Raw genomic sequence first — 56,497 nt, 5'->3', positions numbered from 1 at the left:
TGGAAACCCCGATGATGCAAGTCATCCCGGGTGGTGCCTCCGCGCGTCCGTTCGTCACTCACCACAATGCGCTGGACATCGACATGTACCTGCGTATCGCACCGGAGCTCTACCTGAAGCGTCTGGTCGTGGGTGGCTTCGAGCGTGTCTACGAGATCAACCGCAACTTCCGTAACGAAGGTATCTCGGTTCGTCACAACCCCGAGTTCACCATGATCGAGTTCTACATGGCCTATGCCGACTACATCGATCTGATGGACCTGACCGAAGAGCTGCTGCGCACCCTGGCGCAGGACATTCTGGGCGACACCAAGATCCGTTACGCCAAAGAGGGCGAAGAGGGCCTGACCATCGATTTCGGTCAGCCGTTCCAGCGCCTCACCATGGTCGAGTCCATCCTGAAGTTCAACCCGGATGTGACCCTGGACGATCTGGCTACCCTCGAGAGCGCCAAGGCCGTTGCCAAGCGTCTGCACATCGAGCTGATGAAGGGCTGGGATCTGGGCCACGTGATCACCGCGATCTTCGAAGAGACCGTGGAGCACATGCTGCTGCAACCGACCTTCATCACCGAGTACCCGGCCGCCGTGTCTCCGCTGGCTCGCCGCAACGACGTGAACCCGGACGTGACCGACCGCTTCGAATTCTTCATCGGTGGCCGCGAGCTGGCCAACGGCTTCTCCGAGCTGAACGATGCAGAAGACCAGGCCAAGCGCTTCCAGGATCAGGTTGATCAGAAAGCCGCAGGCGACGACGAAGCCATGTTCTACGACGCCGACTTCGTCACCGCGCTGGAACACGGCCTGCCGCCGACTGCCGGTCAGGGTATCGGTATCGACCGTCTGGTGATGCTGTTCACCAACAGCCACACCATCCGTGACGTTATCCTGTTCCCGGCTCTGCGTCCGCAGAAGTAAGGCCCACAGAAGTAAGCGGCATCCCTTGGGTCACTCCCGAGCGCGATAGCCAATAAAAACGCCCCGCCACTGCGGGGCGTTTTTCTATCTCCTTTACCGCAAAATCACTTTAAAAATTCAATAATGGAATAAAGAAGATATTTTTATTCTTTGTTGTTAGCCAACACACCCTTTAATCTGGCCAAAAATCAGACCATGGAAGACGCGTGTGATGCAATTGAAGGATTCCCCATTCAACCTCTCCCCCCTCTCTGACGAGCAGCAACGTCAGCTGGGTCAGGTACTCTCGACCCTCAATACCCAGCAACTGGCCTGGGTGAGCGGTTATCTCTACGGCCTCTCCCAGACCGGTCACCAGAGCATTGCCGCCAGCGCCGCCGTGGCTGCGCCCAGTGGCAGCCTGACCATTCTCTACGGCTCCCAGACCGGCAACGCCAAAGGTGTCGCCACTGCCATCAAGGCGCAGGCCGAGGCCCGTGGTCTACCCGTCACCCTCGCGTCGATGACCGACTACAAACCCAAGCAGCTCAAGAAAGAGAGCCACCTGCTGGTGGTAGTGAGCACTTACGGGGAGGGTGAACCGCCGGAAAGCGCCGTCGATCTGTTCGAGCAGCTTAAAAAAGGCAAGATTGGCAAGCTGGACGGGCTCAAGTTCGCGGTATTGGGGCTAGGTGACAGCTCCTACGAATTTTTCTGCCAGACCGCCAAAGACTTTGACAACTTCCTCGCCACCGCTGGGGCAGAGCGGATTTATGAACTCGCCAGCCTCGATGTGGATTATCAGGATGCAGCCAAGGCGTGGGGCGAGCAGGCCCTCAACGCCATTGCTGCGACGCTCTCCAGCGGTGCGGCCAGCAGCGTAGCCAGCGCGGTGCAGCAGGCGGTTGGTCACAGCCAGTACAGCAAGGAGAACCCCTTCCCTGCCCGCCTGTCGGTCAATCAGAAGATCACCGGCCGGGATTCCACCAAGGATATCCGCCATATCGAGATCAGCCTCGAGTCCTCTGGACTCGCCTATCAGCCGGGGGATGCCCTCGGTGTCTGGTTCGACAATGACGCCGAACTGGTGGGTGAAGTGCTGGCCCTGACCGGCCTCTCTGGCGATGAAGCCACGGCCCACGGCACCTTGCGCGCCGCACTGACCAGTCACTTCGAACTGACCCGGCTGCACGGCGGCTTTATCACAGGGCTCGCTGACATATCGGACAATGCGGCGCTGAAAGATCTGGCGGGTGACAAGGCCCAGGTCAATGCCTTGGTAGCCTCAACCCAGATTGTGGATGTGCTCAAACGCTTCCCGATCGCCCTCACCGCCGAGCAGCTGATCGGGCTGCTGCGCCCCCTCACCCCGCGCCTCTACTCCATCGCCTCCGCCCAGAGCGAGGTGGAAGAGGAGGTACACCTGACCGTCGGGGTGGTGCGCTACCCACAGGAAGATGGCACGGTACGCTCTGGCGCCGCGTCCTCCTATCTGGCGGATCGGCTGATTGAGGATGGCGAGGTGCGGGTATTCGTGGAGCACAACGATACCTTCCGACTGCCCGCCAATCCCGACACCCCCGTCATCATGGTGGGCCCGGGCACCGGCATCGCCCCGTTCCGTGCCTTTATGCAGGAGCGGGAAGCTCAGGGGGCCGAGGGCAAGAACTGGCTCTTCTTCGGCAACCCCCACTTTACCCAGGACTTCCTCTATCAAGTGGAGTGGCAGCGTTATGTGAAATCTGGCCTGCTGTCGAAGATCTCGCTGGCCTTCAGCCGGGATCAGGCCAACAAGATTTATGTGCAGGACCGTCTGCGTGAAGCGGGCCATGATCTCTATCAGTGGCTGGAAGCAGGTGCTCACTTCTATGTGTGTGGTGACGCCAACAAGATGGCCAAGGATGTGCAAGAGGCCCTGTTGGATGTGATTGCCGAACACGGCCACAAGAGCCGTGAGGAAGCAGAAGAGTATTTGAGCGAATTGCGTCGTGCCAAACGTTATCAAAGGGATGTCTATTGATGAGCAAACAACCTCTTTCTCACCCAAAGGCGGGTCCGGTCGAAGGACCGCTGGCCGACAACGAACGTCTCAAGCGCGAGAGCAACTTCCTGCGCGGCACCATAGAGCAGGATCTGCAGGACCCGCTCACCGGCGGCTTCAACGGTGACAACTTCCAGCTGATCCGCTTTCACGGCATGTACCAGCAAGATGACCGCGACATTCGCCCGGAGCGCGCCGCGCAGAAGCTGGAGCCGCTGCACAACGTCATGCTGCGTGCCCGCCTGCCCGGTGGGATCATCACCCCGGCCCAGTGGCAGATCATCGACAAGTTCGCCGAGGAGCACAGCCTCTACGGCAGCATCCGCCTGACCACTCGTCAAACCTTCCAGTTCCACGGGGTATTGAAGCGTGACATCAAGCTGATGCACCAGACCCTCAACAGCACCGGCATCGACAGTATTGCCACCGCCGGCGACGTGAACCGCAACGTGCTCTGCACCAGCAATCCGGTGGAGTCTGAGCTGCATCAGGAGGCCTACGAGTGGGCCAAGAAGATCTCCGAGCACCTGCTGCCCAAGACCCGCGCCTACGTGGAGATCTGGCTGGACGGTGAAAAACTGGGGCAGGACGAGGAGCCGATCCTGGGTTCCAACTACCTGCCGCGCAAATTCAAGACCACTGTGGTGATCCCGCCCCACAACGACGTAGATATCCACGCCAACGATCTCAACTTCGTGGCCATTGCCGAAGGTGGCAAGCTGGTGGGCTTCAACGTGCTGGTGGGTGGTGGGCTCGCCATGACCCACGGCGACACCAGCACCTATCCGCGCAAGGCGAGCGATTTTGGCTTTATTCCGCTCTCCCACGTGCTGGAGGTGGCGGCCGCGGTGGTCAGCACCCAGCGCGACTGGGGCAACCGGGTCAACCGCAAGAACGCCAAGACCAAGTACACCCTTGAACGGGTTGGCGTCGAGGCCTTCAAGGCCGAGGTGGAGAGCCGTGCCGGCATCCAGTTTGGCGAGGTGCGCCCCTATGAGTTCACCAGCCGTGGCGATCGCTTCGGTTGGGTCGAGGGGATCGACGGCAAGCACCACCTCACCCTGTTTATCGAGAATGGCCGCCTGCTGGACTTCCCGGGCAAGCCGCTCAAGACCGGCATGCTGGAAATTGCCAAGGTGCATCAGGGGGACTTCCGTCTCACCGCCAACCAGAACCTCATCATCGCGGGTGTCCCCGCCGGTGAGAAGGCCCGCATCGAAGCGCTCGCGCGCCAGTACGGCCTGCTGGACGACGGCGTGAGCGAGCAGCGCAAGCAGTCCATGGCCTGTGTCGCCCTGCCCACCTGCCCGCTGGCGATGGCCGAAGCGGAGCGCATGCTGCCGACCTTTGTCACCGACATCGAGGGCTTGCTCACCAAGCACGGGCTGGCGGATGACGCCATCATCTTCCGGGTCACCGGCTGCCCCAATGGCTGCGGCCGCGCCATGCTGGCGGAAGTGGGGCTGGTGGGCAAGGCACCCGGCCGCTACAACCTCCATCTGGGGGGCAACCTGGAGGGGACCCGCATTCCGCGCCTCTATCAGGAGAACATCACCGAGCCGCAGATCCTGGCCGAACTCGACGGGCTGATCGGCCGCTGGGCCACCGAGCGCAATCAGGGCGAGTGCTTCGGCGACTTCGTGATCCGGGTTGGGGTGATTGCCCCCGTTATCGACTCCGCGAGGGACTTCTATGCTGCTTAATCTGCCGCTTAATGTCACTGAAGATGGCCGCCTTGACCTGCAGGCACTGCTGATCCTCGGCCGTGAAGAGCAGGCCGAAGCACTGGCCCCCCTCAACCGGGAGCTGGATACCATGAGTGCCCCCGAGCGGGTGCGCTGGGCACTGGCCAATCTGCCGGGGGAGCATGTGCTGTCGTCGAGCTTCGGCATTCAGGCGGCGCTGATGCTCCATCTGGTCAGCCGCGAGCGGGCCGATGTGCCGGTGGTGCTGACCGATACCGGCTATCTGTTCCCCGAGACCTACCGTTTTATCGATGAGCTGACCGAGCGCCTCGCGCTCAACCTCAAAATCTACCGGGCCGAGCTCAGTCCGGCCTGGCAGGAGGCACGATTTGGCCTCTTGTGGGAGCAGGGGGTGGAGGGGATCACCCGCTACAACCAGATCAACAAGGTGGAGCCGATGGACAGAGCCCTGCGCGAGCTCGGCGCCCAGACCTGGTTCTCCGGCCTGCGCCGCGAGCAGGCGGGCAGCCGTGGCAAGCTGCCGGTGCTGGCCATCCAGCGCGGCCGCTTCAAGTTCCTGCCGGTGATCGACTGGAGCAACAAGGATGTCTTCTACTACTTCAAGGAGTTTGACCTCCCCTATCACCCGCTGTGGGAGCAGGGTTACCTGTCGGTGGGCGATGTCCACACCACCACCAAATGGGAGCCGGGCATGAGCGAGGAGCAGACCCGCTTCTTTGGCCTCAAGCGCGAGTGTGGCCTGCACGAGGAAAACGGCGAGCACGACGGCTCGGGTATCTGATCCCTCGTCAAGGTTCTGACCATAAAAAGCGCCCGGCAACTGCCGGGCGTTTTGCTTGGGCTGATATGCAACCCTTCCAAGATGACGAATGGGCCAAGAGGCTTAACCCGCCGCGTTGGCCTGCTCGGCGGCAACCCGCGCCTGAGTCAGCCACTCATTGACCAGCGCCCCGTGTCCCTTGAGCCAGGCATCGGCATGGCGCTCGATATCCGCCGGTTTGTTCTGCCCCCTGTTCATCAGCCCGTTCTGGACGTTGATGTCATTGAGCGGCAGCTTGACGATGGAAAAGAGCTTGGCCGCCGCCGGGTTGGCCTCAGCGAACTGCTTGTTGGCCACGATATGCATGGTGTTGACCGGGAAGCCGTAGTTCTTGCCGTTCGGCAACCGGGTCTTGGCCGCATCAGGGCCATCGGCAGGCACCTCCAGCCACACCACGTCACGTCCCGGCACCAGCTCGCTACTGAGCCAGTAGGGGGTCCAGGTGTAGTAGAGCACCGGCTTGCCACTCTGGAAGCGGGCCCGTGTGTCGGCGATCAGCGCCGCATAGTTGCCCTGCTTGTGGGTAACGGTGGGGGTCAGGCCGAACTCGTCCAGATGATGGTTGATCGCCTCTTCACAGCCCCAGCCCGGGTTACAGCCCACCAGATCGGCCTTGCCATCGCCATCGCCGTCAAACAGCGCGGCCAGCGCGGGATCCTTGAGCTGACCCAGATTGGTGATGCCATATCGGGTCGCGGTCTGCTTGTCGATGAGATAGCCCTGGGCGGCACCGGCCACATAGGTGCCCTGTCGGAAGAACACCTTGTCACCCCCCGCCTGTTCGTACTTGTTGTCCTGCAGCGGGATCCAGTTAAAGGCGAGGAAGGTGCCGTCCCCCTGTGCCACCGAGGCATACGCCACGTTGTAATCCACCTCCTGAGCAGGCTGGACGTCGTAGCCAAGCCGCGCCATCAGCTTGCTGACCAGCAGGCTCTGGAACGCCTCTTCCGGCAGGGAGCTCTGCAAGGGTTGAACGCGGATCCCCTCCCCCGGCAACTCGGTACTGGCCATGGCCAGCGGGCTCAGCAGCGAGGAGCCCAACAGCAGAGTGCTCAACAGCAAGGCGTGACGAGTGTGCGTTGTGGTAATCAGGCTCATGCCTTTACTCCTTTGTAACCGATAGACTTGTCGCGGCCAGTGAGGCGCAGCAGCAAGGCGACGGGGCCACGCTGATACCAGCGGCCAACCCGGTTGCGATCCGGTTGACCCATCGCCTGGGTCAAACGGTCGAGCACGATGGCCAGCAGCACGATGCCGAGGCCGCCAATGGAGGCGAGCCCCATATCGAGCCGCCCGATACCACGCAGCACCATCTGACCCAACCCGCCGACCGCGATCATCGAGGCGATCACCACCATGGAGAGCGCCAGCATCAGGGTCTGGTTGACCCCGGCCATGATGGTGGGCATGGCGAGCGGCAGTTGAACCTTGAACAGCAGCTGGGAGGGGCTGGCGCCAAAAGAGTGGGCCGCTTCCACCAGATCCGCAGGTACCTGTCTTATCCCCAGCATGGTGAGGCGGATCATCGGCGGCAGGGCGAAAATCACGGTCACCACGACACCGGGCACGTTGCCGATACCGAACAGCATGACGATGGGGATGAGGTAGACGAACGCCGGAGTGGTCTGCATCGCATCCAGCAGCGGTCGGGTCCAGGTAGACAACCGCTCGCTACGGGCCAGCAGAATGCCCACCGGCAAGCCAATCAGGATGCAGAAGAAGAGTGAGGTCAACACCAGCGACAGGGTCACCATGGCATCGGACCAGGCTCCGATCAGCCCGATCCCGACCAATGCGGCGAGGGTGCCAAGTGCCATCCGGCCGTTGACCAGTTGCCAGGCGATCAGGGTCAACAGCCCGATCATCAGAGTGGATGGCACCGTCTGCAGCAGATGGGTCATGGCGTTGAGGGTCACCTCCACCGGCGCGCGGATCAGCTGAAACACAGGGCGCAGGTTCTCCACCAACCAGCCGATGCCCCCTTCGACCCAGCTGTCCAGCGGCACCAGCGCCTGCTGGAAGGGATCCAGCCAGTCGAGGGCTGCCTCGGTATCCACGGCAGCAATCTGGTTTTGCCAGTCGGCCGCTTCGGTGGCCGTACTGCCCCAGGGATCGGCGACGGCTGTCGTGGTTACCGCCGCCCCCCAAGGATCGGCATCCGCCTCGCCAGCCCTAAGAGAGGGGCTCGCCAGCAGCAAAAATGCCAGCAAACTGATCAGTAACGCCTGAGGATGGTTCAGCTTCATACCGGGGTACTCCTGTCCAGGGTGTTGAGCAAATTGGCCTTGGAGATGAGCCCCAGATAGGTGCCATCCTCCTCGACCACGGGCACCTGACAGGGTGCGGCAGCCACCTGGCTGATCAGTTCATTGAGGGAGGTGTCGGCCAGAATGGGCTGGATATCCGCCAGCAACGCCTGCTCCAGACTCCCCTTGCCACGCACGGCCTCACTGAGCGACTCGACCGAGACAACGCCGATGAAGCGGCGGCTGCGATCCACCACGTAGCCAAACTCCCGCTCCAGCTCCTTGAGCTGACGCAGGGCGTTGCCCGGCCCGTCGGTGGTGTGTTTCTTGATAAGCGGCATCTGCTTGCGACTGACGATATCGCGGGCGCTGAAGACATTGGCGAGATCCACCCCGCGGAAGAAGGCACGCACATAGTCGTTGGCGGGCTGGCTCAGGATCTCGTCGGGGGTACCGACCTGCACCACCTGACCATCCTGCATGATGGCGATGCGATCGCCGATACGCATCGCCTCGTCCAGATCGTGGGAGATAAAGACGATGGTGCGCTGCTGGCTCGCCTGCAGCTTGAGCAGCTCGTCCTGCATCTCGGTGCGGATCAGCGGATCCAGCGCGGAGAAGGCCTCATCCATCAGCAGGATATCGGGATCGTTGGCCAGTGCCCGGGCCAGACCGACCCGCTGTTTCATGCCGCCGGAGAGGGCATCGGGGAAGGCATCGATCCACTGACCCAATCCCACCTGATGGAGCGCCTGACGGGCACTCTGCTGGCGCTCCGCCAGCGGCACACCGGCCAGCTCCAGCCCGAAGGCGGTGTTTTCCAGCACGCTCAGGTGCGGCATCAGGGCGAAGGATTGAAACACCATGCTGATCTTCTTGCGCCGCACCTGACGCAGCTCGCTCTCCGAGATGGTGGCGATATCCTCGCCATCGATCAGCACCTGGCCGCGGGTCGGCTCGATAAGGCGGTTGAAGAGCCGCACCAGCGTCGATTTTCCCGAGCCGGACAAGCCCATCACCACGAAGATTTCTCCCTCGTGAATAGCCAGATCGACCCCCTGCACACCCAGGGTCTGTCCGCTCTGTTGCAGGATGCTGGCACGGTCATGCCCTTTCGCCAGCAATTTGAATGCTTTTTCCGGCTGATCGCCGAAGATTTTATAGAGTGATTTGACTTCGAGTTTGACTGTCATACTGTCCTTTTTTCATGGTCGACATCTTGGTGATTAACCTGCCGAACGCGAACCAATTGATTTTTACACTAAGCAATTAACAACCAAAACAAAAGAACCAATGGAGTCCCACAAAACAAACCACAAAATAAGCCATTGATTTTAAACAGCTATTTTTATCAATAAAAACCGAACAAAGTCTGGTTTTATCCATAATATTTTCCATATCAAACGAAGATTTACTGGGGAAAATCATTCAAAAACAATTAAAAAAGAGCAAGGCAATGCAGGTTAATGACGGTAACTGCGGGGCGCGCCGTCCAGATAATCAACAGCGACCAAATAATTACACATCTAACTATTTATTGGTCACAATGAGGACAGATTGGGGGACAAGAAAAGGGGCTGAGGAGGGTCAAAGCAGAGGCTGAAGATGCGTTCACACGCAGCGATGAGATCGCCGCGGCCACCTCTGGACTATCGGCCTGCTGGAACGGTGCTTCTGGCAAATCACCCGTGCGAAAAAAGCCCCTTGTGCAACACAAGGGGCTTTTTAGTGGCTATCGGTTAGCACATGCTATGATTCAGCGGCGTTGCCAGGTCTCGAAGCGGTAGGGGTGCGGGTTCTTCTCATCGGCAGGGTGGCTCTCGCAATCGATGCGCTGCCACTGGCCGTCATCAAACGCGGGGAAGCGGGTATCACCTTCAACCGCCAGATTGATTTGCGTCAGGTAGAGGCAATCCGCACTCGGTAACATCTCGGCATAGAGATGACCGCCGCCGATCACCATCAACTCCTCCACCGCGCTGCCGGCAAGCTGGGCCAGCGCCGCCTCGACAGAACCCACCACCTCGATACCCTCGGCCTGATAGCCGGGGTTGCGGCTGATCACCAGATTGCGCCGTCCGGGCAGCGGTCGACCAATGGATTCGAAGGTCTTGCGCCCCATCAATACCGGTTTGCCGAGGGTCACCCGTTTGAAGTGAGCCAGATCGGCTGGCAGATACCAGGGCATCTGGTTGTCCTTGCCGATCACCCTGTCGTGGGCCATGGCGGCAATCATGGAAATCTTCATGGGGCCTCTCACCGTCTGTCAGATTATGGGGCGGTTACGGTACACGACCAGAGAGGGGATCGCCAAACCGAAACTGAGGGCGCCGACGATAAACAGCGCCTTGAGACCGTTCTCCACCGCACTCTGCAGCAGATCCATGGTCACACCGTTGATGTTGAGCTCCACCACCGCAATCATGGTCTTGAACGCATAGCTGCCCGGGATCATCGGGATGATGGAGGCAACGCTGAACACCGGACGCGGCGCCAACAGACGGCGAGACCAGTAGACGCAGACAAAACCGACCGTGGTCGCCGCCGCCAGCGTCGCCCACTCGATGGGCATACCGTAGTGAATGAGCAGGGTGCGCAGGCTGTGGGCCAGCGCGCCGCCCATGGCGCAATACTTCAGCATTCGTGGCGGCACGTTGAACAGCATGGCAAAGCCCACCGCCGGGATGGAGGACCAGAAGGCATCCTTGGCCAGTAACCAGAGCAGATCCGTCATACTTTCCACCCCCAGATCCCGGTCAACGACATGGCGAGAATGATGCCGATGGCCGCGCTGATGGTGAGCAAGGTGGCGGAGCCCCAACGGGCCAGCCCCATGTTGAAGTAGCCCTTCACCATGTCGGAGACCGCATTGATCAGCGGGAAGCCCGGCACCAGCAGCAGCACGCTGGCCGCCATGGCGAGATAGGGTTGAGCACCCCAGTTGAAGAAGGTGGCGCTGGATGCCAGCAAGGTGGCGATAAAACCGGTCACGGCAAAGTTGATGAGCGGGCTGTGGTGATGACGGGCGATCAACTGACGCACCCGCATCGCCACGGCGGCGGAGCAACAGGTCACCAGGAAGATGGGCCAGTCACCGCCAAACAGCAGGCTGAAGGCGCCACAGGAGAGCCCGACCATGGGCACCACCAGCCAGGGGTGATAGTGGAAGGGAACGATGGCTTCGAGCCGCTGGCGCACTTCACGGGCACCGATCAGCTCTTTCTCCGCCATGATGCAGATCCGCTGGATCTCGCACACCACCTGCATATTGATGCCATGCTCGCGCACGCGGCGGGTGGTGGTGACACAGCCCCCTTGATAGAGGCTGGTGAGCACGATGGCACTGGAAGAGATGGCCATTTCGACACTCTCCAACCCCAGCGCCATCCCCAGCCGCACCGTGGTTTGCTCGATGATCCGGCTCTCCGCCCCGAACTGGGCCAACATCTGACCCACCTTGACGATAATGCGGGTGATCTCTGTCTGTTGTTCCCGCGACAACACCCGTCTTGGTGTGATACTTCTCATAATCCCTTCGAGTCGTAGCAATAAAAATTTCGGCCATATTAGCTTAACTTTTACCGTTATTCATCCACCCCTATCACAACCTGGCCGATGAGTTATTACATGAAGGAAAAAAGAGGTTACATCACAAATACATTACCACTAACATTAAAAACCATAACAATCTGCCCGCCATTACCTCACCTTATTACCGCCCCTTGATATATGGATTAAATATCAGAAGAGGGGCTGACTGCAGATTATTTACGACGTCGATAATCAGCCATTCGAATTATTTGGCCACCGCTATCGTTTTCAGGCAGAAGCTCCCCCTCCTCCCGAAACTGGATCATTTCGCTGCGCATCAAATAAAAGGATTCCCGCATCATGCTGGCAATCCGGATACAGCTATCGAGATTGTTTTTAGCCAGGCGGCGCTGACCATCAATCTTGAACTGCAACCCGCGCAGACGGCGCTGCTGATCGGGGCTCGCCCGGGCCATCAACTGGTCAATCTGCTGCTCAAGAATCGCATCCAGCGGGGAAGGCTCACTCGCAGCCAACTCTTTCAGGGTGTCAAAATCAGGCAACTCCATATGCCCTCCTTGGCGACTATTGCTGGCAACCCACTGCGGTACCACACCATCACGCCCCAGCCATATAAACCTGTATATACGACGCGGCCAACAAGGGTTCAATCCATCCGCTGGCGGCTGAACCGGACAATGCTCACAACGAGGGTATCTCTCTATTTTAATTGTGTTTGGAAACAAGCGATTATTTTTAATTCAGGCGCGATAAAACACTTATACATTTCAGGCTGTTATTTTATGTTTTTTATTGCAAATAAAATTCAGGGAGAGGTTATTTCGCTTCATTCGACACTTTATTATTCCCTCACTGGGCCGCGTCATCTTATGACGGTTTAACATATCTCGCTGATTATGTTATTTTAATTGCCACTTTTATCGGACATTCAAGAGCAGACCATGAGCAAGGCAAAAATCGGTATCGTCACCGTCAGCGATCGCGCCAGCGCGGGCATCTATGAAGACCTCTCCGGCAAGGCCATCATCGACACCCTGAACGCCTATCTGACCTCGGCGTGGGAACCCGTCTATCAGGTGATCCCCGATGAGCAGGATCAGATTGAAGCGACCCTGATCCGGCTGGCGGATGAGGAGCAGTGTTGTCTCATCGTCACCACCGGCGGCACCGGCCCGGCCAAGCGGGATGTGACACCGGAAGCGACCGAGGCGGTGTGTGATCGCATGATGCCGGGCTTTGGCGAGCTGATGCGGGCCGAATCCCTCAAGTTTGTGCCGACCGCTATTCTGTCTCGCCAGACGGCTGGCCTGCGCGACGATACCCTGATCGTCAATCTGCCGGGCAAGCCCAAGTCGATCCGCGAGTGTCTGGATGCGGTCTTCCCCGCCATCCCCTACTGCATCGATTTGATGGAAGGGCCTTATCTCGAGTGCGATGAAACCGTCATCAAGCCATTTCGACCGAAAAAATAGCTGACCCGCCCATAACAAATAATGGCGAGCCACGGCTCGCCATTATTTTTAATAACAGTGCTTCAGCGCTCGCTTATTTGCGACCAAATACTTTGACGCCCGCTTTGCTGCCTTCCGAATTGCCGTACACTTCCAGCCGTTTTACACAGACTCTGGAACCGAGAGATTTCCATTCGGTCTCTTTGTCAGCGCGCATATCGAGATCAAATTTGATGGTCTTGGTACGATTGCTGCCATATGTCACCACGATCCGATCCAGCGTCAAATCACGCTCTGCTTTCACCTTGATATATTTGGTCTGACGGCAGGCAACCATCGGAATGGTGGCGCCATGATCACCAATTCCCAGCAAGATGGTGCGGCCAAGGGTGAACTGATCATCACCGGCCTGACAAGCCGATGCCGCCACCAACAAGAGAGCGCCAAACAGAGCACGACCGGAACACGCTTTACGCCAGATAGAGTTCAGGGACATAACACCTCCAATAAAAAACGGAGCGTTATGATACGGGTCGAACCATAACAGGAGCTGTATCCGGTCCGGGATGGCGCCAGTGCCAGCCTCATCGGATGATCACAACCTCGATAAACGCTATCCCCCTGAATACAAAAAGGGCCGCCAACTGGCAGCCCCAAGCCTCAAAAGAAGATCAACGCTCCATGATTTGGGTGACGTCATCTTTCTTGATCATCACCTCGCGCCCTTCATGATCGTAATAGCGGTACATGCCGGTGCTCTCATCCAGCTTGGGCTTGCTCTCTGTGGTGATCATCTTGCCATCCTTGGTGCTCATGATGTATTGGGAACTGCATGCCACCAGCCCCAAGGAGCACACCAGGATCATCATCAGTTTTTTCATTGCTGCCTTTTCTCCCTTCACCCTCACCACGAGGATGTTTCTTGAAGCCTAGTTCAACCCGAACACGCCGATAAAACAGATTACAGGAACGGGATCCATGTCAAAAATCAGCTACTTACGACCACCTGGCTTGCCACTGCCCCCCGTTCCGCTCCCACAGCCGAGCGCCAGTCGATCTGCCCCCCCCCGGGCCTGTATCAGACCATAGCCATAGCTGTTATCACGTCCCAACGCCCCCAAATCCTGAGCGCTGCTGCGCAGTGTCTGACGCAGTTGATCATTGCTGCACTCCAGCCGCTGCGACCAAGCCAGCGCAGCGACCCCGACCACATGAGGCGTCGCCATTGAGGTACCGCTGTAATAGGCGTAACCGGTCGGCACGGTCGAGAGCACCGCTACGCCGGGCGCGGCCAGCTCCACCTGATCGTTGCGCTGGGAGAAGGAAGCCAACTGCTTGTTGGCATCGATAGCGGCCACACTCACCACGCTGCTGTAAGAGGCGGGATAGGACTTGCTGGTATTACCCGCATTGCCCGCCGCCGCCACACTCAGCACGTTCTGGCCATAGGCCTGATTGAACGCCTGCTCTTCGGTCTTGCTGGGCACACTGCCCCCCAAGCTCATATTGATGACCATGCGGGTGAAACCGCGGTTGCTCATCCCCTGCTTGCAGGCATTGAGGGCCCCCACCAGGTTGGAGCTATAAGCCCAACCATTGGCACCAAACACCTTGATGATATGCAGCGGAACGTTCTGAGCCGGCAATACGCCGACTACGCCCATGTCGTTTCCTCCTACTGCAGCGATGGTACCCGCCACGTGGGTGCCATGGCCGTTTTCGTCACTGCTCCAGCTGCCCGTACCGACATTGTCACTGCCTTGCACCTGAGCACCATGGGGCAGATCAGGGTGATTGCCGCTGTAGCCCGAGTCGATGATACACACCAGCACCTCTCCCGCCGCCGCGTCACTGAGCAGTGGCGCCTGCACCATGGAGATGCCATAGGGCAGGGTCTCGGCGCTGGCATAGCGTTTGGCATCCGGCTCTACCCACAGCACGTTGGGGTTGCGTGCCAGCGCTGCCGCTGCCGTCACAGGCAACCAGAGTGCGAGCGCATGTTGCTCGGGCAGTTGCAACGCCAGTTCGCCCCCCATCCCCTTGCTCTGGGCCAGCACCGCCGCCTCAGCCCCCGGCTTAAGCTGTACCAGATAGCGAGCCCTTTCGGCAGCCACCGCCCCCTGTGCCAGTACGCCTGCCACCAGCAGGCCAGTCCATATCCGTCTCATCAGTCACTCCTTGCATCGACCTGATAGCCACCAGCAAAGTGTAGTGCCCCATTGGCGCAGGCCCGAGCGGATACAAAAAGGCCGGACATCTGTCCGGCCTCTTCTCTAGAGCGCAAAAGCGCAATCATGACTTGGCGGGCTGACGCTCACCGGTCACGGTCGGGTTCTTGGGATCCATGCTCCACTCGTACCAGCCGCCGTCGTAGACGCTGATCTGTTTCCAGTCCATCAGCCAGGCGTAGAAGAAGGCCTCGGAGGCGCGCCAGCCGGTACCGCAGTAGAACGCAGCCTGCTGGGTCGGCTCGATGTTCCACTGGTCCCACATGGCGAGGATCTCGCGGGCCGGCTTCATGGTGCCGTCCGGGTTATGGAAATCGCTCATGCTGTTGGCATCCACCCCGCCGTGACCCCACTTGGCCCCCGGAATATCGCCCTTCGGCTTGATGTAGCTGTAACCGGAGGTGTTGCCGACAAACTCGTCCCAGGTACGCACGCTGACCAGCGCGCTATCGGGCTGCTTGAGCAGCTCTTTCGCCTGACTCAGCGTGGTGTAGTACTCGGGGTGAGCGGGAATGGCCACGCCAAACTCCTTCACCGGCTCATATTTGTTGGGCAGACCGGTTTCGGTGCGCAGATGCTGCACGAACCAGGCATCCAGACCACCGTCCAGCAGGCGCACATCTTCCACCCCCGCATACATCATCAGGTGCGCGGCACGGGCAGCCGCCATGGTGTTGCGACCATAGAGGATGACGGTGGTGTCGTGACGGATGCCGTTGTCCAGCAGCAGCTTCTTGAGCGCCTCGTCAGAGACCTTGTTCCACAGTGGCTCCTCTTCGAGGCTGTTGGTATCGATATAACCGGCCCCCGGGATATGGCTGATGAGGTAGGCCTTGGGTGACCCCCAATCCACTTCAAACAGCTTCCAGTCACCCTTGGGCGCCGCGGCAACCGGCTTACCCTCTTGCAGATCCGCCAACCAGCGCGGATAGACCAGCTGCTGCCAGCGTGCCAGCGACTCGCGCGGTGCGGCTTGCCACCCCTGCAGCTCGAACAGCTGCTTGATCCCCTGCTTGCGCAGCAGACGAGCCACCTCGGCCACTTCGCGGGATGCACCGTAGAGCGCAACCGGACGATCGGCTTTCAGCCCCTTGATCTCGAGCGCTTTTGGCCACTCTTCATCGCTGTATTTCCACTCGGCAGAGAGGTTCTCGGCGCCCGCCACATGACCGCCCTGCTTCTCCCCTTCCATCGGCCACCCCTGATAGAAGTAGCTGGCGCGGGTATCCAGGATGACCGCCTGTTTGGCCTTGGCATCGGCCAGCGAGAGCGGTGGCAATTCCCCTGCCACGGCGGGCAGGGCACACCAGAGCAGTAAGGTCGCCAGCGCGGCCTGCAGGAAGCGAAGATGTCGTTTCATGATGATGTCTCGATTCATAGTGAACAAGGTTAAAAAATGGAGCGACCCAGCCGCTCGGCCAGCAGTTCCAGCGCCGCCGTACCCGCCAGCGAGTTGCCGGCTTTGTTGAGCTCGGGCGACCAGACACAGACGCAGAGTTCGCCCGGGATCAGGGCGATGATACCGCCGCCGACGCCCGATTTGCCCGGCATGCCGACCCGATAGGCAAAATCCCCCGCCTCGTCATAGAGGCCGCAGGTGGCGAGCAGGGCGTTGACCTGTTTGGTAGTGCGAGCAGGCAGCAGCGGCACGCTGTCGCCCAGTGGCACACCACGGTTGGCCAGATAGATGAATGCCCGCGCCAGATCGACGCAGCTCATGCGGATAGCACAGGCATTGAAGTAGCTTTGCAGCACCTTGTCCACTTCGTTTTCGAAGTTGCCATAGGCCTTCATCAGATAGGCGATGGCAGCGTTGCGGGCAGAGTGCTGATATTCGGAGCGGGCCACCACCTGATCCGCCATGATGGCCGGGTTGCCACTGAGGCGTCGCACCAGCTCGAGGGTGCGTTGACGCGGCGCGGTGAGGCGGGTCTCCAGCAGATCGCTCACCACCAGCGCCCCGGCATTGATAAAGGGGTTGCGGGGAATGCCCTGCTCGAACTCGAGCTGCACCAGCGAGTTGAAGGGCTGGCCGGAGGGCTCCTTGCCAACCCGGGCCCAGATCTCCTCTTCCTGATAGAGGGTGAGCGCCAGGGTCAGGCTCAGGGCCTTGGAGATACTCTGGATGGAGAAGGGTTCAAAAGCGTCACCGGCGGTGAACAGCTCCCCCTCGACGGTACAGACTGCGATACCGAGCCGATCGGCCGGAACCTGAGCCAGTGCCGGAATGTAGTCGGCCACCTTGCCTTGTCCCAGCAACGGGCGCACCTCTTCAAGGATGCTGGCCAGTAATTCGGATGACAACACCATAAGCAATAAGCGATTCCATGACTAAAACAGCGGTGGAGATCCCATCCCAACTGACAAAAATCCCGCCAGCGGCGGGATTTTTCCAGTTACCCACAACAAGGCGCCAGATGCGGCAGCCTTGTATCAGGCCGGCTCACCGTACCAGAGGTCGAACAGCTCGGTGACCACCACGGCTTCCATCCCCTTGCCTTCCAGCCAGGATTTGATCGCAGCGCGGTCTTCTTCGGTACACTTGCCCAGTTGCTGGGTGCAGATCATCCCTTCCCAGGCCAGGTGGCCAGAACCGGCAAACGCCAGCTTACGGGGCTCGATCACTTCATCGATCATCGCATCGACTACCGCATCGATGGTCTCTTCGGCAGTGCCGACCGGGAAATTAAAACTGATGTCGAAACCCATCTCCTGGAATTCATCGACACGCAGTTTCTTACGCAGACGGCGGCTACGATTGGCCATGATAGCTCCTCAAGTTAGTTGATACGCGAGTGGACGTGCCAGCTTAGCTGACACGCTTGAAAATCAGGTCCCAAACACCGTGACCGAGACGGTGGCCACGTTGTTCAAATTTGGTCAGCGGACGCCAGTCCGGACGGGGCACCCAGTTGCCAGTGGCGGAGGTGTTCTCGTAACCTTCCGCGGCGCTCATCACTTCCAGCATGTGCTCGGCATAGTTTTCCCAGTCGGTGGCCATGTGGAACACGCCACCGATGGCCAGCTTCTGGCGAATGTCCTGCGCAAACGCCGGCTGTACGATGCGACGCTTGTGGTGACGGCTCTTGTGCCAGGGGTCCGGGAAGAACAGTTGCAGGCAGGAGAGTGAACCGTTCGGGATCATGTGCTCCAGCACCTCGACCGCATCGTGGCAGATCACCTTGAGATTGGTGACACCCGCTTCCTGAGCGGTGCCCAAACAGGCACCCACGCCCGGGGAGTGTACTTCGATGCCGATGAAGTTCTTCTCGGGGGCATTCTTGGCCATCTCGACCAGAGAGGCGCCCATGCCAAAGCCGATCTCCAGCACCACCGGGGCCTCGCGGCCAAACAGCGCGACCAGATCGAGCGGCGCTGGCGCAAAATCAATACCCATGACCGGCCAGAGCTCTTCCAGGGCCTTCTCCTGCCCTTTGGTCAGGCGGCCTTCGCGACGGACAAAGCTGCGGATCTTGCGCATGAACTTGCCGTCTTCGTTAAATACATCTTGGGTCACAGGCATAATGGTCTCGTTATTTCATCAATCCGGGTAATACATCTTGTGTCCGATCCCGAACGGGACCGCTCGCGGCTCGGCATTTCATCGACCCGCGAAAACAGGGGAGCGAATTATCCCAAGATAGGCCCAAGGCGCAAGTGTTTCGCGAAACAAATCCCTCATCTCTCACCAATTCATCCACAACGGTTGACAAATGCCGATCGGTTCACAGAATCGGTCACGCGTCGAGCGCATGCTGCCTGCGCAAATAAAACCATACACAACAAAGGATTGCAGTATGAAACACACAGCATTGGCGTTTGCCATCACCACTTTGCTTACAGGGTGCGACACTTCAACAAATGACTCGCAGGCCCCTACCGCCGCCGAGCAGGCCTATGAGTATCTGGTGCAATTGAGTTCAACCGCAGAAGGAATTGGCGCACGCCCCACGGGGACAGAGGCTGAGACCCGTGCCGCAGCATGGATCCAGGATCATCTGGCTGGCTGGGGCTACGATGTTCAACGTCAGCCCTTCACCTACACCAAAAGTGGCGCCAGTAAAAATTCCCAAAACCTGATCGCAGAGCTCAAGGGAAAAAGTGACAAGGTGATCCTGATCGGCGCCCACTACGACAGCACGGGCGACAAGAAGGGTTCTGAAGGGGCCACTGACAACGGTGCTGGCGTCGCTGCTCTGCTGGCAGTCGCTGAGGCGCTTAAGGGACAAACTCTGCCCTACACGGTTCGCTTTGCCTTCTTCGGCGCGGAGGAGAACGGTCTCAACGGATCCAAGGCTTACGCTGCCAGTCTGGACCGCACCGCAATTGACCGTCTGCTGGCAATGGTGAACTACGACACCATCGCCGGGGGCGACATCGTTTACGTCCACTCTGCCCACTCGGACGTTGCCGAATACAGCTGCGCCGATCCGAGCCGCTACAGTTTCGATCCCAAGGTACGAGATCGCCTGCTAGCCATCTCCAAGCAGACTGCCACCCCGTTTGCCATTCACCCTAGCTACAGCGGTTATCCGGAAGGGGAAACCGGTAGTTGGTCAGATCACGCCCCCTTTGCCTGCCTGGGGGTGCCGATCGCCTACGTTGAAGCGACCAACTTCACCATCAACGGAGCTGATGGCTATGACGGCTACTCCCAAAGCACCAATCCAGCGCTGTGGGACTGCTACGACGCCACCACCAAGAGCGCCTGCGATCGTGATGGCGAAACCCAGTGGGGAAAAATCTGGCATACCCAGTACGACCGCCTCGACAAGATGGCTGAACTATTCCCGGGCAGAGTAGAAAGCCAACTTAGCGCCAACACTGAATTGATGATCAGCTTCCTGAAGGAACCGGGTTTGTAAGGTCAGCAGCTCGTCAACAAAGCAAGATAGCCTCAACTCAATTCAACGCGTTTGCGTCACATGGGCAGACAAAATTCGGGCTGGTGCCAATCCAGCCCTTTTTTGGTGATTTTTGTGACAATCATTGCCTCAATTCTGAAATCTGATACAAACGGATAACCTGGTGGTCGAATGGAGCGACCGCCCACATGCCGAGAGAATTGTCTATGCAGCCGTTTTTTGCCCAGCGCTTCGAGAAGGTCGAGCCTTCCTTTATCCGTGAAATCCTCAAAGTTGCCGCCAATCCGGAGATCATCTCCTTCGCCGGTGGCCTGCCCAATCCCCACCTGTTTCCGGTCAAGGCGATCGATCAGGCCTGTCAGGATGTACTGCGCGAGCAAGGGGCTGCCGCCCTGCAATATGCGGCGACCGAGGGCTTCGCCCCGCTGCGCCAGTATATCGCAGACCGCTATCTGGCCCGCCACGGCATGCAAGTCAATCCGGACAACATCCTGATCACCAGCGGCTCCCAGCAGGCGCTGGATCTGCTGGGCAAGGTGCTGATCGACGAAGGTCAGGATCTGATCATTGAGGAGCCGGGCTATCTTGGCGCCATTCAGGCCTTCTCTGTCTATCAACCGAATTTCAAGCCGATCACCCTTGAAGAAGAGGGGCTGGATCTGGCGGGGCTGGATCTGGCGGCGCTGGATGCGCTGCTGGCAAGCGGCTCCAATGCCAAACTGCTCTACGGTGTGCCCAACTTCCAGAACCCGAGCGGCGTATCCTACAGCCGTGCCAACCGCGAGGCGCTGGCCGAGCGGCTGGTCAGCCACGAGCTTCTGATGGTGGAAGATGATCCCTACGGCGAGCTGCGTTTCGAGGGGGAGCACCTGCCCCCCATTGCCAAGCTGGCGCCAAACAATACCGTGCTGCTCGGCTCCTTCTCGAAAACCGTGGTGCCCGCCTTCCGTCTCGGTTGGATGCTGGTGCCGGACTGGTTGCGCAAGAAGGTGACCATCGCCAAGCAGGCCACCGACCTGCACAGCAACGCCTTCAGCCAGCAGGTGCTGCACCGCTTCCTGAGCGATAACTCGCTGGATGCCCATCTGGAGAAGATCAAGGAGGTCTATGGCCGCCAACGTGCCGCCATGGAGGCCGCGCTGGCCCGTCACTGCCCGCCCGGCGTCAGCTACACCCGACCGGAAGGGGGCATGTTCCTCTGGCTGACCCTGCCAGCCCACATCAGCGCTATGGCGCTGTTTGACGAGGCGATCAAGGAGAAGGTGGCCTTCGTGCCCGGCGCTCCCTTCTATGTGCGCCCCGAGATCAAGAACACCCTGCGCCTGAGCTTCTCCTGCGTCGATGAAGCGACCATCGAGGAGGGGGTCAAACGCTTGGCCCGCGCCCTCCAGCGCATGCTCTGATCGTCAGGCCAAACGGCACCAACAAAAAACCAGCGAGAGATCGCTGGTTTTTTTGTTGGTGCCCGCAACGCAACCCATCAGCCAAACAGAGTCTGGCGGAACTGCTTCATCGGGATGGGGCGGCCGTAGAGATACCCTTGCAGATAATCGACGTGACGCGCTTGCAGATAGTCCGCCTGCACCTGAGTCTCCACCCCTTCGGCCACCAGTTGGAGCCCCAGTCTGGTCGCCAGATCGATCACGTTCTCGACAATATGGCTGGAGAGGGCATCGGAGCCGATCATCCCGACGAAGCTCTGATCGATCTTCAATGCATCGACCTGAAACTGCTGCAGGTAAGTCAGGCTGGAGTGGCCGGTACCAAAGTCATCGATGGCGATCATGACCCCCAGCTGACGCAGCTCGGCAAACAGCTGGTCGGTCGTCTCGTCCGCCACGATCAGCTCCCGCTCGGTCAGCTCCAGCACCAGTTTGACCGGGTTATCCTTGAAGGCATTGATAAAGGCCCGGCAATCGATCAGCAGACTCAGATCCTTGCAGTGGCTGGCGCAGATATTGAAACCGAAATGAAATCCTATCGGCAGCTTGCTGGCGTGAGGGGCGAAGTGATCCCGCACCTGGGCCATCAACAGGCTGGTCATGGGCACAATCAGGCCGCTATCTTCCGCCAGCGGAATAAAGCGATCCGGCGAGATCATCCCCTGTTTGGGATGCTGCCAGCGCATCAGCACCTCACAACCGCGACACTGCTCATCCGCGCCAGTGACCACCGGCTGCAGGTAGGGAATAAACTCCTCCTCGATCAGTGCCCGCTTGAGCTCCTCCGCTGGCGAGCTGCTACGCCCCATCAGCCTGAAAGTACCGAATCCAATCAGCAATGCCAGCAACGGAGAGAGAAGCAGCGTGTCTCTGGAGTAGCGCCATGCATGGGTCAGATAATCATCATTCGTCACCAGTGTCGCTACCTGATATGGGAAGCTGGCTGACGAGAGTGCCATATACCCCTCCTCAGCAGGAGAGGGCGCAGCCGCGACCTGACCTGAGCCAAACAGCGCTTTATCACCGACCACAAATGCAATCGGCATGCTCTTGCCGGAAATTTCCAGGATATTGTTCAGGTAATAGCCATCCACACCGATCAGCACACTCCCCTTGTCCGTCTCATGATGCAGAATCATCAACGGATGTTCCGGTGTCGCAGCATTGCCACTGAGCAGTTGCAGCTTGCCATCTACAAAGTTGTCCGGATTGAAGGGTCCATCATACTCGCCATACAGAGACGTACAGTAGATTCGGCGCCCGATAGCCAGATTGGCGGAGCGCACATCGGGCACCGTCAGTACCTGGGCACGCAGTTGCAATGCAGCCTCCGAACAGGGGTGGCCAACCATCCCCTCCACATTAGTGGCCGCTTGCCGGGCATGGCTCATGATGCGATCAAACATCAGCTGGGCACGCTGCAACCGTGACTCGGCATCCTGCTCGATCTCCGTCACTGTTTGCCAGATGACGGAAATGCCCCCTAGCAACAGGATCCCGCACCCCATCATTAGCGCCATAAGAATCCTCATGGAGAGCTGGCGAAGTTTCAGACGGCGAAATGGCATGGTGGCCTCTTTGATACACGATGAGTGGTAGCAACCCTAGTGGACAGGCGCAAAGGGTCGCAATAATAGCGACCGCTCAACAAATGTCCACCTTACAAAAATCAATCAAATCAGCGTATTGTTCAACAATATGTTACCAAGGGGAGATATGGTTAACACATATCAAGGTGACAATATGTTCTCTCGGTATCTCCCTTGTTGAAGCGGGGCAGCGCCATTAGAGTAGAGCAAACGGCAGCAGGAGCGTGCAGCGATGAAGATTCTTATTACCGGAGGAACCGGCTTTATCGGCCGCAAGCTGGTTGCCCATCTCAAGGTCAATCACGAGGTCGTGGTATTGAGCAGGCAGGGGAGCCGGGCCTACACCCTGCTCGGTCACGATATCAAAGTATTGGATAACCTCGACCGGCTCGATGACCTCAATGACGTAGACGCCGTGATCAATCTGGCCGGTGAACCCATCGCCGCCGGACGCTGGAGCGAGTCGCGCAAACAGCTGCTCTGCGATAGTCGCTGGCTGCTGACCGAGCAGCTGGTGGATCTCATTAAGCTCTCCAGCACGCCGCCCAAGGTGCTGATCAACGCCTCCGCCATCGGCTGGTATGGCAGACAGGGCACCGAAACCCTGGACGAGCAGTGCCGCTCTCCCAACGATGAGTTTACCCACCAGCTCTGCCAGCAGTGGGAGACCCTGGCGCAGGAGGCGCAGAGCAGCCAGACCCGGGTCTGTATAGTGCGGATCGGACTGGTGCTTGGCATGGATGGCGGCGCGCTGCCCAAAATGCTCCCCCCCTATCGGCTCGGACTCGGCGGCCCCATGGGGTCGGGCAGCCAGATGATGAGCTGGATCCATGTGCAGGATCTGGTGCGCGCCATGCTGTTCTTGCTGGAGCATGAGGAGTGCAACGGCACCTTCAACGGAACCGCCCCTCATCCGGTCAGTAACCGGGAGTTCAGCCAGACCCTGGCCGCGACGCTGCACCGCCCGCACCTCTTTTTCGTCCCGGCACCGTTGCTGCAACTGGTGATGGGGGAAGCGGCAGATCTGCTGCTGACCGGACAAAAGGTGATACCAGCACGGCTGCAACAGGCCGGTTTTCACTTCAGCTATCCCGAGCTGCCGAGAGCCCTCACCAATCTGCTGCACGAGCCCCGCTAACTCGCTGCGTTCGCTCGCCAACACCTCACATAACAAGCAGCCCGGCCAATGGCCGGGCTGCTTGCTTATTGTGGATGCTCGATTGCACTTTGTGGCATCGGCTCGTTCTGGCGGGGTTACAACAACCCCTGACCCAACCCCCGCAGCCGATCGCTCAGGGTGCCAGCCAGCAGCTGGCGCTGCATCCCCTGCCCGGCCAGCGTCACCAGCAAGGCTCCCAGCGTCGGCAAGCCGAGCCAGATGGCCCAGTGGAACTGCCACTGCCCCTCGAACCACCACCACTGCAGGCCAAAAGAACAGAGCTCCACCACCATGGCGGCACACAGCCCCGCCAGCGCGCCACTGGCCACCAGCTCCCAGCGCAGCATCTTTTTCAGCAGGTCGCTGCTGGCGCCCAGGGTGCGCATCAGCAACAGCTCGCGCCGACGCTGGGCCATGCTGGCCTGGGTCTGGGTCAGCAGCACCAGCAGCGCGGCCACCGTCACCAGCCCCAGCATCAGGGCCAGCGCCCGGCTCACCTGCTCCGATACCTGAGTGAGCCGTGCAATCAGATCATCCACATCGATCAGGCTCACCGTGGGATGACGGCGAATAAGCTCCACCTCGGCAGTGCGCCCCGCCTCGGGCAGCCGGTAGCTGCCCAGCCAGGTACTTGAGAAGGGGGCCAGCAGATCCCCGGAGAAGATCATGTAGAAGTTGGGCCGCATATTGTCCCACTTGATGCTGCGCAAACTGGTGACCCTGGCGCCGAAGCTGCGTCCCTCGATGGTAAAGGCGAGCATGTCCCCCAGCTTGATATCGAGCCGCTTGGCCAGATCGCTATCCACCGACACCTCGCCGGGGCCGGCGAGCCACTTCCCGGCCACCAGCTTGTTGTCGGTTGGCAGGGTAGCCGTGGTGGTGAAGTTGAGCTCCCGATCGACCCCTTCACGGCCACTGCTGGCCCCCTCGCCCACCGCCTCACCGGCGATATGGGTCAGCCTGCCGCGCACCATCGGATAGAAGTCCGAGGTCACGGCCCCCGCAGCGACCAGTTCGCTCAGGATCCCCTCCCGCTCGTTTTCGGCCACATTGACCAGAAACCGGTTGGGCGCATCGACGGGCAGACGAGCCGAAAACTCATCCAGCAGATCGACCCGCGCAGCCCAGAGCAAACCAAACAACATCAATGCCAGCGCAAAACCGGCCAGCTGGAACAGGCCGCTGCTGCGCTCGCGCGACAGGTGGGCGAGCGCCAGTCGCAAGGCATGAGGCCCGCTCACTCTGGCCCCCAGCCGCAACATCAGCGCCGCCAGCAGGGCCAACAGCCCCATCAGCAAGCCCATGCCACCGACCAGACCCAGCGCCAACCGCACATCGGCGGTAAAGCCCCAGACCAGCGCAAACAGCCCGAGCAGGCCGACCGGCAGCGCCAGCCAAGGGGGAATGCCCGCCTCCAGCTCGCGGCGCAATACTCGCAGCGGCGGCACCTTCAGCAGCCGCAAGAAGGGTACAAAAGCGAGCAACAGGGTGATAAAGAGCGCCACCGCCACCCCAAGGGCAAAGGGTCGCCAGGAGGGAGGCGGCAGATCCGGCGGCAGCAGGTCCCCCAGCAGTTGCAAGGTGATCCACTGCATGGCGGTGCCCGCCACCAACCCCAGCAGCGCCCCGATCAGCGTCAACGACAGCAGCAGGGTTCCCATCAGTTGCCAGAGCGAGCGACGGGATGCCCCCAGCGTCTTGAGCAGCGCCACCATATTGGTCTGGCGCTCGGCAAAGTGGCGCACCGCGATGCCCATCGCCAGCGCCCCCAGCAACACTCCGCTTAGCGAGGCAAGCCGGAAGAAACGTTCGGCATTGGCCAGCGAGCGGCCTACCCGGGATTCACTGTCATCCGGTTTGATCCACTTCTGTCCGGCCTGCAACTGCGGTAGCAGCCACTGTTCGTAACGGGCCAGCGACTCTCGCGGCCCCTTGAACAGATAGCGCCACTGCTGGCGGCTGCCCGGCAACAGGGCGCCGGTCGCCTCGATATCGGTGCTGTGGATCAGCGCCCGCGGTGCCAGCAGGAAGGGGCTGAAGCCCTGATCCGGCTCCTCGCCAAGCAGACCAGCCACCTTGAGCACCGTATTGCCCACCTCCAGCTCATCCCCCGTTTTGGCCTTCAGCAGCTGCATCACCCGGGCAGAGAGCCAGATCTCGCCGGGGGCCGGGGCACGGGCTGGTTCCAGCTCCAGCTTGCCGTAGAAGGGGAAACCGTCGGGCACCGCCCGAATGGAGGCGAGCTGCAACGCATCGCCGTGAAACAGCATGCTGTTGAAGCTGACGGTGGTCTGCACCGCCAAGCCCTCCTGTTTTGCCCGGGCCAACCAGCCATCCGGCAGAGCAGCGGCAGTGCGCAGCACCCGATCCGCCCCGATAAAGTCACGGCCCGATGCCTTGAGTCCGGCATCGAGCCGATCCGCCACCAGCGCCACACTCAAGACGCACGACACGCTCAGCGCCAGCGCCAGCACAAACCAGCGCAGCTCACCGCTGAAACCTTCCCGGCGAAGCAATCGCCAGCCCAATCGCCACTGCATCATCCGTTGCATCTCCCGCCTGATCCGCAGCTCACCCCGTTACACCACATCATGGGCCACCTCGCGATCCAGTCTGCCCGCCGTCATGACCAGCTGCCGCTGGCAACGCTCGGCCAGCTGATGATCATGGGTCACTACCACCAGGGTGGTGCCATGCTTGCGATTGAGTTCAAACAGCAACTCGATCACCTTCTCGCCGGTCTTGCTGTCGAGATTGCCGGTCGGCTCGTCCGCCAACAGCAGGCAGGGACGGGTCATAAAGGCCCGAGCAATGGCCACCCGCTGCTGCTCACCGCCAGAGAGCCGTGGCGGCAGATGGTGCAACCGCTCGCCAAGCCCGACCGCCGCCAGCAGCTCGCGGGCTCTTGGCTCGCAATCGCGCTCGCCGCGCAGCTCGGCAGGGAGCATCACATTCTCCAGCGCCGTCATGGTCGGGAGCAGCAGGAACGACTGGAACACAAAGCCGATCTGCTCGGCGCGCAATCGGGCCCGCCCCTCCTCATCCAGCTCACCGAGAGATTTGCCGAGGATCTCGATATCCCCCTGACTCGGCAGGTCGAGCCCGGCCAGCAGCCCCAGCAGGGTGGACTTGCCGGAGCCGGAGGCGCCGACCAGTGCCACCGTCTCGCCGCTATTGACTTGCAGATCGATCCCTTCAAGGATGGTGAGGCTTTCCTGGCCGAGGCGAACCGATTTGCCGAGGCCCTTGACGACAATAATGGGGGTTGAACTCATGCTCTGTGTCCTTTGTTCCAATCCCTTGATGGCAATCCATAGCGGGAGTTGAATTGATGGTGCGTATTCTGTTTGCCTTGTTGGTTGGCCTTGGCAGCCTGCTCTCGTCGGTTCAGGCCCAGACTCTGCTGGTGCTGGGAGACAGCCTGAGCGCCGGCTATCAGATGCAGGTTGAGCAGAGCTGGCCCGCCCTGCTCAACCAGAAATGGCAAGATGAGGGGGGCAAACACACCCTGCTCAATGCCAGCATCAGCGGTGAAACGACCCAAGGGGCGCTGGCCCGTCTGCCCGCCCTGCTGAAAGAGCACAATCCCGACTGGCTGCTGATCGAGCTGGGGGGCAACGACGGCCTGCGCGGCTTCGCGCCGACCATTACTCGCCAGAATCTGGCCAGCATGATCGCACTCGCCAAGGAGCAGCAGACCCGTGTGGTGTTGACCCAGATCCAGCTGCCCCGCAACTACGGTGCCCGCTATCTGCGCCAGTTCGAGCAGATCTTCCCTGAACTGGCAAAGGCCAACGATCTGCCGCTGCTGCCCTTCTTCATGGATGATATTGCGCTGCGCCCTGAACTTATGATGAACGATGGCATTCATCCCACCCCGGCGGCCCAGCCCCAAATCCGCGATAAAGTGGCCCGCTTTATGGAACCGCTGCTAAGCCAATAATTCGCCTCTCTGAGCCATATCCCATAACAAAACATCCCGCCGAAGCGGGATGTTTTGTTATTTATTGAGAAAAACCGGTTGGCTGCGTCTCAGTTTTCCAGCACCTGGCGCAGCCGCTCCTGCGTGACGCCCACCAGCAGATCGGGCTGGAACTTGGAGATAAAGCGATCACAACCTACTTTCTTGACCATGGCCTCGTTGAAATTGCCACTGAGTGAAGTATTGAGGGTGATAAAGAGATCGGACATGCGCGGATCGCTGCGCACCTCGTGGGTCAAGCGGTAGCCATCCATCTCCGGCATTTCGGCATCAGTGATCATCAGCAGGATCTCGTCAGTCACCTTCTTGCCGGCATCGCACCACCCCTTGAGCAGGGTCAGCGCCTGCAAACCATCCTGACACTCGATCACTTCAAGCCCCAGCTGGCCCAGGGTCTCGCGCACCAGATTGCGGGCGGTGCTGGAATCATCAACGATCAGCACTTTGCGGCCATGCATCTCGGGCAGGATCTCCCGATCCAGCACCTCTTCGGAGATGCGGATGTCATAGGTGATGATCTCCGCCAGCACCTTCTCCACGTCGATGATCTCGACGATCTGATCGACCCCCTCTTCCGGGATGCGGGTGATGGCGGTGAGATAGTTGGCGCGCCCGGCCGAGCGCGGCGGCGGCAGGATATCCTTCCAGGTCATGTTGACGATGTTGGCAACCTGCCCCACCAGAAAGCCCTGAATGGTGCGGTTGTACTCGGTGATGATGAGGTTGGATTCACTGTCGATGGGCATGGGGCGCATACCGATGGCGCTGCGCAGGTTGATCACCGGGATCGAGGTACCGCGGATATTGGCCACCCCGCTGATATTATGGTGGGAGCCCGGCATCTTGCTGAGGTGGGGCAGCTTGACCACTTCCCGCACCTTGAAGACGTTGATGGCGAACATCTGACGGGTGCCGAGACGAAACATCAACAACTCGAGGCGGTTTTCACCCACCAGTTGAGTTCGTTGATCAACGGAATCCAATATACTCGCCATACGCTGATATCCATCTGATTATTAATCGACTCTATTATAGAGGCTGCCTGTCAGGAAAGGCAGACGCATTTTCAACCAGAGCGACCAATCAGACAAAAAAAGTGAGGCCTAAGCCTCACTTATCTCATTGATTTTAAAATCAATAGCTACATACGGATTTCCAGCTGCCATCGGTTGCCTTGGGCTCACTGCTGGTCCACCAGTTCGCCTGCCACACCACCTTGTTATGGGTAATGCGATCGCCGCCATTGGCATGATCCCCCTGCGGCCAGCTCGGATAGGCCTTGTAAGCCGTCGGATTGACGTTCTGGCTGCTGCAGCTGGTACCCGGATTCTCGCCGCCCCCCGAGCCCAGCACGGCCTCCGGCAGGGTCGGGAACTCGGCCTTGAGACCGATGGTCTGGCTGCCGCTGATGATCCGCATCCCGCTCGGCACGCCAGCGGCAGGCAGATAGTAGGTCATCGCGACTTCAATCTCGGCCCCCGGTGCCAGGGTCTGCCAGCCCGGCAGGTTCATGGCGACCTTGTGGAAGTCCTTCTCGTTGGCTATGCCTTCCGAGTTGTCGTTGCCACCACTCTCCACCACTTTCAGCCCCATGCCACTCTGATCCGTGATGGTGTCAGAGGTGGAGGTGGGCACCAGAAACTCGATGCGCGCGCCGCCCGGAATGGTCTGGGTCGACTTGTTGACCAGCTTGAGTTTCGGGTTGATCGGGTAGTTGGAGTCCCCTTCCTTGAAGCCGGAGAGGCTGACCTGGATGTCGAGCTGGGCGCTCGGCGCGGCCAGATCATTCTGCTTGGTGTTGTACGGGGTTGCCTTGGCAAACTTGTCGTAGGCAAGAGTGGTCAGGGTGCTGCCCATCCCGTACTCGTTCTTGGCCGGATCGAAGGCGTAGTCGCCCGCCATCTCCCAGAACATCACGCCCCCCAGACCGCGCTTGATGATGTAATCCAGCTTGTGACCCATGGACTCTTCATCTTCGGTAGAGAGGAACACCTTCTTCTCTTCGTTCCACAACCAGGGCGCGTGGGCCTTGTCATCGTAGTAACGCACATACTTGCCCTGCATCACGTGAGCCGGGTTGTTGGGATCCAGACCCCAGGCGGTGCCGTAGCTCGGCAGCGTGGTAATGCCAAGGCTGGCCGCATTCTCCAGGTTCTTGGCATGCCACATGGGAACGGCGCCACCGCCGATCTCCTTGCCGTTCTTGTCGAGATCATGCCAGATGTTGTCGATGCCGACCGCCCCGTTGCCGCACGGAATCGTGCTGCCACCGGTGCCCGGCTGACAATCACTCTGACTCGGCAAGGCCGCCTTGCCACCCAACCCGTGACTGCCACCGCTCACCCCCTGCCAACCGCGGGTGTAATAGGGCACACCGACGTTGATCTTGCCGGCCGCCAGCGCACCGCGGAAGTAGTGGGCAGACCAGGCGGCGTTGAGGTAACCGATGCCGCCAAACTGGGCCTGGGTATAGACGCCCCAGTGGGAGAGTTCGGGATCGGCATTGTTGTCAAACAGCGCCGCGTTGTGGCCGACAAAGTGGTTCCAGGCACCGTGGAAGTCATAGGTCATCAGGTTGACGTAATCGAGGTACTGGGTGACCTGGAAATTCTCCATCCCGCGCAGCAGATAGGCCGAGGCCGGTGAGGCGATGGTCAGCATGTACTTGCGGCCATCTTCGTTACCGGCGTTGTCGAGCCGCGCCCGCAAGGTCTTCATCAGCACCTCGTAGTTGGCAAACAGCTTGGCCCGGCACTGGTTGGAGAGCGGGAAATCGTTGGGGTTGCCCGCATCCTTCATCGAGGTGGGGTATTCGTAGTCGATATCGACCCCGTCAAAGCCGTACTGGCGGATAAAGCTCACCGCCGAGTCAGCCAGGGTGTTGATACCGGCAGTATTGACCGAGCAGTCACCCTTGGTGGTGGCGGTGTAGAAGCCCCGCGTATCGGCCCAGCCCCCGACGGAGATGAGGGTCTTCACATCCGGATACTGCTTCTTGTACTTCGACAGCAGGTTGAAGTGGCCCTTGTAGGCAAATTCAGGATCCATCTCGGCACCCGGCACACCATCCCAGGTCATCTTGGTGGCAGCGTCGTCCACCTTGACCTGATGGCTCTGTTCATCCACCGCCGCGAAGGCGTAGTTGATGTGGGTGATCTTGTTCCACGGAATATCGCTCACCAGATAGGCGGGCAGGCCATTCTTGCCGGTGCGCCAGGAGGTGAAGTAGCCGATGACCCGGCGGGCATGGTCATCCCCCATGCACTCGTAGCCATCCGGACGGTAGATCTGGCGGATATCACAGGAGAGGTTACCGCCATCGGGCGGCAGCGCGGCTTCCTCGACAGTGACGGTCACCGCCGCCGACTCGCCGCTCAGATTGGTCTTGTCTGTGGCCACCAGCTTGAGGGCGGCACTGCCTTTGGCATCCGGCGTCCAGTTCACCTGCCAGGGGGCAGTGGTATCTTCGCCCACCTTCTTGCCATCGACATAGAGCTCGACTTTGGCCACATCGTTGTTGGCATCGGTGACATTGCCACTCACCGCCACACTTCGACCCAGCGTCACCTTGGCGCCATTGGCCGGACTGCTGATGCTCGCCTTGGGCGCCTCTGGCGCTGCCACGGCGGCGACGCTGAAGCTGGAATCTGCCTCGCTCAGCAGCTTGCCATCCTTATCCAGCGCGCGCGCTTTGAGGACATGGGCCCCCACACCGGCGGCACTCCAGCTGGCATTCCAGGGCGAAGCGTTCGCCGTGGCGACCAGCTTGCCATCGACAAGGTATTCAACTTTGACCAGCGCCGTCACCGGGCCGCTCAGGGTCACTGCCAACGCCACGCTGGCGCCTTCATTGAAACTGGCACCGGTAGCCGGTGAGCTGACGGCCACGCCGAGCGCCGGAGGGGGCACTTCGCCGCCATAGAGCTTCCAGGCATCGGCCCAGACCACGCCGACACCCGGCTCATAGTGATAGGGGGATGCTCCGCACCAGCCTGAATAGGGAAATTCTTTGCACTCGTAGAGGGCGCCGACGTTGCTGACGATATCGCCAGCCTTGTAGGCAGTGCCGGATTTATAGGCGGGATAAGCGGCCTGAGCCCAGGCGGGCGCAGCCGCAAGGGCGACCAGCATGGCAAGCCTGCTGGGTCTGAAGAGCTGTTGCATATTGTTATCTTCCTTGTTTTGTCTTGGCATGGTTCACCAAGGCAAAGAACAATCGCAACCTGCGTGATGGGCGCAGACAACTGGCAATGGACCTGCCACAAAAACCACCCTCACCCAGGGAAACCCCGCTATCTGGATCCATGATCCAGACCGGAGGCATTGCGCCCCGGCATCACTGCCGGTTTGCCCTTTACCTGGGTTCCGTGAGGAACGAGCCCAGTATAGAAAGGCAACACTCCCCCCTCAATCTTTATTCTCAAAGAGAATTATCCCCTACCACGACAGCGTCATGAGCACAGGGTTAGAATTGATTGATTTATCAAAAAAATCATACTGTTACAGGGATCATAAAAAACGCTTTTCCGCACCTTCCCAGATTCGCTTAATGTGCGTTTGCTCACTGGTACGACATGCCAGAAATGTGACAATGCGCGCCCTTGGTCTACGAGCCAAGGCTATGGAATCACTGGCAAAAATAAAAAAGGAACACCTATGAAAGGTACTCGTACCCTGCTGTCGCTGGCCGTGGGGCTGGCACTTGCATCCTCTGGTGCCCATGCGGCATTTGTCTGTCCGTCCGATCCGGCTCAACTCACTCCCATCCCGACCATTCAGGGCACAGGCTCCGCCAGCGCGCTGGCCACCACCTCAACGGCCACCGGGGCTGTCAGCCCAGGCTCTTTCCACGTCAAGGGTGTTGTTACCACTGTGGGCCAAAGTCTGACCAAGGGTTTCTATCTGACTGACCCTGTGGGAGATGGCAACCCGGCCACCTCGGATGGCATCTTCGTCTATCTCAGCGACAAGGACTTCGCGACCAAATATGCCGACATCAAGCCGGGAGCTGAGCTCTGCCTGGAAGCCCAGGTCGAGGAGTTCTTGGGCGGCACTCAGCTCAAGCTGAAGTGGGATGGTACTGCGCCCCGGATCCAGGTCCTCAGGCAGGACAAGAACGTGCCGGTAAGCGTGCTCAAAGTCAATGACGATGAAAGCCTGAAACAAGCCCTCAATCGCCATGAGGGGATGCGGGTACGTCTTGACAGCAGCAGTGACTTGCACCTGACCCGCAACTTTAGCTTCGACTACAAGGTGTTCCGCACCAACATGGAGCTCTCCCATAAGGCGCCGCTCATCAAGCCAACCCAACTCCATATAGCCAACAGCGCAGATGCCGTCACACTGGCCGGCAAGAACAGCAACAACCGTCTGGTGGTCGAGTCTGATTTCAAAGTACAAAATGGCGCCCTGCCCTGGTTCCCGGCGCTGGATGCCGATCAGGGTTATCTGCGTATAGGTGATCAGTTAAATGGCCTGGAAGGGACTATTATCTACAACAAGGACGCTTTCCGCCTGATGGTACCCAACGATGTCACTATCGGGGTCGCCAATTTGCTGCGCACTCCGGAAGATGATCGCCAGCTGACCGCCCCCGCTCGTACACCGGGCAGCAACCTGCGGATCGCCAGCTTTAACGTACTCAACTACTTCACCAGTGCGCCTGAGATTGGTGGAGATCTTAATAACACCTGTCAAGGAACATACAAGGATGACTGTAACCGTGGCGCCAAAACACTGATAGCCTTCGAGAAGCAGCGCACCAAAATAGCCAACGCCATCACCGAGATGGACGCCGATCTGCTCGGCCTGATGGAGATGGAAAATAACGGCTTTGGCGACAACTCCGCTATCCATAACCTGGTGACCCGCCTCAACGAACAGCAGAAGGATGCGAGCAGACACTACGCCTATGTACGTCTGCCGGTAAGTGCCCTCACCGACGACAAGTTCTTCGGCGGTGACGCCATCATGGTGGCGATGATCTACCGTCCTGCCCTGCTCACCCCCAGCGGGGATGCCAGCGTCATCAAGCTGCCGGAGCAGCGCTACACCACGGATGGTATAGACAAGACAGCCGGTCAGCGCGACTCGCTGATTCAGACCTTCACCGTCAACAAGAGCAAGGAGCCGCTGACGGTGGTGGTCAACCACCTCAAATCCAAGGGGTCAGGCTGCTACGAAAATGGCGATGGCAAGACAGAACCGGCCGACCTGCAGGGCAAGTGCACTGAGTTCCGGGTCTCCGCCGCCAAGGTGCTGGGTGAAGCAGTCAGCAAACTGCCGGGCCAGGTACTGCTGGTTGGCGACTTCAACTCCTACGCCAAGGAAGATCCGATCCGGGTGCTGACCGACTACAACCCGGCCACCAGCGAACGGAAGATCGTATCGGCCTCCCACACCTTTATCGGTGAGCAGTCCTATGAACCGCTCGGTCGCGAAGTGACTCGCAGCTACGGCCTGATCGACCTGAATGTCAAATTCAACAAGGAGAAGGCCATCTCCTACAGCTACGAAGGGGAGCTGGGCACCCTGGACTATGCCCTCGCCAACCCGATGCTGGCCAGCAAGGTGGCAGGTATCTCCGACTGGCACATCAACTCCTTCGAAAGCAGCCAGTTCGAGTACGCAGCTAAATACACCGACGCACTGCTCAAGTCTGACAACCCCTTCAGCGCCTCCGACCATGATCCCATCATCGTCGACCTGCGACTGGAGAGCGATGCCACCAAACCGGACACCTCATCCGGTGGTGGTGCGCTGGGACTGGGCCTGCTGGCCCTGTTGCCGCTGGCCTGGCGACGTCGCCGTTAACCACAGGCGCATCTGAATAGTGCAACCAAAGCCCGCGAGACCCGCACAATGCTGATCAGTTAAGGATCCATTGACCGATCCTTCTGCTGTAGGACAATCCGGAACCAATCACTGGTTCCGGATTTTTTATGTCTATTGCAAACGACCTGAACGACGTTATTGAGACATCTGGCGACATGCTGGCTCGGCTGGCCATTTTTGCCGACCATATACCCGACGAATGGCTCCGTGCCGCTGCCGCCTTGTCTGAAAAGGCCACTATCTGCCGACGCCGCTTACCTTCTGATATGGTCTTGTGGCTCGTCGTGGGGATGGCCTTTTTCCGTAATGAGCCCATCTCCGAGGTCGCTCGGCGCCTCAATATCTGTGCAGAAGGGTTGGCCAATGACGCCTTGCTCGCGGACAGTGCCCTGTCTCAAGCCCGTCAGCGACTCGGTAAACAGCCGCTCGAGTGGCTGTTCAAGCAGTGTGCCGATGTGTGGGGACGGGAACGTTATCCTGAAGACCAGTGGCACGGTTTACAGGTCTTTGCCATCGATGGAGCCCTGTTCCGTACCCAGGATATGCCTGAACTCAGGGCGCATTTCGGCTCGGGTAACACCTCAACCAACCGGCAGACACCCTACCCGATGCTGCGGTTGGTCACGCTCATGAATGTCCGCTCGCATGTCATTGCCAACGCGGCCATCAGCCCGTACCGCAAAGGGGAAATCCCCCTGGCCAGCGAGTTCATTCACTCATTGCCGGACAATTCGGTAACCCTGCTGGATAAAGGTTTCTTCGGTGCCGACCTGTTGCTGCGTATTCAGGCCGAAGACACCGACCGTCACTGGCTCATCTCGGAACGCAAGGGGCTGGTATACACGGAACTTGAGCGCTATGGCGACGGTGACCGTCTGTTGCAAATGACGGTCTCGCCTCAGGCTCGCAAGAAAAACCCCGAGTTACCGACGCACTGGCAAGTTCGCGCAGTGACCTATGAGGTGGCAGGCAAGGAGAAAACGGTCTTTACCTCCCTGCCCGTGGCGCGATTCAGCGCAGCTCAGGTGGCGACCCTGTACCACGAGCGCTGGGAAATCGAGCTGGGATACCGGGATATCAAAAGCGCGATGCAGCACAACGCCATCACGCTGAGAAGCAAGAAAGTGGACTTGGTTTATCAGGAGCTGTGGGGATTGCTGCTTGGATACAATCTGGTCAGGCGGGAGGCGAGCCAGGCCGCCGTAGCCCATCAGCGAGCGCCCAATGAGGTGAGCTTCAAGTTTGCCTGTCAGTTCATCGCGAACCAGATGGCAGTGATGGCGGGCGCGCTATCGCCAGCACATACGCCACGAAGGTTGGCGGAGTTGCGGGGCTGCATAGGCGTCATGTTCATAGAAAAACGCCCCAGGCCATCGAGACCCAGGGCAGTGAAGATATCAAAGACCCGTTTTCCGGTAGATCGCAATGCGGCTCCGCTTAAGTGAACAGCATTGCGCGAGACCCGCGGGCTTTTTCGTTGGAGCAATGGATTTACACATGAAAAGCACAGGAATATGGGGAAAATGAATGCGGGAGCAAACAAAAAGGCCACCGCGATGCGGTGGCCTTTTTGCTTCTTGTAACAAGAATTTGGTGGAGCTACGCGGGATCGAACCGCGGACCTCTTGCATGCCATGCAAGCGCTCTCCCAGCTGAGCTATAACCCCGAGTTGTGTGAATGACCTGCAGTCATTCTGAATTTGGTGGAGCTACGCGGGATCGAACCGCAGACCTCCTGCGTGCAAAGCAGGCGCTCTCCCAGCTGAGCTATAGCCCCAAATTCGGTACTGAATAAATGGTTCTGGCGGCCATTCATCCTAAATAGTGGTGGAGCTACGCGGGATCGAACCGCGGACCTCTTGCATGCCATGCAAGCGCTCTCCCAGCTGAGCTATAACCCCACAAAGGTCGGCCTGGGTGATACACACCGCACTGCCCTGGGCACTTCATTTCAATCATGAACCTGGTGGAGCTACGCGGGATCGAACCGCGGACCTCTTGCATGCCATGCAAGCGCTCTCCCAGCTGAGCTATAACCCCTTTGATTCCAGATTGTTCGAGGAGAATTTGGTGGAGCTACGCGGGATCGAACCGCGGACCTCTTGCATGCCATGCAAGCGCTCTCCCAGCTGAGCTATAACCCCAACTCACCTCGGCGCTGACGAAGTTATCTCCGGCAACGGAGGCGCATGATAGGCATCACCCGCTTTGCTGTCAACCCTAAAATAACTGCGATTGATTCGTTTAGTCAAAATTGCAGCAGTTCGCTGTTTTTACCAGCAAGGAGCACGCTATCTCTCTGTTTTATGTCATAAATCGGCTCAAACCCCGATAACGCGCAAGTCATCAGGCATGCTCCCTTCTCTATATAAGACTCTCGCTCGCGGGCCTCTTTTACTGGCTGGTATTCAGCTTCTCCCCCGTCACCCCGGGAAAGCCTTTCCATAAAGAGCTTTGCATTTGAAAACCCTTTCCATGATTTTGGTAAATTTACAACACAAAAAGTTGATCCAGCTCACAAATGGCCATAGGATCAAACCGTGACCCAGGTCACACACCATAACCATAAATGACAGAGCGATGAGGTAAACCATGTTTGAGAATCTGGCAGTCCTGTTCCGCCTCAAGGGCGCAACCACCAAGAGCGGCATTGTAGAGAAAGATGCCTATGCACCATCCACCCGTGAATACTACTTCCGCTACGGCAAATGAGCCGTGAAAGTTTTTCACCAATAACAGTAATAAAACCACATCACACACATCCTGTCGCAGCGCCATCAGGTGCTGTCCTGTCCCGGCCAGAGCAATACCTCGGCCACACCTGAACTCCACCAAACAACAATGGGGCCCGTAGGCCACAATGCCAGTCAGTTAAGCCTGAGTGGCATTGTTTTTATTGGTTTTTTTCACTCTGAATCGCTCCTAGTTTTCTAGATATTTCGTGGTTAAAAAAACAAACAGCCCAGCAAGCGTTGGCCTGCAGGGCTGTGGGTCCGGCTGACCATCACATTAATTCGAAACCAATCAATAGGTTTCGGATTTTTACACATCAGGAGGATCGGTCAATGGATCCTTAACTGATCGGCATTACGCCATCGGCGCGCTTTTTACTGGGCGTTATCTTGCTACTGCGGTCAGGGCTGACGTTCGATATAGAGGATCACCTCCCCCAGATGGATGCCGAACTTGCTGATAGCAGCGCGGTTGATCAGGCGATCCTCATCCAGCAGATACATCCAGTCATCGAAGCTCACCCGCACCACTTCGCCATCCGGCAGCGCCAGATCGAGCTGGTAACGCCAGTTGAGGGCAAACCCTTGGGTTTTACCCACCGCCTCCCCCACCACATCGGAAGCAGTACCGCGCCAGTGACCATCAGCGCCCTTGCTCAGATACCAGGTACGGGTCTGCTGGCGACCATCGTCAAAGTAGAACTGCTCGAACAGCTCCCCCTTACCACTCTGCCAGCGCCCCACCATCTCGACCCGAAAGCGACTGGTCACTTCGCCGCTGCGGTCAGTCACCAGGCCGTGAGCCACCAGCTTGCCGTTGAAGAAACGGGCGAGATCCCAGTTAGGCCCCTGCCCCCGATAGTCATCTAGACTGGCACCACAGCCGCTCAGCAGCAAAAAGGGGAGCAGCAGCAACCAGCGGTATGCTCGATAGAAAGACATCAGACACTCCATGTTCAGGGTTGGCCACGCAGGCGACGGGTCAGGGCGGGATCGCGGCTGTTGTCAGCCAGCCAGATGGCGAGGAAGGCAGCCGAGAATTGCGGATCGGCCAGGGTGCCAAGCGGATTCTCCTGCCACCAGAAGTGGCCTGCCCCCCCCTTGTCGACATAGAAGGTGAGCTGGTCGCCTGCCTGCACATCGGGCCAGAGTGCGGCGAGCTGGCCGAGCCAGTGCTGACGCTCGGCATCAGAGCCAAGACCGAGCCGCTGCCACTCGGCGGCAGTAGCGCTCAGCAGATCTTCCCGCTCGATGGATCTGGCATAGGTGAGGGTCAGAGCCTGTGGATAGTGACCGGGCTGATAGTGCCCGCTCGCACTGTAGAGGGTGGCATCGTAGAGCTTGAACCAGAGCCAGTTCATCTCCCCCTGCCCGACCGGGCGCAGCTGCTGCCAGGGGGCGGCAGAAGCCTGCACTGCGGTTGCTGCAAAGAGCGTAAATGCCAGCAGTAGCGGGTTAATTCCACCCCATATGCCAGTGGTTGGGGTCTTCCAGTTCATGCCAGTCCATCTCCTGTTCCTGCAGGGTGTTGATATCCTGCATCACCACCTGCATCAGCTCCCCTTTCGCGTTCCGCTGGCATGCAACCACCAGATAGAAGCGCTCAGCGAGCTCGTGCTGGCTTTCTTTGGTCCATTTGGAAAAAAGCAACGAGTCGGTCGAAAAGGCGTTCATCATGACTCACCCTCCAGCTTGACCATTACCCACAGGAGTACGGGCAACCACCACATCCAGATCACTGCCAGCAGCGCCGTGCTGATCCAGATGCCCCAAGGTAAGTGTACCGCCCCCATGGCGGCCCCCGCCACATAGGAGGAGGCACCGCCAAACACGCCAAACAGCGCCTGCTGCCAGCGGGGCAAGCGCAGCAGCCAGCGCATGCCGTGACCCAGCGTCAGGGCAAAACCGAGCCAGAGCAGCACCAGCCAGAGGGGAAAACCGGAAGGAAACCGGAACAAGCCGAGCTGCCAGAGCAGCACATCCAGCAGACAGCCAGCAACCGCGATGGGGAGCAGCCGCCAGTCACGCAGGCGGCTGGGCGAGAAGAGAAAGTGCAGCAGCAACATTGCCAGCAGCGGGCCCGGCTGCTGCCACTTCACCGCCAGCAACCAGTAGAGGTTGAACCCCAGCAGGTGAGCCCACTGCCACATGGTCAGTGACCGCTTACTGGCACATCACCCGACCAGCCAGCGGGGCCCGGCTTGGCGGCCTCCAGCTGTACCAGACTGATGCTGCGCTCCCAGAATCCCCCCTCGCAATAGGCGAAGTAGAAGTGCCACAACCGGATGAAATCCTGGCTGTAACCGAGCTTGGGTAGCTCAGGCGCCAGCGCCAGAAAGCGCTCGCACCAGTGAGCCAACGTGCGGGCATAGTGGTGGCCGTGATCGTGCAACCGTACCAGCTGCATGTCGGTCTCCCGCGCCAGCAACCCCGCCATCTGGGAGACGCTGGGCAGGCAGCCACCGGGGAAGATGTAGCGCTGGATAAAATCAACCCCGCGCAGATACTGCGCATGGCGCTGATCGGCGATGGTGATGGCCTGGATGAGCAGGCGACCACCGGGCTTGAGCAGCCGTGACAACTGGCGGAAATAGTCGGGCAGGAAGGCGTGACCCACCGCCTCGATCATCTCGATGGAGACCAGCTTGTCATAGGTGCCCTCCAGCTTGCGGTAATCCTCCAGCAGCAAGGTGATGCGCTCCCCCAGCCCCTCCCGCGCAATCCACTCCTTGGCATAGTCATGCTGGGCTCGGGAGATGGTGGTGGTAGTCACCCGGCAGCCGTAGTGGCGGGCGGCATAGACGGCGAGACCGCCCCAGCCGGTGCCGATCTCCAGCAGATGATCGTCAGGCCCCAGTTCCAGCCGCTCGCAGATGGTGCGCAGTTTGGCCTGCTGCCCCTCTTCCAGCGTGGCCTCGGCGTTCGGATAGATGGCGCTCGAGTACTGCATATGGCTGTCGAGAAAACCCTGATAGAGGGTATTGCCGAGATCGTAGTGGGCGGCGATGTTGGAGCGCGAACCGGTCAGGGTATTGCGATTGAGCCAGTGGCGCACCTTGTTGAAGGGGAAACTGAGCCAGCCGAGGCGTCGCTCGAGGGAGTCGAGCAGGGTCAGGTTGCGAGCCAGCAGCCGCACCAGCGCCACCGGATCCGGGCTGGTCCAGAGCCCCTCCACCCAGGTTTCTCCGGCGGCAATGCTGCCCCCCAGCAACAGGCGGCGATAGAAGGCCGGATCCTGCACCACCAGTTCGGCATGCAGAGCGGTGCCCGCGACGCCAAAGCTGTGGCGCTCACCACCATCCCACAGCAGCAGCTGGCCATGTTCGAGGCGACCCAGCAGTTTGAGCAGCAATTGCCTTGCACTTTTATCGATGAATGAGGCTGAGAGGGTTGATTGAGCAAGTTCCATTAGCGGCTCTCCGGATGGGTAAATATCGGTGTTCGTTTGATAAAAAGACGCAGGGCCTGCCAGTAGATCCCGAGCAGCACCTTCATGGTCATCCAGGGCCAGCGGGCCAGCAGAGCCACCAGTCCCTTGCGTGACAAGGGATTGCGCGTGAGCGCCAGGGTGGCGTCAAACAGCTTGGCCTCACCGGATACGGGATGACTCTCGATATGGATCAGTGTCTCCTGCGCGGGCGGCCTGATCCGCCAGTGATAACGCATCGCCAGCCCCATAAACGGGGAGACGTGAAAATCCTTGTCATGGGGCGCCAACGCTGCCAGATCCAGCAGGTAGTAGTGACGCTCGTTCCAGGGGGTGTTCGACACCTCCGCCAGCAGATAGCGGGCTTCTCCTTGTCGGTAGCAGAAGTAGAAGTTGACCGGGCTGAAGTAGAATCCCAAACAGCGCACATTGCCGAGCAGCAGTACCCGCCCCTCGGGGTCGGCATCGCCACCCAGCTCGCTAACCTTCTGCCACACCGCCTGCTTGAGGCTTCCCTCACTCCCCTTGAGATAGTCATGGCGGTGAAACGAGAGCAGCCCCGCCTTCTCAACCCCGAACCAGCGCCCCTGATCGAGCTGCGGCAGCTCGTCGAGATCCAGTCCCAGCATAAAGAGGCTGTAGGAGAAGGCGTGGGCCCGCGGTGCAAAACGGCGGTGGCGCACCGAGCCCTGCCAGATGGCGCTGGTAACACCAGCCAGTTCATCGGCACGCTCATGTTCAGTGGCCATGGTGGCGCCGTTCATAGCTCGGCCCCGAAGCGCCTGGCGACATCCAGCGCGCTGCGCACCCCATCCTCATGGAAGCCGTTGTACCAGTAGGCGCCACAGAAGTGGGTGTGCTGCTGGCCGCAGATCTCCGCACGGCGCTGCTGGGCGGCGATGGATGCCTGATTGAACACCGGATGGTGGTAGACGAAGCGGCGCAGCACCTTGCTCTCATCCACCTTGCCCTTTGGGTTAAGGCTGACGCAGAAGGGCTCCGGCGAGTTCACCCCCTGCAGGATGTTCATGTTGTAGCTAACCAGCGGCCGCGCCTCGTCGTTGCCATCGAGCTGATAGTTCCAGCTGGCCCATGCCTTGCGACGGGTAGGCAGGCAGCGCGCATCGGTATGGAGCCAGACATCGTTGGCCTGATAGGGCATGTCGCCGAGAATAGCCTGCTCCCGCTCGCCGGGATCCGCCAGCAGCGCCAGCGCCTGATCGCTGTGGCAGGCGAAGATCACCTCGTCAAACCGCTCCTCGCCGTAACTGCTCTGGATCACCACGCCGTCCGCGTCCCGCCGCACGCTCTGCACCGGACAGGCGAGGCGGATCTGCGACTGCCAGCCCGCCGTAAGGGGGCCAATATATTCCCGCGAGCCACCCGGGATCACGTACCACTGGGGGCGATTGGCCACATCGAGCAGGCCGTGGTTGGCAAAAAAGCGCAGGAAGAAGTCAAGGGGGAAGGCGCGCATATCGGCCAGGGTCGATGACCAGATCGCCGCCCCCATCGGCAAGATGTAGTGGCGGGCGAAGTAGTCGCTAAATTCCCCCGCCAACAGAAAGTCCCCCAGGGTCAGCTCGGGGCCTGCATCCTGATGTTGACTATCCGCCAGCCAGGCCCGCGCCTCCCGGTTGAATCGCAAGATCTCGGCGACGAAGCCGTAGAAGCGCGGACTCAGCAGATTGCTGCGCTGGGCAAACAGGGTATCGAGGTTGTGGCCGTTGTACTCCAGCCCTTCCGGGCTCTTCACCGAGAAGCTCATCTCGGCCGGTTGGCGCGCCATGCCGATCCGTGCCAGCAACTTCAAGAAGTTGGGGTAGGTGCGATCGTTGAAAACGATAAAACCGGTGTCGATGGCATAGCTGCGGCCAGCCAGATCCACATCGACGGTGGCGGTGTGACCGCCCAGGGTCGGCGCCGCCTCAAACAGGGTGATGTCATGGAGTTTGTGGAGCAGAAAACCGGCGGTGAGCCCCGAGATCCCTGAACCGACGATGGCGATCTTTTTCTTCATGAATGGCTTCCTTTCGATACGAGTGCGCGGCCAAGGCGCAGCCAGAGCCCCACCGGCAGCGCACCAAGCAGGCGCAGCAACCAGATGAAACGGCGGGGAAAGTAGATCTGGTGACGACCAGCGGTCAGCCCGTCCATGATGGCGCGGGAGGCCTGCTCCACCGTCACCAGACAGGGCATGGGAAAATCATTTTTGGCGGTCAGCGGCGTCTGGACAAAGCCGGGGCGGATCAGGGTCACCCCGATCCCTTTGCTGGCCAAATCCAGGCGCAAGGTATCCGCCAGATAGTCGAGGGCCGCCTTGGAGGCGCCATAGGCCTCGGCTCGCGGCAGCGGCAGCCAGCTCACCGATGAGCTGACGATGGCCAGCCGTGATCCCGCCGCGAGCAGCGGCAAGAAGGCGGCCAACGCATGACCGGTGGCGGTCAGGTTAGTTTCGATGACACGGGCAAACAGCTCGCTGTCAAACCCCTCGGCTACATCCATGTACTCGCAGTTGCCTGCGTTGAGGATCAGCAGATCCAGCGGCGGCAGCGTAGCGGCTATCCCGTTCATTGCGGCCAGATCCCGGGCATCGAACTGCAGCGGCGTGACGCCATGAAGCCCCAACTCCTGCAGCCGTTCGCCATCGCGACCACAACCCCACACCTGCCAGCCGGCTCGCCGGTAATCCAGCGCCAACTGGCGGCCGATGCCGGAGGTTGCCCCGGTGATAAGCACCCGGCCGCTCATGCGCCGAGCCTCCCCTTGATAGCGCGCACCACGGGCCCGAGCAGCGGCAACTGCTCGTAGAGCATGGCGCCCAGGTCAAAATAGTCCCGGTGCTGGCATACCTTGCCCGCCTCATCGAACTCGAGGCGGGTGGCCCCCTCCACCGTCACCGGCTCACCACCACGCAATCTGGGGTGAGAGAAGGTCATGGTCCAGCCGAGCCAGGCCTGCTGCCCTTGCTGCTGCTGACTGGTGATGACGAAACGGCAGTAGGCGAGACGCTGATAGAGGGCGGCAAAATAGTCGCCAAGGGCCGCCAGCCCCTCGATGCGGTGGGCCGGGTCGGTAAAGACCACCTGTTCGGCATAGACCTCGGGCAAGCGGTGCAACTGCTGTTTGTCCAATTGCTGATAGAGGCCAATAAAGCGGGCCAGCGGCTCGTTCATCCTATTTCTCCAGAGAGCGAAACATCTCGATGGCTCTCACCCGTGCAACGGCGTGATCCACCATGGGTGCCGGATAATCCTGTCGCCCCTTGAGTCGCAGCCAGTCGTGGGGCTGATGCACATACGCGGCGGGAATATCGGCCAGTTCAGTTACCCAGGTACGGATAAACTCCCCTTGTGGATCAAATCGTTGCCCCTGAGTGGTGGGGTTGAACACCCGGAAATAGGGCGCCGCGTCGGCGCCGGTGCCCGCCGCCCACTGCCAGCCGCCGTTGTTGGCAGCCAGATCGCCATCAATCAGCTGACTCATGAAGTAGTCCTCCCCGAGCCGCCAGTGGATGTGGAGATCCTTGGTGAGAAAGCTCGCCACTATCATCCGCAGCCGGTTGTGCATCCAGCCGGTGGCGTTGAGACAACGCATCGCCGCATCGACAATGGGGTAGCCGGTACGGCCCTCGCACCAAGCGGTAAAGGCATCCGGGTCCCAGCTCCACGGCAGCGCCACCGTCTCGGGCTTGAAGGGGCGATTCATGGAGAGGGTCGGGATCAGCACCAGCAGGTGGCGATAAAACTCGCGCCAGATGAGCTCATTGAGCCAGACAAAACCGGGCTGGGCCTTGGACTGGGGCCGATAGCCAAGCCGCTGCTGGAGCGCCGCCACGCACTGGCGGGGGCTGATGATGCCCGCCGCCAGATAGGGGGAGAGTACGGACGTGCCCGGAATGGCAGGAAAATCCCGAGTCTCGCCATAATCGAGCACCGCCTGCTCCAGAAAGTCATTCAGACGGCGGCTTGCCTCCGCCTCCCCCACCGGCCAGCGCGGATCAGCCGTCAGCTCGCCGAGCGCCTCATCTACCCACGCCCGTTCGGCCAGCGGCTGCCACGGCAAGGGCTCGCCACGGGGCGCAGGAGCGCGATGAATGACGAAGCCATCTTCATCGAGGGCCTTGAGCCAGGCACGGCTGAAAGGGGTAAAGACCTTGAACATCTCCCCCGACCCGGTCAGCACCCGCCCCAGCGGCAACACGCAGCAGCCATTAAGCCAGTGACAGCTCACCGCCTGCTCAGCCAGCGCGGCAGTGACAGCGTGGTCGCGACGCTGCTCATCGAGCTCGATAGCCTGATTGGCGTAGAGCTGGGTCACCCCCTGCTCTCGGCTTAAATCAGCCAACGCAGCGGGCACCTCGGCAAAGGTCTCCACGCGCAGCAGATGGAGCGGGATGCCGAGCGCAGCCAGCTCACGGCCCAATTCATCCATCTGCGCCAACATAAAGCGCTGGCGGATGGGGGCCATCTTGTGCAGCCGCCACTGGGTGGGGGAGACGATAAAGAGCGCGGCGACCGGCTCATCACCGGCGCAGGCATGCCGCAAAGCCGGGTTGTCGGCAAGGCGCAGATCGTTGCGCAACCAGACCAATTTCATGATTTTTTCCTCCCGCGTCCGCTGGTGCCAGCCGCAGCAGGAGCTTCTGCCATCAGCTCGGCGAGGCTCGCCTGCCAGCCCTGGGCGCTAAGCCACTCGCTATCGTAGAGGCGTCCCAGCTCGCCAAACAGGCGCGTGCCAGCAGGCCACCCGGCGGCCAGCTCCTGCTTGCCAAGCCCAGCCCCCAGCAATACCAGCCAGGGGGTGACGGCGCGCCCTTCCAGCAGGCTGGCATGGCGCGGCTCCACCGCACCCAGCAGTTGCACCTCATAGCCCTGACCGATCAGCTCGTAGGCGGCCCACACCAGATCGAGGGGGCCGACCTGTCCCCAGCTCGCCAACGTGATCGGCATCCCCTTCTCCTGCTCGATGAGGTGACGGGCGAAACGGGTATGGAGCCAGCCCAGCCACACCTGTTGCAGCAGCTCGCCATCGGGCCGCTCGCGCCACAGCCCGAGCAGTCGCTCCACCAGCGGTTGCAGCACCCGGCTGCGCACCAGCTCGAACGGGTAGCTCGCCAGCAGGTCGTTGAGCTCGGCCTCCGCCTTGCGCTGATTGAAGGCGAGCAGCGCCTGACTGAACTGCTCCAGAGTCTGTTGCCAGTGATCGCTCACCGGCTCGGCGTGAGGTTCGCTCAAGAGCCCCTTCACCTGCCCGATACTCACTCCCCGCTCCAGCCAGCTCAGGATCTCGCCGATCTGGCGGATATCCTGCTCGCTGTAGAGGCGGTGGCCCTTTTCGGTGCGGGCCGGTTGCACCAGACCGTAGCGGCGCTGCCAGGCGCGCAGGGTCACGGCGTTGACGCCGGTGAGGCGGGAAACCTCGCGAATGGGGTAGATCCCCTCATCAGCGAGAGGTGCAACTTCTTGCGATAAATCAGACATACAACGTCCATCAAACAGAAGGGTGAAGTGCCCCGGCGCAAGCCATGCGCCGGGGCAACAGAACGGATTCAGAGCCCGTAACGCAATTTGAGCGTATCGGGATGGGGATTGAGGTACACCTGCTCGGCGAGATAGGGATTGGGGTACTCGCGCAGGTAGTGGCGGATCAGGGTGAGCGGCACCAGTAATGGGAAGATGCCGGTGCGGTACTTGTCGATGGTATCGGCCAGCTCCTGCTTCTGGGCCGGGGTCAGCACCCGCTTGAAGTAGCCCTGCAGGTGCATCAGCACATTGGTATGGCTGCGGCGGTTGGCCCGCAGGGTCAGCGCCGTCATCAATCCCTTGATGTAGTTGTCGGCCACCTCCTGCAGGTTGGCGGCTTTGCCCACGTTGCCGAGCAGCTTGCCGAGCGCTCGGTAATGGGTAGTGGCGTGGGAGAGCACCAGATACTTGTAGCGGGAGTGGAAGCGGATCAGCGCAGAGGCAGTGATACCACGGGCACAGAGCTGCTGCCAGTCGTGATAGGCGAAGACCCGCAACACGAAGTTCTCGCGCAATATGGGATCGCACAGGCGGCCATCTTCCTCTACCGGCAGCAAGGGATTGGCTTCCATCAGCGCCTTGGCAAACAGGCCGATCCCCTCCTTGGCGCTCCCCTCATTGTTGGCACCATAGACCTTGACCCGCTCCATGCCGCAGCTGGGGGATTTGGCGCAGAGGATATAGCCGGAGATAAAGTCGAGCTGGCGGGCTTTCTGCTCGCTGAAGGCAATCAGCTTTTCGGTGACATCGAAGCTGCCATTGCTCGCCTCGGCGCGGATTTCGCCGTTGCGCTTGACCAGCCGGATAGCGGCGCGGGGCGCCCCGAGGCCAATGGCCATCTCGGGACAGACGGGGTGATAGTCAAAGTGAGCGCCAAGATCCCGTTCGCAGAAGCTGGAGCGCTTATGGCCCCCATCGAAACGCACCTCTTGGCCCAGCAGGCAGGCACTGATACCGACTTTAATCTTGTACATGACATCACCCCTTGTATAAGTCTTGATTCAGTTATAGCAGTTATACAAATAAATGGAAGTTGTATAACTATTGCGGACTGATACGACACAAGGAGAAGAAAGGGATCACCGCAAAACGAAAAAACCCATGGCGAACGCCATGGGCAAAAATCAAGACACTACGGACTACAGGAAGGGGGATTAGAAGCTGTACTTCACACCCAGGCTGGAGATGGAGCCTTTTTGCAGATCCCAGTTACGATAGGTGTAATCGGCAGTCAGCGCCCAGTTCTGGTTGAGCTTGTAGGCACCGCCCACCTTGAAGTCGTGCATATCGTCGGTCATGTTGGCGTAGCGATAGGCGGTGGAGAGCTCGATATCGCCGATGTCGTAGCGCAGACCCACTTCACCGTACATGCTGCCGTCGCTCTTGCGGGTGACAATATCCCAACCCTTGAGGTCATAGCCCTGCTCGCGCTCCATGGTGTAGCCCATCAGACCGGTTTCACCGTAGAGATTCAGGCCGGTACTGAGCGGAGTGAAGACACCGATACCCAGGCTGCCAATCCCCATGCTGTCATTGCCGTGCTGGGCAGAGGTGCCCTCGGAGAGCAGACGGCCGTAGAAGTTGTTGGCGAACGATTTGGAGAGATCCAGCGTCACACCACCAAAATCGCGAGTCCCCTCACTGCTGGCATCACGGGGGAACAGAATCTTGTTGTGGCTCAGATAGTCGGATTTGGTGTGTGCCCAGGTCAGGCCGCCCTTGGCGTAGCTGAAGGCATCCTGCGCCATGGCAGAAGTAGAGGCAAACCCGGCCAGAACCAGAAGAGAGATAGTTGCTTTTTTCATGATGATAACTCCATGTGATTGGGCCCGTTGCTAGCGAGCTGGTATGGAGTCATTGTGCGGCGAGGTTCCCTGCTTGCCGAGCGGCAAGCTGTTGCAAAACCATGTCAGATGTAAGCAGATATTGCTGGGGGTGACAGCGGCAACAAGTTGCCGGCCCACACGGTTTGCATGGGCCGGATCCGCGAAAAATCAGCGGAAGACCACCTCGTCAATATCGACCCGCACCAGCGGCTGACCGCTCAATCCGGCAGGACGGGGGATCTCGAGGGCGAGCGATGGACGGACTTGCCCCTTGCGCAGATAGGTCTCCGGCAGGCGGTTCTCGGCGACCCAGAAGCGGGCCTCCTGACGGCTCAGCTGCACCCCGTCAGCACTAAACAGGGTCACCATGCCACGCACCCCGACCACATTGCGGCTACCGGTATTGCTCACCATAAAGGTCAGCGCCAGCGGGTCAGATCCCTCGATTTTGTCCAGCTTGACCAGCACACCGTCGCGCGCCATCTGGGCGAGCAGGTCCGGATTGGCCTTGGCCTGATCGGTCAGCACCGGGGCAGCGACCGCCACCACGGCCCCCGCGTTCCCCTCGGCAGCAACGCCCTGCACGGGTTCTGCCGGTTTGACCACCAGATACTCCCAGGTGAAGTCATCGTTGAGTTGAACCTGCCGGCCATCGGGCAGCGTCACCTGAGAGAGAGGAGCCGCCTGTGCCAGCACGGGAGTGAGACACAGGGCAACCAGCAGACGGGACAAGGGTTTCATAGGGCGAAGCTCGGTAACGGATGAAAGGGCGACAGTATAAACAGTCCCGTTACCCCTTGCCTATGACAGCACTCACGTTCTTGCCCCCCGATCCTCCCGCAAGCTAGATGGCGAGATCGTGCCGCTCTTTCTGCGCCATATCCAGAGTCACCAGATCGAACTCGGTTCCCTTGAGAGCAGACAAAATATCCGATTGCATATCAAAGGCCTGCGCACGCTGATGCTCGGGCAGACGCACTCGGGCCAGGGTAGTGGAACAGTCGCACAGGGTATGGAAAAAGACCTGCGCCTCATCCAGCCCCATGTCGGCCAGTATCTGCTCGGCCTGATCCACCATCCGCAGATAGCGCTGTTTGAGCAGCCGTGGATTGGTGAAGCGATTGCTCAGGCAACCGTTGCTCCCCTTGCCCCAGCGGCCGAGCTGACGCTTGTTGAAGCCATAGCGAAAATCGCGGCTCATCACCCCGTTGTCGGCAAAAAACCAGATGGTATTGGCAGGCAGAGAACCAAACTGAGCCAGATAGTCATCCCGCTCCTCTACTGCCGCGGGGATCAGCAAGGGCAGGTGTGCCCACTCGGGACGGCTCTGCACATGCTCACCAATGCGGCGAACCGGGTCGATCAGCCCTTCCATATTTGGCAGGCGATCACAGAAGACGATCTCGTCGCTCTTGACGATCCAGTGCTCGATGCCATAACGCTGGCAATAACGGCGGGCTCGAGCCACTTCGCTGCGGCTGCGGGTCGGGTTATCGAGGGTGATGGCGCGGATCTTGACGCCGCTGGCACGGCACAGATCGATGCTGTAGCAGGATTCCAACCGTCCCGAAAAAGAGACAATCAGCTCGTCAAAACTGGCCAGTCGCTCAATCAGCAGCTGTTCCCTGGCTTGAAAAGAGTGATCATATCCCTGATTCAGTACAACAACATTGGCACCCATTAAACAGCTCCGAATGATGAACAGGTGCAGCATTGTGCGGGAAACAAGCTGAATAGACCCTTACAGAGTCCGGTTAAAATTAAAACTTGATGATTATTTCCTGTGATTCTGCCGCTAAATCTTCATTTTGGGCGTCATAAATTCGCAATCTGGCCTGACAAACCTGATGGGCCCGCAAGAAACCCTGTGCCTGCTCCAGCGAGATGAAGGTCAGGCGCCCTCCCTCGCTGTCGGTCAGACAGAGGCACTCCCCTTCCGCCTCGATGCAGAGCTGATATCCGCTGCCATCCTTGCAGGCGATGATCAGGGTCGCCTCGGGATAGTGACTCAACCAGTTGCGAAACCGGCCATGCTCCATAGTGCTCCCACAGGGGCATCACCCCTTGCCGGTGGTGGGCAAACAGCCCAACTCACCCAACTGCTGGCGGCAACTTGCCGCGTTGGTGAAGACGATCCCCCTGATGCCGAGGGCCTCGGCGGCCGCAATGTTGGCGGGACTGTCATCGATGAAGAGGCACTCTGCCGGTTTCAGATCGAACGACACCAGCAGATAGCGATAGATATCCGGCTCCGGCTTCATCATCCGCACCCGCGCCGAGACCACCTTGCCGCTGAAGAAGCGCCAGAAATCCTGATGCTGCTCCAGCCAGTCGATGCTGGCATGGCCCATGTTGGAGAGGGCATACAGGGTGTGCCCCGCCCCGTGCAGCTCGGCTATCAGGGTTAGCATAGCGGGATCTGGCTGCAGGGAGGCGGGCACCGCCTGCAAAATGGCCAGATTCTCCGCCGCCGTGAGGCCGGTGCGCGCTTGCGCTTCGCGGGCCATGGTGTTGAGCGACATGGTGCCTCTGTCCACCTCCAGCCAGTCCGGGTGGTTAAAGAGCTGTTCCGCCAGCTGTTCGGCTCCTTGCGAGCCACGCACCGAACGCACTATGCCGACCGGATCCCAGCTCACCACCACCCGTCCCAGATCGAAAATAATCGCCATCGTCTTTACCTCCCCCACTGCGTTTCAGTCGTCAAAACAGCGTCAACAGAACATCATTCACACGCCATTTTCTTAACCGGATACCCTGCCCCCATCCCCGCCCGCGGGCAAGTTTTACTTGCATCAGACCGGCAAATCCCTTAATGGTTAGGGCGTTACCATCAGGATTTTGACCATGCAGCCAACATTCTTCTTTGCTTTCTCGTTTATCCGGCCCGCTTGAGGGAAGGCCTGTCGTCGTGTGAGCAGAAAGCAAAGACGAATCGAGCCTCCCCTAGCGGAGGCTTTTTTTTGCATTAATATCAATCGATTACTTGGATAGGGAACAATCATGGCAACGCTCGACGAGATCAGACAAGACATCACCCGGTTGGATCAGGAGCTGCTTGCCCTGCTGGCGAAACGCAAGACCCTCAGCATCGAGGTGGCCCGTGCCAAACAGGCCAACCCGCGCCCCATCCGTGACCACCAGCGGGAGCAGGAGCTGCTGGTCGCCCTGATCCAGAAAGGGCGCGTGCTGGGGCTGGATGCCCAGTACATCACCCGCATCTACCACACCATCATCGAGGACTCGGTACTCTCCCAGCAGGCTTATCTACAGAGCCTGCTCAACCCGGAGCAGCAGGAGCCGATGACCAGCGTCGCCTATCTGGGGCCGCGCGGTTCCTACTCCAGCCTTGCCGCCCGCAAATATCTGGCGCGCTACAAGGATCAGGTGATCGAGGTGAACTGCCAGAATTTCCGCGAAGTGCTGGATGCGGTGGAGTCGGGCCGCGCCGCCTTTGGCGTGCTGCCCATCGAAAACACCAGCTCGGGCTCCATCAACGAAGTCTATGACGTGATGCAGCACACCAGCCTCTCCATCGTTGGCGAGCTCACCTACCCCATCGAGCACTGTATCCTCACCGCCGTGCCGACCGAGCTGAGCCGTATCAAGACCTTCTATGCCCACCCGCAGGTGTTCCAGCAGTGCTCCCACTACCTGAGCAAGCTGGAAGGGGCGCGTCACGAGATCTGCGACTCCTCCTCCAGCGCCATGATGAAGGTGAAGGAACTGGCCAGCCCGGAGGCCGCGGCCATCGGCAGCGCCGCCGGTGGCGAACTGTATGGTTTGGATGTGCTAGCCGAGCAGCTCGCCAACCAGAAAGAGAACTACAGCCGCTTTATCGTGGTGGCGCGCAAGCCCATCGACGTGGCGCCGCAGATCCCGGCCAAGACCACCCTCATCATGTCTACCTCCCAGAAGCCGGGTTCGCTGGTCGAGGCGCTGCTGGTACTGCGTAGCCACGAGATCAACATGACCAAGCTGGAGTCCCGTCCGGTGCAGGGCAACCCGTGGGAAGAGATGTTCTATCTCGATGTCTCCGCCAACCTGCAGACCCCGGCGATGCAGGCCGCATTGGTGGAGCTGACCAAGATCACCCGCTATATCAAGGTGCTTGGCTGCTACCCGAGTGAGGATGTGAAACCCACCGCAGTGCCGCCGGTACTGATGGGGAGCTAACCAGCCCAGAACGACAAAAGGCGAGCACCCTGCTCGCCTTTTGTTTTGATGCCTGTTTTCATGGCAGGCCCATCAACTCAGAACTGACCGGCCATCAGCTGGTTGATGTTGTAGAGGGCGCGGGTATCGAGCTCCATCTCGGTGGCATAGGTGTTGCCGCGCGGATAGGAGGCAACCACCCGAGCACCGCGCACCACACCCGCCACCGACACATCCAGCGAGTTGGAGGTCTGGGTCAGATCGCGGTAGCTGCTCTGGCCGCGCACCTGCTGGCCATTGAGCTGCTCGGCCAGCTCGCGATAGGCATCCATCTTGGAGGCGCGAATGGCTTGCAGCATCTTCTCAGACTGGGAGGGGCCGGGCTGGATGTCGATCACCGCATACCCCACCGCCTTGAGCACCGGAAAATCATCGGGCTTGCCACCCTGGGTGTAATCCACCACCCGGTTGTAGCTGCAACCGGTGAGCAAGAGTGCCAACAGGCAACCAAACAGGATTTTCATGATTCGCTCCTCATGGGGTCAGGTTGACCAGATGGCCACCCGGTCTGGCCTGACTGTCACGCATCAGATAACCGCGATTGATCGATGCCCGGCCAAACGAGTTGTTGGCACCGAACAGATATTGTTGCGGGATCAGGCTCTGGGCCGTGGTCTCCACCATCTTGGTGCGCATGTCGATAACACGGGCGTTGACCAGGATCCCCTTGCTGTTGCGGCTGAAAGTGCCGACCAGAATGCGAGAGATAGGCAAACGGGAAGAGAGATCCTTGTAGTTGCGGCTCAGCACGAAATCCCCCTGCGGCGTCACCTTGATGCTGCCGGTCAGCTTGAAGTCCACCACCACCTCGCCGCGGCGGTTCAGCTCGTAGATAAAGCTCTCTTCAATCTGTTGCCCCATCCAGTTGGTATCCTGCAGGGTATCGAGATCGACAAAGGAAGCCACTGCTATGGGTTCGGTCAGGGTGGTCAGCGATTTGCGCTCCATCAGCTGATCGGTCATGCGCGCCACCAGCCAGTTGAGCTCCATCCCCTGCGCCGCCTGGCGGGGGTCACCCTGATCCCGATTGATAGGGTCGGAGCCGCATCCGGCCAATGCCAGGGCGAGCGCCAACGCCGTGATGAGTTTGTTCATGGATACCTTTCCTGTATCTGCACCTGACTTATTATCGGACGCGCCGGACAAAGCTTGAGCCGGGAATGAGGCATGATTCTTGCTTTTTAATGGTCATTGTCAGCGCCAGCGTGCGCTGCCACCCGGCAAGTGTTGTGATCCATGTCGGCCAGCGGGCGCCATTTCCTCAAAAATGGCGCGGCTGCCCGCCAACTCAAGGTATCTGTTATGAAATTACCGCTGCTGTTAACCCTGCTGCTGGCCAGCCTGAGCGCCCGCGCCGAGCTTATCGAAGCACAGGGCAGCGCCGCCATTCTGGGGGGCGATGAAGTCTATGCCCGCGAGCAGGCAACCCGCGATGCCCTGCGTCAGGCCCTGCTGGCAAGCGGCGCAGCGGTTTCCAGCGTCCAGCGTCTGGAAAATGGCAGCCTGCGCTCCGAGCAGATCCAGATCCGCTCCGGCGGCGATATTCGCCAGTACCGGCTCAAGCGGGAAGAGGTGCGCAACGGCCGCATGTACATCACCCTGGTGGCCGATATTCAGGCTGAGCGCCAGATCTGCCAGACCCAGCACTTCGCCAAGGATTTGACACTGGTCAGGCTGCGGATGCGCTATCCGGATCAGGCCAGCTATGGCGCTATGGACGACATGCCGGAAAACCTCTCGCGCCGACTGTTCGAAACCCTCGCCAACGCCCCGCAAGGGGTCGCGGTGCGCCAGTGGCTGGATGAAAACCTGCGCATCGATCCGCTCCATCTGCAACAGGGGGATCGCAGCGCCCTCGAGGAGATCAAGGCGCTCAGCCTGCGTACCGACAGCCAGTATCTGGTGCTCGGCAGCATCGACGATCTCTCCATCGAGCCGCAGGGCAACCAGCTGACCAGCTGGTATGAGGATCCGGTGCGCAACTTTCGCATGCAGCTCTACCTGTTCGACGGCATCAACGGCAGTCTGATCAACCGTAAGGTTTACGAAGGACGTGCCACCTGGACCTTTGGCAAGCGGGATCAGGTAGGCAGCAGCAGCGGCCAGTTCTGGCAGTCAAGCTATGGCCAAGAGGTCAACTACCAGTTGCAACAAGCCGCTCAGGATCTGGTGGCCCAGCTCACCTGCGCCCCGGTCACCGCCCGGGTGGTCGGCCAAAACGAACGCGGCCCCTACATCAATCTCGGCCGGCGCAACGGCGTCAAGCTTGGCGATCAGTTCCGCATCCAGCACAACGCCGACTTCATCGACCCCTACGGCAAGTCGCGCATGATGCGCAACCCGGCCGACGGCCTGTTCGAGGTGGTACAGGTCTTCGACGATGGCGCCATCATCAGCAGTCAGAACAAATATTCGCCGTTTAACATCCAGAATGGGGATTTGGCAGTATTGGAATAAGAATCAAGGGTTTAAAAGGGAGTTGCTTCTTGTATAATGCCCGCCACACAGCTCCCGTAGCTCAGTAGGATAGAGCGGTCCCCTCCTAAGGGACAGGCCACTGGTTCGACTCCAGTCGGGAGCGCCATACAAAACAAGGGGTTAGCATCATAATGGTGCTAACCCCTTGGTCGTTTTGGCCTCGTACCCCTCTCCGTACCCCTCCAGCGCAGTTCATTGCACAACACCATTATGCTGTAACGCCCCTTGAAATAATGAGCATTTAATGGCAAATGAATCCTATTCAATAATCTTTCAAACCTACATCACCCCCATGAGTTAGCAGGCTGATGTCTGCATTTCACAATTCTTGGAGGAGATATGGCTCACCTAATCGACACCATGGCCTATACCGGCCAAACCCCTTGGCATGGCCTTGGCAATGTTTTGCCCCCGCAACAGTCCCTAGATATCTGGCTACAGGCTGCCGGGATGAATTGGACTATTGAGCAGAGTGACGTAATGTTTAACGTCGTCTCCGATGCACTCCATATTCGCCCTTATTCAGACAGCAAGGTTTTGTACCGCTCTGATAATCTGGAGCCTCTATCCGTCGTCTCTCGTCGCTATAACGTGGTACAGCCTCACGAGGTGCTGCACTTCTATCAAGACCTAGTGGAAGCCGGTGGTTTTGAGCTGGAGACCGCGGGCTCGCTCAAAGGAGGCCGCAAGCTGTGGGCACTGGCTAAGACCGGCCAGGACCTAAAACTCAAAGGCAATGACTTGGTAAAGTCCTATCTGCTGCTGGCAACCAGCTGCGACGGCACACTCTGCACCACGGCGCAGTTCACCTCGCTGCGAGTAGTCTGCAACAACACCCTGCAGATGGCACTGCGCGGTGCTACCGGTGCCATCAAGGTGCCCCACTCCACTCAGTTCGACGCGGCAGCGGTCAAAGAGTCCCTCGGGCTGGGACTCTCCCATTGGGATGAGTTCAAGGCACAGACCAAGGCACTGGCACAGCGGCCCGTGGCCCCCGAAGAGGCACTACGCTTTTTCAGCGCCCTGTTGGCGCAACCGCTGGATGAGGAGAACATCATCCTCACCAAGCCGGTACAACGGCTGCATGAGCTCTATCAGGGCGCAGGCATGGGCTCAGAGCTTGCCAGCTCCCGCAATACCGCCTGGGGGTTGGTCAATGCGGTCACCGAATACGTGGATCACCATCGCCGTGCCCGCAGCCAGGATCACCGGCTCGATTCCGCCTGGTTTGGTCAGGGTGCCCAACTCAAATCCCAAGCCCTGAATCAGGCACTCACTCTGCTGCAGTAATTCCTCTTCCCCATTCAAACCGCATAACGAACTCACCCGGACTGGCGCATGCCAATCCGGGCGTTGCCATTTATGCCGTCAAAAAGGAGTCGTCATGAAATCAAAAGCCAAATACGGCCAAGCCCTGCGGCTGGCCTCCACTACCCATTTAACCCGCGAGCAGTGGCTCGCTATCCGCAAACTCGGCATTGGCTCC

53 protein-coding genes, 6 tRNA genes, 1 riboswitch and 1 other annotated feature (2 of these 61 only partly in view) are annotated in these 56,497 nt (G+C 59.7%); of the genes, 16 read left to right on the top strand and 43 right to left on the bottom strand.

The features are described from left to right. The 4 genes from lysS to BN1115_RS19125 all read left to right on the top strand — a co-directional run. A protein-coding gene (gene lysS, locus BN1115_RS19140; protein WP_042658411.1) for a lysine--tRNA ligase crosses the window boundary here: on the top strand, window positions 1-917 show its 3' portion. It extends 619 nt beyond the left edge of the window; only the last 917 of its 1,536 coding nucleotides appear in the window; its start codon lies off the left edge, out of view; its stop codon occupies window positions 915-917. Window positions 918-1,128: 211 nt separating this feature from the next. After that, the gene (locus BN1115_RS19135) at window positions 1,129-2,916 is read left to right on the top strand and encodes an assimilatory sulfite reductase (NADPH) flavoprotein subunit (RefSeq protein ID WP_042658410.1); all 1,788 of its coding nucleotides are present in this window, start codon (window positions 1,129-1,131) and stop codon (window positions 2,914-2,916) included. Next, window positions 2,916-4,640, top strand: coding sequence for an assimilatory sulfite reductase (NADPH) hemoprotein subunit (cysI, locus tag BN1115_RS19130; protein WP_042658409.1), 1,725 nt, complete (start codon window positions 2,916-2,918; stop codon window positions 4,638-4,640). The genes BN1115_RS19135 and cysI overlap by 1 nt, the downstream gene beginning before the upstream one ends. Continuing rightward, window positions 4,630-5,424, top strand: coding sequence for a phosphoadenylyl-sulfate reductase (locus BN1115_RS19125; RefSeq protein WP_042658408.1), 795 nt, complete (start codon window positions 4,630-4,632; stop codon window positions 5,422-5,424). The genes cysI and BN1115_RS19125 overlap by 11 nt, the downstream gene beginning before the upstream one ends. 102 nt (window positions 5,425-5,526) lie before the next feature. Here BN1115_RS19125 and proX read toward each other — a convergent pair whose 3' ends face one another. The 7 genes from proX to BN1115_RS19090 all read right to left on the bottom strand — a co-directional run bounded on the left by proX (window position 5,527) and on the right by BN1115_RS19090 (window position 11,809). After that, window positions 5,527-6,561, bottom strand: a complete 1,035-nt coding sequence (proX, locus tag BN1115_RS19120; protein WP_042658407.1) for a glycine betaine/L-proline ABC transporter substrate-binding protein ProX — start codon at window positions 6,559-6,561, stop codon at window positions 5,527-5,529. Next, window positions 6,558-7,709 (bottom strand): glycine betaine/L-proline ABC transporter permease ProW, encoded by a 1,152-nt coding sequence (gene proW / locus BN1115_RS19115; RefSeq protein ID WP_042658406.1) that lies wholly within the window; start codon window positions 7,707-7,709, stop codon window positions 6,558-6,560. Before proW ends, proX begins: the two co-directional genes overlap by 4 nt. After that, a complete protein-coding gene (gene proV / locus BN1115_RS19110) occupies window positions 7,706-8,902 on the bottom strand; it encodes a glycine betaine/L-proline ABC transporter ATP-binding protein ProV (protein WP_042658405.1) in 1,197 nt (398 codons plus the stop codon). The genes proW and proV overlap by 4 nt, the downstream gene beginning before the upstream one ends. A 563-nt stretch (window positions 8,903-9,465) precedes the next feature. Further along, window positions 9,466-9,957, bottom strand: a complete 492-nt coding sequence (folA, locus tag BN1115_RS19105) for a type 3 dihydrofolate reductase (protein ID WP_042658404.1) — start codon at window positions 9,955-9,957, stop codon at window positions 9,466-9,468. Window positions 9,958-9,975: 18 nt separating this feature from the next. Continuing rightward, window positions 9,976-10,443, bottom strand: a complete 468-nt coding sequence (locus tag BN1115_RS19100) for a threonine/serine exporter family protein (RefSeq protein WP_042060992.1) — start codon at window positions 10,441-10,443, stop codon at window positions 9,976-9,978. Then, on the bottom strand, window positions 10,440-11,237 hold the full coding sequence (locus BN1115_RS19095; RefSeq protein ID WP_042022773.1) for a threonine/serine exporter family protein: 798 nt from the start codon (window positions 11,235-11,237) through the stop codon (window positions 10,440-10,442). Before BN1115_RS19095 ends, BN1115_RS19100 begins: the two co-directional genes overlap by 4 nt. Before the next feature lie 236 nt (window positions 11,238-11,473). Further along, entirely contained in the window at window positions 11,474-11,809 is a 336-nt protein-coding gene (locus tag BN1115_RS19090) for a DUF3135 domain-containing protein (RefSeq protein ID WP_042658403.1), read from the bottom strand. A gap of 393 nt (window positions 11,810-12,202) precedes the next feature. On the opposite strand from BN1115_RS19090, the gene mog reads away from it, so the two are divergent. Then, a complete protein-coding gene (mog, locus tag BN1115_RS19085) occupies window positions 12,203-12,733 on the top strand; it encodes a molybdopterin adenylyltransferase (protein ID WP_042658402.1) in 531 nt (176 codons plus the stop codon). 73 nt (window positions 12,734-12,806) lie between these two features. On the opposite strand, the gene BN1115_RS19080 is transcribed toward mog, so the two are convergent. The 7 genes from BN1115_RS19080 to trmB all read right to left on the bottom strand — a co-directional run bounded on the left by BN1115_RS19080 (window position 12,807) and on the right by trmB (window position 18,463). Further along, window positions 12,807-13,208, bottom strand: coding sequence for a DUF2541 family protein (locus BN1115_RS19080; protein WP_042658401.1), 402 nt, complete (start codon window positions 13,206-13,208; stop codon window positions 12,807-12,809). 175 nt (window positions 13,209-13,383) lie between these two features. Further along, entirely contained in the window at window positions 13,384-13,593 is a 210-nt protein-coding gene (locus BN1115_RS19075; RefSeq protein WP_042658400.1) for a YgdI/YgdR family lipoprotein, read from the bottom strand. 111 nt (window positions 13,594-13,704) lie between these two features. Beyond that, the gene (locus BN1115_RS19070) at window positions 13,705-14,880 is read right to left on the bottom strand and encodes a S8 family peptidase (RefSeq protein WP_042658399.1); all 1,176 of its coding nucleotides are present in this window, start codon (window positions 14,878-14,880) and stop codon (window positions 13,705-13,707) included. A 124-nt stretch (window positions 14,881-15,004) separates the two neighbouring features. Further along, window positions 15,005-16,300 carry a sulfurtransferase gene (locus BN1115_RS19065; protein ID WP_042658398.1) on the bottom strand — a complete coding sequence of 432 codons (1,296 nt, stop codon included), beginning with the start codon at window positions 16,298-16,300 and terminating at the stop codon, window positions 15,005-15,007. Window positions 16,301-16,329: 29 nt separating this feature from the next. Next, on the bottom strand, window positions 16,330-17,250 hold the full coding sequence (glsB, locus tag BN1115_RS19060) for a glutaminase B (RefSeq protein WP_042658397.1): 921 nt from the start codon (window positions 17,248-17,250) through the stop codon (window positions 16,330-16,332). 123 nt (window positions 17,251-17,373) lie between these two features. Next, window positions 17,374-17,706: a YggL family protein gene (locus tag BN1115_RS19055; RefSeq protein ID WP_033135330.1), complete on the bottom strand. Its 333-nt coding sequence runs from the start codon at window positions 17,704-17,706 to the stop codon at window positions 17,374-17,376. 43 nt (window positions 17,707-17,749) lie between these two features. Further along, a complete protein-coding gene (trmB, locus tag BN1115_RS19050; RefSeq protein ID WP_042060981.1) occupies window positions 17,750-18,463 on the bottom strand; it encodes a tRNA (guanosine(46)-N7)-methyltransferase TrmB in 714 nt (237 codons plus the stop codon). A gap of 274 nt (window positions 18,464-18,737) precedes the next feature. Here trmB and BN1115_RS19045 point away from each other — a divergent pair, with 274 nt between their 5' ends. After that, complete coding sequence (locus tag BN1115_RS19045) at window positions 18,738-19,805, top strand: M28 family metallopeptidase (protein ID WP_042658396.1); 1,068 nt, start codon at window positions 18,738-18,740, stop codon at window positions 19,803-19,805. Between the two features lie 206 nt (window positions 19,806-20,011). Further along, window positions 20,012-21,208, top strand: a complete 1,197-nt coding sequence (locus BN1115_RS19040) for an aminotransferase-like domain-containing protein (protein ID WP_042658395.1) — start codon at window positions 20,012-20,014, stop codon at window positions 21,206-21,208. A 77-nt stretch (window positions 21,209-21,285) separates the two neighbouring features. Here BN1115_RS19040 and BN1115_RS19035 read toward each other — a convergent pair whose 3' ends face one another. Further along, on the bottom strand, window positions 21,286-22,815 hold the full coding sequence (locus BN1115_RS19035; protein ID WP_042658394.1) for an EAL domain-containing protein: 1,530 nt from the start codon (window positions 22,813-22,815) through the stop codon (window positions 21,286-21,288). Window positions 22,816-23,068: 253 nt separating this feature from the next. On the opposite strand from BN1115_RS19035, the gene BN1115_RS19030 reads away from it, so the two are divergent. Beyond that, on the top strand, window positions 23,069-23,974 hold the full coding sequence (locus BN1115_RS19030) for a TIGR01777 family oxidoreductase (RefSeq protein WP_042658393.1): 906 nt from the start codon (window positions 23,069-23,071) through the stop codon (window positions 23,972-23,974). Between the two features lie 116 nt (window positions 23,975-24,090). Here the strand turns inward: BN1115_RS19030 and BN1115_RS19025 are convergent, their stop codons facing one another. Together BN1115_RS19025 and BN1115_RS19020 are read right to left on the bottom strand one after the other, a co-directional pair. After that, the gene (locus tag BN1115_RS19025) at window positions 24,091-26,538 is read right to left on the bottom strand and encodes an ABC transporter permease (RefSeq protein ID WP_042658392.1); all 2,448 of its coding nucleotides are present in this window, start codon (window positions 26,536-26,538) and stop codon (window positions 24,091-24,093) included. 36 nt (window positions 26,539-26,574) lie between these two features. Next, window positions 26,575-27,270, bottom strand: coding sequence for an ABC transporter ATP-binding protein (locus BN1115_RS19020; RefSeq protein WP_042658391.1), 696 nt, complete (start codon window positions 27,268-27,270; stop codon window positions 26,575-26,577). Between the two features lie 56 nt (window positions 27,271-27,326). Between BN1115_RS19020 and BN1115_RS19015 the strand changes: the two genes are divergently transcribed. Further along, window positions 27,327-27,938 (top strand): arylesterase, encoded by a 612-nt coding sequence (locus BN1115_RS19015; RefSeq protein ID WP_042658390.1) that lies wholly within the window; start codon window positions 27,327-27,329, stop codon window positions 27,936-27,938. Window positions 27,939-28,027: 89 nt separating this feature from the next. Here the strand turns inward: BN1115_RS19015 and BN1115_RS19010 are convergent, their stop codons facing one another. Then, complete coding sequence (locus tag BN1115_RS19010; RefSeq protein ID WP_042060964.1) at window positions 28,028-28,972, bottom strand: chemotaxis protein CheV; 945 nt, start codon at window positions 28,970-28,972, stop codon at window positions 28,028-28,030. A 139-nt stretch (window positions 28,973-29,111) separates the two neighbouring features. Next, entirely contained in the window at window positions 29,112-32,141 is a 3,030-nt protein-coding gene (locus tag BN1115_RS19005; protein ID WP_050070540.1) for a glycosyl hydrolase family 18 protein, read from the bottom strand. Between the two features lie 115 nt (window positions 32,142-32,256). Beyond that, window positions 32,257-32,339, bottom strand: a riboswitch (cyclic di-GMP riboswitch). 294 nt (window positions 32,340-32,633) lie between these two features. Between BN1115_RS19005 and BN1115_RS19000 the strand changes: the two genes are divergently transcribed. Together BN1115_RS19000 and BN1115_RS18995 are read left to right on the top strand one after the other, a co-directional pair. Further along, complete coding sequence (locus tag BN1115_RS19000; protein WP_042658389.1) at window positions 32,634-34,790, top strand: ExeM/NucH family extracellular endonuclease; 2,157 nt, start codon at window positions 32,634-32,636, stop codon at window positions 34,788-34,790. 128 nt (window positions 34,791-34,918) lie between these two features. Beyond that, window positions 34,919-36,256 (top strand): IS4 family transposase, encoded by a 1,338-nt coding sequence (locus BN1115_RS18995; RefSeq protein WP_042658388.1) that lies wholly within the window; start codon window positions 34,919-34,921, stop codon window positions 36,254-36,256. Window positions 36,257-36,402: 146 nt separating this feature from the next. Here BN1115_RS18995 and BN1115_RS18990 read toward each other — a convergent pair. From BN1115_RS18990 to BN1115_RS18880, 22 genes are all read right to left on the bottom strand, one after another. After that, window positions 36,403-36,478: transfer RNA gene (locus BN1115_RS18990), tRNA-Ala, on the bottom strand. A 34-nt stretch (window positions 36,479-36,512) separates the two neighbouring features. Further along, window positions 36,513-36,588, bottom strand: a tRNA-Ala gene (locus BN1115_RS18985). Between the two features lie 48 nt (window positions 36,589-36,636). After that, window positions 36,637-36,712 (bottom strand) — tRNA-Ala (locus BN1115_RS18980). 63 nt (window positions 36,713-36,775) lie between these two features. Next, window positions 36,776-36,851 (bottom strand) — tRNA-Ala (locus BN1115_RS18975). A 28-nt stretch (window positions 36,852-36,879) separates the two neighbouring features. Then, window positions 36,880-36,955 (bottom strand) — tRNA-Ala (locus BN1115_RS18970). Between the two features lie 990 nt (window positions 36,956-37,945). Further along, on the bottom strand, window positions 37,946-38,485 hold the full coding sequence (locus tag BN1115_RS18960; protein ID WP_042658386.1) for a DUF3833 domain-containing protein: 540 nt from the start codon (window positions 38,483-38,485) through the stop codon (window positions 37,946-37,948). Between the two features lie 14 nt (window positions 38,486-38,499). Then, window positions 38,500-39,042, bottom strand: a complete 543-nt coding sequence (locus BN1115_RS18955) for a chalcone isomerase family protein (RefSeq protein ID WP_042658385.1) — start codon at window positions 39,040-39,042, stop codon at window positions 38,500-38,502. Then, window positions 38,999-39,217: a TIGR02450 family Trp-rich protein gene (locus BN1115_RS18950; protein WP_042058497.1), complete on the bottom strand. Its 219-nt coding sequence runs from the start codon at window positions 39,215-39,217 to the stop codon at window positions 38,999-39,001. The genes BN1115_RS18955 and BN1115_RS18950 overlap by 44 nt, the downstream gene beginning before the upstream one ends. Continuing rightward, window positions 39,217-39,693: a DUF2878 domain-containing protein gene (locus BN1115_RS18945; RefSeq protein ID WP_042658384.1), complete on the bottom strand. Its 477-nt coding sequence runs from the start codon at window positions 39,691-39,693 to the stop codon at window positions 39,217-39,219. Before BN1115_RS18945 ends, BN1115_RS18950 begins: the two co-directional genes overlap by 1 nt. 2 nt (window positions 39,694-39,695) lie before the next feature. After that, on the bottom strand, window positions 39,696-40,952 hold the full coding sequence (locus BN1115_RS18940) for an SAM-dependent methyltransferase (RefSeq protein WP_042658383.1): 1,257 nt from the start codon (window positions 40,950-40,952) through the stop codon (window positions 39,696-39,698). Further along, on the bottom strand, window positions 40,952-41,734 hold the full coding sequence (locus BN1115_RS18935) for a DUF1365 domain-containing protein (RefSeq protein WP_042658382.1): 783 nt from the start codon (window positions 41,732-41,734) through the stop codon (window positions 40,952-40,954). Before BN1115_RS18935 ends, BN1115_RS18940 begins: the two co-directional genes overlap by 1 nt. After that, a complete protein-coding gene (locus BN1115_RS18930; RefSeq protein WP_042658381.1) occupies window positions 41,731-42,990 on the bottom strand; it encodes an NAD(P)/FAD-dependent oxidoreductase in 1,260 nt (419 codons plus the stop codon). Before BN1115_RS18930 ends, BN1115_RS18935 begins: the two co-directional genes overlap by 4 nt. Beyond that, window positions 42,987-43,721, bottom strand: a complete 735-nt coding sequence (locus BN1115_RS18925) for an SDR family NAD(P)-dependent oxidoreductase (protein ID WP_042658380.1) — start codon at window positions 43,719-43,721, stop codon at window positions 42,987-42,989. The genes BN1115_RS18930 and BN1115_RS18925 overlap by 4 nt, the downstream gene beginning before the upstream one ends. Then, a complete protein-coding gene (locus tag BN1115_RS18920; RefSeq protein WP_042658379.1) occupies window positions 43,718-44,146 on the bottom strand; it encodes a nuclear transport factor 2 family protein in 429 nt (142 codons plus the stop codon). The genes BN1115_RS18925 and BN1115_RS18920 overlap by 4 nt, the downstream gene beginning before the upstream one ends. Before the next feature lies 1 nt (window position 44,147). Then, the gene (phrB, locus tag BN1115_RS18915) at window positions 44,148-45,569 is read right to left on the bottom strand and encodes a deoxyribodipyrimidine photo-lyase (protein WP_042658378.1); all 1,422 of its coding nucleotides are present in this window, start codon (window positions 45,567-45,569) and stop codon (window positions 44,148-44,150) included. Continuing rightward, the gene (locus BN1115_RS18910; protein WP_042658377.1) at window positions 45,566-46,453 is read right to left on the bottom strand and encodes a MerR family transcriptional regulator; all 888 of its coding nucleotides are present in this window, start codon (window positions 46,451-46,453) and stop codon (window positions 45,566-45,568) included. Before BN1115_RS18910 ends, phrB begins: the two co-directional genes overlap by 4 nt. Before the next feature lie 68 nt (window positions 46,454-46,521). Then, window positions 46,522-47,469, bottom strand: a complete 948-nt coding sequence (locus BN1115_RS18905) for a YbgA family protein (protein WP_042658376.1) — start codon at window positions 47,467-47,469, stop codon at window positions 46,522-46,524. Window positions 47,470-47,649: 180 nt separating this feature from the next. Next, entirely contained in the window at window positions 47,650-48,300 is a 651-nt protein-coding gene (locus BN1115_RS18900) for an outer membrane beta-barrel protein (RefSeq protein WP_042658375.1), read from the bottom strand. A 189-nt stretch (window positions 48,301-48,489) separates the two neighbouring features. Then, complete coding sequence (locus tag BN1115_RS18895) at window positions 48,490-49,062, bottom strand: DUF3157 family protein (RefSeq protein ID WP_042658374.1); 573 nt, start codon at window positions 49,060-49,062, stop codon at window positions 48,490-48,492. A gap of 103 nt (window positions 49,063-49,165) precedes the next feature. Further along, entirely contained in the window at window positions 49,166-50,002 is an 837-nt protein-coding gene (locus BN1115_RS18890) for an adenine nucleotide alpha-hydrolase family protein (RefSeq protein ID WP_042058310.1), read from the bottom strand. Window positions 50,003-50,081: 79 nt separating this feature from the next. Beyond that, entirely contained in the window at window positions 50,082-50,360 is a 279-nt protein-coding gene (locus BN1115_RS18885) for a DUF6482 family protein (RefSeq protein ID WP_042658373.1), read from the bottom strand. Window positions 50,361-50,378: 18 nt separating this feature from the next. Continuing rightward, entirely contained in the window at window positions 50,379-50,990 is a 612-nt protein-coding gene (locus BN1115_RS18880; RefSeq protein ID WP_042658372.1) for an HAD family hydrolase, read from the bottom strand. A 171-nt stretch (window positions 50,991-51,161) separates the two neighbouring features. After that, window positions 51,162-51,283, top strand: a sequence feature (Phe leader region). 38 nt (window positions 51,284-51,321) lie between these two features. Here BN1115_RS18880 and pheA point away from each other — a divergent pair. Beyond that, window positions 51,322-52,494 (top strand): prephenate dehydratase, encoded by a 1,173-nt coding sequence (gene pheA, locus BN1115_RS18875; protein WP_005343631.1) that lies wholly within the window; start codon window positions 51,322-51,324, stop codon window positions 52,492-52,494. Between the two features lie 77 nt (window positions 52,495-52,571). Here the strand turns inward: pheA and BN1115_RS18870 are convergent, their stop codons facing one another. Continuing rightward, complete coding sequence (locus BN1115_RS18870) at window positions 52,572-52,997, bottom strand: LPP20 family lipoprotein (RefSeq protein WP_005349622.1); 426 nt, start codon at window positions 52,995-52,997, stop codon at window positions 52,572-52,574. Between the two features lie 10 nt (window positions 52,998-53,007). Beyond that, entirely contained in the window at window positions 53,008-53,628 is a 621-nt protein-coding gene (locus BN1115_RS18865) for a FlgO family outer membrane protein (RefSeq protein ID WP_042058296.1), read from the bottom strand. 207 nt (window positions 53,629-53,835) lie between these two features. Here BN1115_RS18865 and BN1115_RS18860 point away from each other — a divergent pair, with 207 nt between their 5' ends. The 4 genes from BN1115_RS18860 to BN1115_RS18845 form a co-directional block, all read left to right on the top strand. Further along, a complete protein-coding gene (locus BN1115_RS18860; RefSeq protein ID WP_042658371.1) occupies window positions 53,836-54,990 on the top strand; it encodes a flagellar assembly protein FlgT in 1,155 nt (384 codons plus the stop codon). A 50-nt stretch (window positions 54,991-55,040) separates the two neighbouring features. After that, window positions 55,041-55,117: transfer RNA gene (locus BN1115_RS18855), tRNA-Arg, on the top strand. A 233-nt stretch (window positions 55,118-55,350) separates the two neighbouring features. Then, the gene (locus BN1115_RS18850; protein WP_042658370.1) at window positions 55,351-56,301 is read left to right on the top strand and encodes a DUF932 domain-containing protein; all 951 of its coding nucleotides are present in this window, start codon (window positions 55,351-55,353) and stop codon (window positions 56,299-56,301) included. Window positions 56,302-56,395: 94 nt separating this feature from the next. After that, window positions 56,396-56,497: the 5' portion of a YqaJ viral recombinase family nuclease gene (locus tag BN1115_RS18845; protein ID WP_042658369.1), read on the top strand. The gene runs 888 nt beyond the window's last position; the window shows 102 of its 990 coding nt (coding positions 1-102); it begins with the start codon at window positions 56,396-56,398; the stop codon falls past the right edge of the window.

This window comes from Aeromonas allosaccharophila (assembly GCF_000819685.1).
In the GTDB taxonomy this organism is placed as follows: domain Bacteria; phylum Pseudomonadota; class Gammaproteobacteria; order Enterobacterales; family Aeromonadaceae; genus Aeromonas; species Aeromonas allosaccharophila.
The sequence above is the reverse complement of the archived record's forward strand: the minus strand, read 5'-3'. Positions and strand labels throughout refer to the sequence as shown.

Excerpts from the sequence above, each read along its gene's own strand:
- BN1115_RS19135 (WP_042658410.1), top strand. The coding sequence starts at position 1,129 with ATGCAATTGAAGGATTCCCCATTCAACCTCTCCCCCCTCTCTGACGAG.
- cysI (WP_042658409.1), top strand. The coding sequence starts at position 2,916 with ATGAGCAAACAACCTCTTTCTCACCCAAAGGCGGGTCCGGTCGAAGGA.
- BN1115_RS19125 (WP_042658408.1), top strand. The coding sequence starts at position 4,630 with ATGCTGCTTAATCTGCCGCTTAATGTCACTGAAGATGGCCGCCTTGAC.
- proX (WP_042658407.1), bottom strand. The coding sequence starts at position 6,561 with ATGAGCCTGATTACCACAACGCACACTCGTCACGCCTTGCTGTTGAGC.
- proW (WP_042658406.1), bottom strand. The coding sequence starts at position 7,709 with ATGAAGCTGAACCATCCTCAGGCGTTACTGATCAGTTTGCTGGCATTT.
- proV (WP_042658405.1), bottom strand. The coding sequence starts at position 8,902 with ATGACAGTCAAACTCGAAGTCAAATCACTCTATAAAATCTTCGGCGAT.
- folA (WP_042658404.1), bottom strand. The coding sequence starts at position 9,957 with ATGAAGATTTCCATGATTGCCGCCATGGCCCACGACAGGGTGATCGGC.
- BN1115_RS19100 (WP_042060992.1), bottom strand. The coding sequence starts at position 10,443 with ATGACGGATCTGCTCTGGTTACTGGCCAAGGATGCCTTCTGGTCCTCC.
- BN1115_RS19095 (WP_042022773.1), bottom strand. The coding sequence starts at position 11,237 with ATGAGAAGTATCACACCAAGACGGGTGTTGTCGCGGGAACAACAGACA.
- BN1115_RS19090 (WP_042658403.1), bottom strand. The coding sequence starts at position 11,809 with ATGGAGTTGCCTGATTTTGACACCCTGAAAGAGTTGGCTGCGAGTGAG.
- mog (WP_042658402.1), top strand. The coding sequence starts at position 12,203 with ATGAGCAAGGCAAAAATCGGTATCGTCACCGTCAGCGATCGCGCCAGC.
- BN1115_RS19080 (WP_042658401.1), bottom strand. The coding sequence starts at position 13,208 with ATGTCCCTGAACTCTATCTGGCGTAAAGCGTGTTCCGGTCGTGCTCTG.
- BN1115_RS19075 (WP_042658400.1), bottom strand. The coding sequence starts at position 13,593 with ATGAAAAAACTGATGATGATCCTGGTGTGCTCCTTGGGGCTGGTGGCA.
- BN1115_RS19070 (WP_042658399.1), bottom strand. The coding sequence starts at position 14,880 with ATGAGACGGATATGGACTGGCCTGCTGGTGGCAGGCGTACTGGCACAG.
- BN1115_RS19065 (WP_042658398.1), bottom strand. The coding sequence starts at position 16,300 with ATGAAACGACATCTTCGCTTCCTGCAGGCCGCGCTGGCGACCTTACTG.
- glsB (WP_042658397.1), bottom strand. The coding sequence starts at position 17,250 with ATGGTGTTGTCATCCGAATTACTGGCCAGCATCCTTGAAGAGGTGCGC.
- BN1115_RS19055 (WP_033135330.1), bottom strand. The coding sequence starts at position 17,706 with ATGGCCAATCGTAGCCGCCGTCTGCGTAAGAAACTGCGTGTCGATGAA.
- trmB (WP_042060981.1), bottom strand. The coding sequence starts at position 18,463 with ATGCCTGTGACCCAAGATGTATTTAACGAAGACGGCAAGTTCATGCGC.
- BN1115_RS19045 (WP_042658396.1), top strand. The coding sequence starts at position 18,738 with ATGAAACACACAGCATTGGCGTTTGCCATCACCACTTTGCTTACAGGG.
- BN1115_RS19040 (WP_042658395.1), top strand. The coding sequence starts at position 20,012 with ATGCAGCCGTTTTTTGCCCAGCGCTTCGAGAAGGTCGAGCCTTCCTTT.
- BN1115_RS19035 (WP_042658394.1), bottom strand. The coding sequence starts at position 22,815 with ATGCCATTTCGCCGTCTGAAACTTCGCCAGCTCTCCATGAGGATTCTT.
- BN1115_RS19030 (WP_042658393.1), top strand. The coding sequence starts at position 23,069 with ATGAAGATTCTTATTACCGGAGGAACCGGCTTTATCGGCCGCAAGCTG.
- BN1115_RS19025 (WP_042658392.1), bottom strand. The coding sequence starts at position 26,538 with ATGATGCAGTGGCGATTGGGCTGGCGATTGCTTCGCCGGGAAGGTTTC.
- BN1115_RS19020 (WP_042658391.1), bottom strand. The coding sequence starts at position 27,270 with ATGAGTTCAACCCCCATTATTGTCGTCAAGGGCCTCGGCAAATCGGTT.
- BN1115_RS19015 (WP_042658390.1), top strand. The coding sequence starts at position 27,327 with ATGGTGCGTATTCTGTTTGCCTTGTTGGTTGGCCTTGGCAGCCTGCTC.
- BN1115_RS19010 (WP_042060964.1), bottom strand. The coding sequence starts at position 28,972 with ATGGCGAGTATATTGGATTCCGTTGATCAACGAACTCAACTGGTGGGT.
- BN1115_RS19005 (WP_050070540.1), bottom strand. The coding sequence starts at position 32,141 with ATGCAACAGCTCTTCAGACCCAGCAGGCTTGCCATGCTGGTCGCCCTT.
- BN1115_RS19000 (WP_042658389.1), top strand. The coding sequence starts at position 32,634 with ATGAAAGGTACTCGTACCCTGCTGTCGCTGGCCGTGGGGCTGGCACTT.
- BN1115_RS18995 (WP_042658388.1), top strand. The coding sequence starts at position 34,919 with ATGTCTATTGCAAACGACCTGAACGACGTTATTGAGACATCTGGCGAC.
- BN1115_RS18960 (WP_042658386.1), bottom strand. The coding sequence starts at position 38,485 with ATGTCTTTCTATCGAGCATACCGCTGGTTGCTGCTGCTCCCCTTTTTG.
- BN1115_RS18955 (WP_042658385.1), bottom strand. The coding sequence starts at position 39,042 with ATGAACTGGAAGACCCCAACCACTGGCATATGGGGTGGAATTAACCCG.
- BN1115_RS18950 (WP_042058497.1), bottom strand. The coding sequence starts at position 39,217 with ATGAACGCCTTTTCGACCGACTCGTTGCTTTTTTCCAAATGGACCAAA.
- BN1115_RS18945 (WP_042658384.1), bottom strand. The coding sequence starts at position 39,693 with ATGTGGCAGTGGGCTCACCTGCTGGGGTTCAACCTCTACTGGTTGCTG.
- BN1115_RS18940 (WP_042658383.1), bottom strand. The coding sequence starts at position 40,952 with ATGGAACTTGCTCAATCAACCCTCTCAGCCTCATTCATCGATAAAAGT.
- BN1115_RS18935 (WP_042658382.1), bottom strand. The coding sequence starts at position 41,734 with ATGAACGGCGCCACCATGGCCACTGAACATGAGCGTGCCGATGAACTG.
- BN1115_RS18930 (WP_042658381.1), bottom strand. The coding sequence starts at position 42,990 with ATGAAGAAAAAGATCGCCATCGTCGGTTCAGGGATCTCGGGGCTCACC.
- BN1115_RS18925 (WP_042658380.1), bottom strand. The coding sequence starts at position 43,721 with ATGAGCGGCCGGGTGCTTATCACCGGGGCAACCTCCGGCATCGGCCGC.
- BN1115_RS18920 (WP_042658379.1), bottom strand. The coding sequence starts at position 44,146 with ATGAACGAGCCGCTGGCCCGCTTTATTGGCCTCTATCAGCAATTGGAC.
- phrB (WP_042658378.1), bottom strand. The coding sequence starts at position 45,569 with ATGAAATTGGTCTGGTTGCGCAACGATCTGCGCCTTGCCGACAACCCG.
- BN1115_RS18910 (WP_042658377.1), bottom strand. The coding sequence starts at position 46,453 with ATGTCTGATTTATCGCAAGAAGTTGCACCTCTCGCTGATGAGGGGATC.
- BN1115_RS18905 (WP_042658376.1), bottom strand. The coding sequence starts at position 47,469 with ATGTACAAGATTAAAGTCGGTATCAGTGCCTGCCTGCTGGGCCAAGAG.
- BN1115_RS18900 (WP_042658375.1), bottom strand. The coding sequence starts at position 48,300 with ATGAAAAAAGCAACTATCTCTCTTCTGGTTCTGGCCGGGTTTGCCTCT.
- BN1115_RS18895 (WP_042658374.1), bottom strand. The coding sequence starts at position 49,062 with ATGAAACCCTTGTCCCGTCTGCTGGTTGCCCTGTGTCTCACTCCCGTG.
- BN1115_RS18890 (WP_042058310.1), bottom strand. The coding sequence starts at position 50,002 with ATGGGTGCCAATGTTGTTGTACTGAATCAGGGATATGATCACTCTTTT.
- BN1115_RS18885 (WP_042658373.1), bottom strand. The coding sequence starts at position 50,360 with ATGGAGCATGGCCGGTTTCGCAACTGGTTGAGTCACTATCCCGAGGCG.
- BN1115_RS18880 (WP_042658372.1), bottom strand. The coding sequence starts at position 50,990 with ATGGCGATTATTTTCGATCTGGGACGGGTGGTGGTGAGCTGGGATCCG.
- pheA (WP_005343631.1), top strand. The coding sequence starts at position 51,322 with ATGGCAACGCTCGACGAGATCAGACAAGACATCACCCGGTTGGATCAG.
- BN1115_RS18870 (WP_005349622.1), bottom strand. The coding sequence starts at position 52,997 with ATGAAAATCCTGTTTGGTTGCCTGTTGGCACTCTTGCTCACCGGTTGC.
- BN1115_RS18865 (WP_042058296.1), bottom strand. The coding sequence starts at position 53,628 with ATGAACAAACTCATCACGGCGTTGGCGCTCGCCCTGGCATTGGCCGGA.
- BN1115_RS18860 (WP_042658371.1), top strand. The coding sequence starts at position 53,836 with ATGAAATTACCGCTGCTGTTAACCCTGCTGCTGGCCAGCCTGAGCGCC.
- BN1115_RS18850 (WP_042658370.1), top strand. The coding sequence starts at position 55,351 with ATGGCTCACCTAATCGACACCATGGCCTATACCGGCCAAACCCCTTGG.